60 protein-coding genes (2 of these 60 only partly in view) are annotated in these 55,110 nt (G+C 75.2%); 24 read left to right on the top strand and 36 right to left on the bottom strand.

Annotated elements, in window-relative coordinates; genetic code table 11:
- Together O2W17_RS16400 and O2W17_RS16395 are read right to left on the bottom strand one after the other, a co-directional pair.
- Positions 1-551: the 5' portion of a hypothetical protein gene (locus O2W17_RS16400; protein WP_269193509.1), read on the bottom strand. The gene continues 250 nt to the left of window position 1, outside the view; the window shows 551 of its 801 coding nt (coding positions 1-551); the start codon lies at positions 549-551; its stop codon lies off the left edge, out of view.
- 40 nt (positions 552-591) lie between these two features.
- On the bottom strand, positions 592-885 hold the full coding sequence (locus tag O2W17_RS16395) for a Dabb family protein (protein ID WP_269193508.1): 294 nt from the start codon (positions 883-885) through the stop codon (positions 592-594).
- 88 nt (positions 886-973) lie between these two features.
- On the opposite strand from O2W17_RS16395, the gene O2W17_RS16390 reads away from it, so the two are divergent.
- Genes O2W17_RS16390 through O2W17_RS16370 form a run of 5 tightly spaced genes read left to right on the top strand, consistent with a single transcriptional unit; the run spans position 974 to position 5,957 of the window.
- The gene (locus tag O2W17_RS16390; RefSeq protein ID WP_269193507.1) at positions 974-2,239 is read left to right on the top strand and encodes a glycosyltransferase family 4 protein; all 1,266 of its coding nucleotides are present in this window, start codon (positions 974-976) and stop codon (positions 2,237-2,239) included.
- Positions 2,239-3,042: a class I SAM-dependent methyltransferase gene (locus O2W17_RS16385; protein ID WP_269193506.1), complete on the top strand. Its 804-nt coding sequence runs from the start codon at positions 2,239-2,241 to the stop codon at positions 3,040-3,042. The genes O2W17_RS16390 and O2W17_RS16385 overlap by 1 nt, the downstream gene beginning before the upstream one ends.
- A 10-nt stretch (positions 3,043-3,052) precedes the next feature.
- On the top strand, positions 3,053-4,141 hold the full coding sequence (locus O2W17_RS16380) for a prenyltransferase (protein WP_269193505.1): 1,089 nt from the start codon (positions 3,053-3,055) through the stop codon (positions 4,139-4,141).
- Positions 4,138-5,019, top strand: coding sequence for a glycosyltransferase family 2 protein (locus O2W17_RS16375; RefSeq protein ID WP_269193504.1), 882 nt, complete (start codon positions 4,138-4,140; stop codon positions 5,017-5,019). The genes O2W17_RS16380 and O2W17_RS16375 overlap by 4 nt, the downstream gene beginning before the upstream one ends.
- Complete coding sequence (locus O2W17_RS16370) at positions 5,016-5,957, top strand: glycosyltransferase family 2 protein (protein WP_269193503.1); 942 nt, start codon at positions 5,016-5,018, stop codon at positions 5,955-5,957. Before O2W17_RS16375 ends, O2W17_RS16370 begins: the two co-directional genes overlap by 4 nt.
- A 72-nt stretch (positions 5,958-6,029) precedes the next feature.
- Here O2W17_RS16370 and O2W17_RS16365 read toward each other — a convergent pair whose 3' ends face one another.
- From O2W17_RS16365 to O2W17_RS16350, 4 genes are read right to left on the bottom strand one after another with little or no spacing between them, the layout of a single operon-like run.
- Positions 6,030-6,359, bottom strand: a complete 330-nt coding sequence (locus tag O2W17_RS16365; RefSeq protein ID WP_269193502.1) for a TraR/DksA family transcriptional regulator — start codon at positions 6,357-6,359, stop codon at positions 6,030-6,032.
- Positions 6,349-6,966: a class I SAM-dependent methyltransferase gene (locus tag O2W17_RS16360; protein ID WP_269193501.1), complete on the bottom strand. Its 618-nt coding sequence runs from the start codon at positions 6,964-6,966 to the stop codon at positions 6,349-6,351. The genes O2W17_RS16365 and O2W17_RS16360 overlap by 11 nt, the downstream gene beginning before the upstream one ends.
- A gap of 14 nt (positions 6,967-6,980) precedes the next feature.
- Positions 6,981-8,255, bottom strand: a complete 1,275-nt coding sequence (locus O2W17_RS16355; protein ID WP_269193500.1) for a YibE/F family protein — start codon at positions 8,253-8,255, stop codon at positions 6,981-6,983.
- 49 nt (positions 8,256-8,304) lie between these two features.
- Entirely contained in the window at positions 8,305-8,742 is a 438-nt protein-coding gene (locus tag O2W17_RS16350) for an STAS domain-containing protein (protein ID WP_269193499.1), read from the bottom strand.
- Positions 8,743-8,930: 188 nt separating this feature from the next.
- On the opposite strand from O2W17_RS16350, the gene O2W17_RS16345 reads away from it, so the two are divergent.
- The 7 genes from O2W17_RS16345 to O2W17_RS16315 all read left to right on the top strand — a co-directional run bounded on the left by O2W17_RS16345 (position 8,931) and on the right by O2W17_RS16315 (position 14,249).
- Positions 8,931-9,416: an Hsp20/alpha crystallin family protein gene (locus tag O2W17_RS16345; protein ID WP_269193498.1), complete on the top strand. Its 486-nt coding sequence runs from the start codon at positions 8,931-8,933 to the stop codon at positions 9,414-9,416.
- A gap of 100 nt (positions 9,417-9,516) precedes the next feature.
- Positions 9,517-9,849, top strand: coding sequence for a MerR family transcriptional regulator (locus O2W17_RS16340; RefSeq protein WP_269193497.1), 333 nt, complete (start codon positions 9,517-9,519; stop codon positions 9,847-9,849).
- 58 nt (positions 9,850-9,907) lie between these two features.
- The gene (locus O2W17_RS16335; RefSeq protein WP_442864581.1) at positions 9,908-10,228 is read left to right on the top strand and encodes a metal-sensitive transcriptional regulator; all 321 of its coding nucleotides are present in this window, start codon (positions 9,908-9,910) and stop codon (positions 10,226-10,228) included.
- A 29-nt stretch (positions 10,229-10,257) separates the two neighbouring features.
- Positions 10,258-10,470, top strand: coding sequence for a heavy-metal-associated domain-containing protein (locus O2W17_RS16330; protein WP_269193496.1), 213 nt, complete (start codon positions 10,258-10,260; stop codon positions 10,468-10,470).
- A 13-nt stretch (positions 10,471-10,483) separates the two neighbouring features.
- Positions 10,484-11,413, top strand: coding sequence for a hypothetical protein (locus O2W17_RS16325; RefSeq protein ID WP_269193495.1), 930 nt, complete (start codon positions 10,484-10,486; stop codon positions 11,411-11,413).
- A 50-nt stretch (positions 11,414-11,463) separates the two neighbouring features.
- Complete coding sequence (locus O2W17_RS16320; RefSeq protein WP_269194391.1) at positions 11,464-13,740, top strand: heavy metal translocating P-type ATPase; 2,277 nt, start codon at positions 11,464-11,466, stop codon at positions 13,738-13,740.
- Positions 13,741-13,988: 248 nt separating this feature from the next.
- Positions 13,989-14,249, top strand: a complete 261-nt coding sequence (locus tag O2W17_RS16315) for a hypothetical protein (protein WP_269193494.1) — start codon at positions 13,989-13,991, stop codon at positions 14,247-14,249.
- Here O2W17_RS16315 and O2W17_RS16310 read toward each other — a convergent pair.
- The 20 genes from O2W17_RS16310 to O2W17_RS16215 all read right to left on the bottom strand — a co-directional run bounded on the left by O2W17_RS16310 (position 14,235) and on the right by O2W17_RS16215 (position 34,388).
- A complete protein-coding gene (locus tag O2W17_RS16310) occupies positions 14,235-15,227 on the bottom strand; it encodes an NAD(P)H-quinone oxidoreductase (RefSeq protein WP_269193493.1) in 993 nt (330 codons plus the stop codon). The genes O2W17_RS16315 and O2W17_RS16310 overlap by 15 nt on opposite strands.
- Positions 15,228-15,279: 52 nt before the next feature.
- On the bottom strand, positions 15,280-16,704 hold the full coding sequence (locus tag O2W17_RS16305) for an NADP-dependent succinic semialdehyde dehydrogenase (protein WP_269193492.1): 1,425 nt from the start codon (positions 16,702-16,704) through the stop codon (positions 15,280-15,282).
- Between the two features lie 61 nt (positions 16,705-16,765).
- Positions 16,766-18,328: an acyl--CoA ligase family protein gene (locus tag O2W17_RS16300; RefSeq protein WP_269193491.1), complete on the bottom strand. Its 1,563-nt coding sequence runs from the start codon at positions 18,326-18,328 to the stop codon at positions 16,766-16,768.
- A 49-nt stretch (positions 18,329-18,377) separates the two neighbouring features.
- A complete protein-coding gene (locus O2W17_RS16295) occupies positions 18,378-19,286 on the bottom strand; it encodes an amidohydrolase family protein (RefSeq protein WP_269193490.1) in 909 nt (302 codons plus the stop codon).
- Positions 19,283-20,161: an alpha/beta fold hydrolase gene (locus tag O2W17_RS16290; RefSeq protein ID WP_269193489.1), complete on the bottom strand. Its 879-nt coding sequence runs from the start codon at positions 20,159-20,161 to the stop codon at positions 19,283-19,285. The genes O2W17_RS16295 and O2W17_RS16290 overlap by 4 nt, the downstream gene beginning before the upstream one ends.
- Positions 20,158-20,571: a hypothetical protein gene (locus tag O2W17_RS16285; RefSeq protein WP_269193488.1), complete on the bottom strand. Its 414-nt coding sequence runs from the start codon at positions 20,569-20,571 to the stop codon at positions 20,158-20,160. Before O2W17_RS16285 ends, O2W17_RS16290 begins: the two co-directional genes overlap by 4 nt.
- A complete protein-coding gene (locus O2W17_RS16280; RefSeq protein WP_269193487.1) occupies positions 20,568-21,404 on the bottom strand; it encodes an N-acyl homoserine lactonase family protein in 837 nt (278 codons plus the stop codon). Before O2W17_RS16280 ends, O2W17_RS16285 begins: the two co-directional genes overlap by 4 nt.
- Before the next feature lie 26 nt (positions 21,405-21,430).
- On the bottom strand, positions 21,431-21,841 hold the full coding sequence (locus tag O2W17_RS16275) for a carboxymuconolactone decarboxylase family protein (protein WP_269193486.1): 411 nt from the start codon (positions 21,839-21,841) through the stop codon (positions 21,431-21,433).
- Positions 21,838-22,776, bottom strand: a complete 939-nt coding sequence (locus O2W17_RS16270; RefSeq protein ID WP_269193485.1) for an NAD(P)-dependent oxidoreductase — start codon at positions 22,774-22,776, stop codon at positions 21,838-21,840. The genes O2W17_RS16275 and O2W17_RS16270 overlap by 4 nt, the downstream gene beginning before the upstream one ends.
- Positions 22,773-24,467: an AMP-binding protein gene (locus O2W17_RS16265; RefSeq protein WP_269193484.1), complete on the bottom strand. Its 1,695-nt coding sequence runs from the start codon at positions 24,465-24,467 to the stop codon at positions 22,773-22,775. The genes O2W17_RS16270 and O2W17_RS16265 overlap by 4 nt, the downstream gene beginning before the upstream one ends.
- A 44-nt stretch (positions 24,468-24,511) precedes the next feature.
- On the bottom strand, positions 24,512-25,507 hold the full coding sequence (locus tag O2W17_RS16260) for an NADPH:quinone oxidoreductase family protein (protein ID WP_269193483.1): 996 nt from the start codon (positions 25,505-25,507) through the stop codon (positions 24,512-24,514).
- On the bottom strand, positions 25,504-26,670 hold the full coding sequence (locus O2W17_RS16255; RefSeq protein WP_269193482.1) for a CaiB/BaiF CoA transferase family protein: 1,167 nt from the start codon (positions 26,668-26,670) through the stop codon (positions 25,504-25,506). Before O2W17_RS16255 ends, O2W17_RS16260 begins: the two co-directional genes overlap by 4 nt.
- Complete coding sequence (locus tag O2W17_RS16250; protein WP_269193481.1) at positions 26,667-27,701, bottom strand: acyl-CoA dehydrogenase family protein; 1,035 nt, start codon at positions 27,699-27,701, stop codon at positions 26,667-26,669. Before O2W17_RS16250 ends, O2W17_RS16255 begins: the two co-directional genes overlap by 4 nt.
- On the bottom strand, positions 27,698-28,477 hold the full coding sequence (locus O2W17_RS16245) for an enoyl-CoA hydratase-related protein (RefSeq protein WP_269193480.1): 780 nt from the start codon (positions 28,475-28,477) through the stop codon (positions 27,698-27,700). Before O2W17_RS16245 ends, O2W17_RS16250 begins: the two co-directional genes overlap by 4 nt.
- The gene (locus tag O2W17_RS16240; protein WP_269193479.1) at positions 28,474-29,349 is read right to left on the bottom strand and encodes a 3-hydroxyacyl-CoA dehydrogenase family protein; all 876 of its coding nucleotides are present in this window, start codon (positions 29,347-29,349) and stop codon (positions 28,474-28,476) included. Before O2W17_RS16240 ends, O2W17_RS16245 begins: the two co-directional genes overlap by 4 nt.
- A gap of 25 nt (positions 29,350-29,374) precedes the next feature.
- On the bottom strand, positions 29,375-30,253 hold the full coding sequence (locus O2W17_RS16235; RefSeq protein WP_269193478.1) for a 3-hydroxyacyl-CoA dehydrogenase family protein: 879 nt from the start codon (positions 30,251-30,253) through the stop codon (positions 29,375-29,377).
- 52 nt (positions 30,254-30,305) lie between these two features.
- Positions 30,306-31,085 (bottom strand): SDR family NAD(P)-dependent oxidoreductase, encoded by a 780-nt coding sequence (locus O2W17_RS16230; protein WP_269193477.1) that lies wholly within the window; start codon positions 31,083-31,085, stop codon positions 30,306-30,308.
- On the bottom strand, positions 31,082-32,338 hold the full coding sequence (locus O2W17_RS16225) for an acyl-CoA dehydrogenase family protein (RefSeq protein WP_269193476.1): 1,257 nt from the start codon (positions 32,336-32,338) through the stop codon (positions 31,082-31,084). The genes O2W17_RS16230 and O2W17_RS16225 overlap by 4 nt, the downstream gene beginning before the upstream one ends.
- Positions 32,335-33,144 (bottom strand): enoyl-CoA hydratase/isomerase family protein, encoded by an 810-nt coding sequence (locus O2W17_RS16220; RefSeq protein WP_269193475.1) that lies wholly within the window; start codon positions 33,142-33,144, stop codon positions 32,335-32,337. Before O2W17_RS16220 ends, O2W17_RS16225 begins: the two co-directional genes overlap by 4 nt.
- The gene (locus tag O2W17_RS16215; protein WP_269193474.1) at positions 33,141-34,388 is read right to left on the bottom strand and encodes a CaiB/BaiF CoA transferase family protein; all 1,248 of its coding nucleotides are present in this window, start codon (positions 34,386-34,388) and stop codon (positions 33,141-33,143) included. The genes O2W17_RS16220 and O2W17_RS16215 overlap by 4 nt, the downstream gene beginning before the upstream one ends.
- Positions 34,389-34,836: 448 nt before the next feature.
- On the opposite strand from O2W17_RS16215, the gene O2W17_RS16210 reads away from it, so the two are divergent.
- On the top strand, positions 34,837-36,177 hold the full coding sequence (locus tag O2W17_RS16210; RefSeq protein WP_269193473.1) for an MFS transporter: 1,341 nt from the start codon (positions 34,837-34,839) through the stop codon (positions 36,175-36,177).
- A gap of 175 nt (positions 36,178-36,352) precedes the next feature.
- Entirely contained in the window at positions 36,353-37,069 is a 717-nt protein-coding gene (locus O2W17_RS16205) for a FadR/GntR family transcriptional regulator (RefSeq protein ID WP_269193472.1), read from the top strand.
- 12 nt (positions 37,070-37,081) lie between these two features.
- Here the strand turns inward: O2W17_RS16205 and O2W17_RS16200 are convergent, their stop codons facing one another.
- The gene (locus O2W17_RS16200; protein ID WP_269193471.1) at positions 37,082-38,011 is read right to left on the bottom strand and encodes a M56 family metallopeptidase; all 930 of its coding nucleotides are present in this window, start codon (positions 38,009-38,011) and stop codon (positions 37,082-37,084) included.
- A gap of 15 nt (positions 38,012-38,026) precedes the next feature.
- Positions 38,027-38,395: a BlaI/MecI/CopY family transcriptional regulator gene (locus O2W17_RS16195; RefSeq protein WP_269193470.1), complete on the bottom strand. Its 369-nt coding sequence runs from the start codon at positions 38,393-38,395 to the stop codon at positions 38,027-38,029.
- Between the two features lie 113 nt (positions 38,396-38,508).
- On the opposite strand from O2W17_RS16195, the gene O2W17_RS16190 reads away from it, so the two are divergent.
- The 4 genes from O2W17_RS16190 (at position 38,509) to O2W17_RS16175 (ending at position 44,872) form a co-directional block, all read left to right on the top strand.
- Complete coding sequence (locus tag O2W17_RS16190; RefSeq protein ID WP_269193469.1) at positions 38,509-40,089, top strand: cytochrome ubiquinol oxidase subunit I; 1,581 nt, start codon at positions 38,509-38,511, stop codon at positions 40,087-40,089.
- A 36-nt stretch (positions 40,090-40,125) separates the two neighbouring features.
- On the top strand, positions 40,126-41,169 hold the full coding sequence (gene cydB / locus O2W17_RS16185; RefSeq protein ID WP_269193468.1) for a cytochrome d ubiquinol oxidase subunit II: 1,044 nt from the start codon (positions 40,126-40,128) through the stop codon (positions 41,167-41,169).
- The gene (gene cydC / locus O2W17_RS16180; protein WP_269193467.1) at positions 41,166-44,522 is read left to right on the top strand and encodes a thiol reductant ABC exporter subunit CydC; all 3,357 of its coding nucleotides are present in this window, start codon (positions 41,166-41,168) and stop codon (positions 44,520-44,522) included. The genes cydB and cydC overlap by 4 nt, the downstream gene beginning before the upstream one ends.
- An 83-nt stretch (positions 44,523-44,605) precedes the next feature.
- Complete coding sequence (locus tag O2W17_RS16175; RefSeq protein WP_269193466.1) at positions 44,606-44,872, top strand: dihydrofolate reductase family protein; 267 nt, start codon at positions 44,606-44,608, stop codon at positions 44,870-44,872.
- Between the two features lie 10 nt (positions 44,873-44,882).
- Here O2W17_RS16175 and O2W17_RS16170 read toward each other — a convergent pair whose 3' ends face one another.
- A complete protein-coding gene (locus tag O2W17_RS16170; protein WP_269193465.1) occupies positions 44,883-45,512 on the bottom strand; it encodes a hypothetical protein in 630 nt (209 codons plus the stop codon).
- A 19-nt stretch (positions 45,513-45,531) separates the two neighbouring features.
- Here O2W17_RS16170 and O2W17_RS16165 point away from each other — a divergent pair, with 19 nt between their 5' ends.
- Complete coding sequence (locus O2W17_RS16165; protein ID WP_269193464.1) at positions 45,532-45,765, top strand: hypothetical protein; 234 nt, start codon at positions 45,532-45,534, stop codon at positions 45,763-45,765.
- 11 nt (positions 45,766-45,776) lie between these two features.
- On the opposite strand, the gene rraA is transcribed toward O2W17_RS16165, so the two are convergent.
- Positions 45,777-46,283: a ribonuclease E activity regulator RraA gene (gene rraA / locus O2W17_RS16160; protein ID WP_269193463.1), complete on the bottom strand. Its 507-nt coding sequence runs from the start codon at positions 46,281-46,283 to the stop codon at positions 45,777-45,779.
- A gap of 76 nt (positions 46,284-46,359) precedes the next feature.
- Here rraA and O2W17_RS16155 point away from each other — a divergent pair, with 76 nt between their 5' ends.
- The gene (locus O2W17_RS16155) at positions 46,360-47,034 is read left to right on the top strand and encodes a GntR family transcriptional regulator (protein WP_269193462.1); all 675 of its coding nucleotides are present in this window, start codon (positions 46,360-46,362) and stop codon (positions 47,032-47,034) included.
- Complete coding sequence (locus O2W17_RS16150; RefSeq protein ID WP_269193461.1) at positions 47,031-48,206, top strand: MFS transporter; 1,176 nt, start codon at positions 47,031-47,033, stop codon at positions 48,204-48,206. Before O2W17_RS16155 ends, O2W17_RS16150 begins: the two co-directional genes overlap by 4 nt.
- Here O2W17_RS16150 and O2W17_RS16145 read toward each other — a convergent pair.
- The 3 genes from O2W17_RS16145 to O2W17_RS16135 are packed head-to-tail and all read right to left on the bottom strand — an operon-like array spanning position 48,203 to position 50,050.
- Complete coding sequence (locus O2W17_RS16145; protein ID WP_269193460.1) at positions 48,203-49,279, bottom strand: isocitrate/isopropylmalate dehydrogenase family protein; 1,077 nt, start codon at positions 49,277-49,279, stop codon at positions 48,203-48,205. The genes O2W17_RS16150 and O2W17_RS16145 overlap by 4 nt on opposite strands.
- Before the next feature lies 1 nt (position 49,280).
- Complete coding sequence (locus O2W17_RS16140) at positions 49,281-49,709, bottom strand: cupin domain-containing protein (protein WP_269193459.1); 429 nt, start codon at positions 49,707-49,709, stop codon at positions 49,281-49,283.
- Complete coding sequence (locus O2W17_RS16135) at positions 49,706-50,050, bottom strand: putative quinol monooxygenase (RefSeq protein ID WP_269193458.1); 345 nt, start codon at positions 50,048-50,050, stop codon at positions 49,706-49,708. Before O2W17_RS16135 ends, O2W17_RS16140 begins: the two co-directional genes overlap by 4 nt.
- Positions 50,051-50,100: 50 nt before the next feature.
- Between O2W17_RS16135 and O2W17_RS16130 the strand changes: the two genes are divergently transcribed.
- Both O2W17_RS16130 and O2W17_RS16125 read left to right on the top strand, forming a co-directional pair.
- Entirely contained in the window at positions 50,101-51,162 is a 1,062-nt protein-coding gene (locus tag O2W17_RS16130) for an Ldh family oxidoreductase (RefSeq protein WP_269193457.1), read from the top strand.
- Positions 51,159-51,878 carry a GntR family transcriptional regulator gene (locus tag O2W17_RS16125; RefSeq protein ID WP_269193456.1) on the top strand — a complete coding sequence of 240 codons (720 nt, stop codon included), beginning with the start codon at positions 51,159-51,161 and terminating at the stop codon, positions 51,876-51,878. Before O2W17_RS16130 ends, O2W17_RS16125 begins: the two co-directional genes overlap by 4 nt.
- Before the next feature lie 15 nt (positions 51,879-51,893).
- Here O2W17_RS16125 and O2W17_RS16120 read toward each other — a convergent pair whose 3' ends face one another.
- From O2W17_RS16120 to O2W17_RS16110, 3 genes are all read right to left on the bottom strand, one after another.
- Positions 51,894-52,289, bottom strand: coding sequence for a universal stress protein (locus O2W17_RS16120; protein WP_269193455.1), 396 nt, complete (start codon positions 52,287-52,289; stop codon positions 51,894-51,896).
- Positions 52,290-52,359: 70 nt separating this feature from the next.
- Entirely contained in the window at positions 52,360-53,064 is a 705-nt protein-coding gene (locus tag O2W17_RS16115; RefSeq protein WP_269193454.1) for a response regulator, read from the bottom strand.
- Positions 53,061-54,677 (bottom strand): sensor histidine kinase, encoded by a 1,617-nt coding sequence (locus O2W17_RS16110; protein WP_269193453.1) that lies wholly within the window; start codon positions 54,675-54,677, stop codon positions 53,061-53,063. The genes O2W17_RS16115 and O2W17_RS16110 overlap by 4 nt, the downstream gene beginning before the upstream one ends.
- A 171-nt stretch (positions 54,678-54,848) precedes the next feature.
- On the opposite strand from O2W17_RS16110, the gene O2W17_RS16105 reads away from it, so the two are divergent.
- On the top strand, positions 54,849-55,110 hold the 5' portion of the coding sequence (locus O2W17_RS16105) for a Bug family tripartite tricarboxylate transporter substrate binding protein (protein ID WP_269193452.1). 743 nt of this gene lie beyond the right edge of the window; only the first 262 of its 1,005 coding nucleotides appear in the window; its start codon is at positions 54,849-54,851; its stop codon lies off the right edge, out of view.

Genomic DNA, 55,110 nt, shown 5'->3' with positions numbered 1-55,110 from the left:
GTGATCGTCGCCTGGTCGAACTCCGGCGAGGAGATCTGCGCCTCGGGGCAGCGCTCCGCGGCGTCGGCCAGCTGGGCCACGGAGTCCCCGATCGGGCCGTCGCGAAGCAGCATCTCCACCGTCGAGGACGCGCCGGTGGTGGCGCTCTGCGCGGCGATGTCGGCGAAGTCGTCGATGTCCGGCTGGGTGCCGTCCACGGCGGCCCGGCAGCTCTCCGGGGTGATCTGCAGGTCGTCCGAGGCGGCGGCGATGCCCGCGCCCTGGCGCAGCTGCTCCGGGGACACCGCGATCACCGTGGCGTCGGGACCGAAGGCGCTGGCGGGGAGCAGGCCGGAGGCCAGGTCGGGCCCCGCCGGGGACGACCCGGTGGAGGACGACGTGGCCGAGGACGAGGCGGCCGAGGACGACGAGGCGGCGGACGAGGAGGCGGCGGCGGTCCGGTCCGAGGCGTCGTCGCCCCCGCAGCCGGCGAGCAGGACCGAGGAGGCGGCCCCGGCCAGGAGCACGCCGGGGAGACGGCGCCGGCCGGCGGCGCGGGAGGCGGGTGGCATGCCCCCGAACCTAGCCGCCCGGAGCCGCGCGCCGGCTGCCTCAGACCTGGTACTGGACGGCGCTGCGCGAGGCCAGGACGGGCCGCACGTGCTCGGCGATCACCGCGAGGTGCACCGGGTCCTGCGCGTAGCGGGAGAAGGCTGCGACGTCGGGGAAGTCGGCGATCAGCACCGTGTCGGCGTTGCCGTCGACCAGGCCGGCGTCGTCGGCGACGGTCAGCGACGTCATCCCGCCGACCACCTGCCGGAGACCGCGCAGCGCCTCGACCGTGGCGGCCCGGCGGTCGGCGTCAGCGTTCGGGGACCAGGTGAAGACGACGACGTGGCGGATCATGCCGGACCACTGTGCCAGGGTTGCGCCGACCGCACCCCCTCGGCCGTGGCGCACGGGCGCCGGGAGGGGCTCGTTTAGAGTCCGCCCCATGGGACGGTCGTTGCGCATCGCACTGCTGTCCTACCGCAGCAAGCCGCACAGCGGCGGCCAGGGCATCTACGTCCGGGCGCTCTCGCGCGAGCTGGCCGAGCTCGGGCACCGCGTCGAGGTGTTCAGCGGCCAGCCCTACCCGGAGCTCGACGACGGCGTGCCGCTCACCCGGCTGCCCAGCCTCGACCTGTACCGCGAACCCGACCCGTTCCGCACCCCGTGGCCCTCGGAGTTCCGCGACTGGGTGGACGTCGCCGAGTGGGCGACCATGTGCACCGCCGGCTTTCCCGAGCCGCTGACGTTCACGCTGCGGGCCGCCCGCCACCTGCTCCCCCGTCGCGGCGAGTTCGACGTGGTGCACGACAACCAGTCGCTGGGCTACGGGCTGCTGCGGCTGGTGCGCGCCGGGGTGCCGACCGTCGCGACGGTCCACCACCCGATCGCCATCGACCGCGACCTCGAGCTGGCCGCGGCCCCGACGCTGCGCCGCCGGCTGACGCTGCGCCGCTGGTACGCCTTCACCGGCATGCAGGCCCGGGTCGTCCAGCAGCTCGACGGCGTCACCACCGTCTCGGCGAACTCCCGGCGGGACATCGCCGCGCACATGGGGCTCGCCCCCGGGCGCATGACGGTGATCCCGGTCGGCATCGACCCGGGGCACTTCGCCCCGCCGCCGAAGGGCCAGGCGCGCGAGGCGGACTCGATCCTGGCCATCACCAGCGCCGACGTCCCGCTCAAGGGGCTGGTGCACCTGCTCGAGGCGGTCGCCAAGCTGCGCACCGAGCGACCGGTCCGGCTGACCGTCGTCGGCACCGCCCGCCCGGGTGGGCCCGCCGAGGCCGCGCTGGACCGGCTCGCCCTGCACGACGCCGTCCGGTTCACCGGCTCCGTGCCCGAGGAGGAGCTGATCGGGCTGCTGCAGACGGCGGCGGTCGTGGCGATCCCCTCCCTCTACGAGGGCTTCTCGCTGCCGGCCGTCGAGGCCATGGCCTGCGCGACCCCCCTGGTCACCACCGACGCCGGCGCCCTGCCCGAGGTGGTCGGCACCAAGGCGGGGCTGCGGGTCCGGGCCGGGGACGTCGGCGAGCTGACCGCGGCGCTGCAGCTGGTCCTCGACTCGCCGTCCCTGGCCGAGCAGCTGGGCCGCGCCGGGCGCCGGCGGGTGCTCGACCGCTACACCTGGCGGGCCACCGCCGAGCGCACCGCCGACTGGTACGCCGAGACGCTGGACCGCCGGACCGCCGGGCGCAAGGGGGACGAGTAGTGCTCACCGTCGACTACGACCGCCTCGACCTGCGGCCGGGGATGACCGTCCTCGACCTGGGCTGCGGTGAGGGTCGGCACGCCTTCGAGGCGTACCGGCGCGGCGCCGACGTCGTCGCCGTCGACTGGGGCGTGCCGGAGGTGTCGACGACGAAGCGCTGGCTCGGCGCGATCGCCGAGGCCGGCGAGGCCGGGCGGGCGGGCGACGGCCGGGCTGCGCGCTACGAGGTGGTGCGCGGCGACCTGCTGCACCTGCCCTTCCCCGACGCGAGCGTGGACCGGGTGATGGCCTCCGAGGTGCTCGAGCACATCCCCGACGACGCCACGGCGATGGCCGAGATCTTCCGCGTGCTGAAGCCGGGTGGCCGGGCCGTGGTGACCGTGCCGCGGTACGGGCCGGAGCGGATCTGCTGGGCGCTGTCGGACGAGTACCACGCCAACGAGGGCGGGCACATCCGCATCTACCGCGGCGACGAGCTGCGCGCCCGGCTGACCGCCGCGGGGCTGGTGTCCGGCGCCACCCACCACGCCCACGCGCTGCACGCGCCGTACTGGTGGCTCAAGTGCGCCGTCGGGGTGGACAGGGACTCCGCGCTGGTCCGCGCCTACCACCGGCTGCTCGTCTGGGACCTGACCACGCGACCGTGGGTGACCCGGGTGGCCGAGCGGGTGCTCGACCCGCTGATCGGCAAGAGCTTCGTCGTCTACGCCGACAAGCCCGCCGAGCCGGCCACCCCGGCGGTGCGCACGTGGTCGGCGGCCGCCGGGCGGCCCGACCGGGAGCGGTCCGCTGCCGCCGGCTGACCGGGGCCGCGTGCTGCTGCCGGAGCTGCCGGGGGTGCTCGGCGCCGACCAGGTGCGGCGGACGGTGGCCTGGATCGCCGGGGAGCAGGACGGCGACGGCGCGCTCCCCTGGTTCCGCGCCGGCCAGCTCGACCCCTGGGACTCGGTCGAGGCGGCGATGGCCCTCGACCTCGGCGGCGAGCACGCCCGGGCGGCCGCGGCCTACCGCTGGCTGGCGGCCCGGCAGCGCGCCGACGGCAGCTGGGCCGCCGAGTACCGGGCCGGCGCCGAGACGTCCCCGGGCGCGGAGAGCAACCACGCCGGCTACCTCGCCGTCGGCGTGTGGCACTCCTGGCTGACCAGCGGCGACGAGCCGCTCGTCGTCGAGCTGTGGCCGGGGGTGCGGGCGGCGCTGGACCTGGTCACCCGGATGCAGCTGCCCGGCGGCGCGATCAGCTGGGCGCTGCGCCCCGACGGCACGCCCGACGACCTGGCCCTGCTCACCGGGAACGCCAGCCTCTTCCAGGCGCTGCGCTGCGGGCTGGCACTGGCCGACCTGGTCGGCGAGACCCAGCCGGACTGGGAGCTGGCCGTCGCCGACCTGGGCACCGCGCTGCGCCGGCGGCCGGACGCCTTCGCCGACCGCTCGCGGTACTCGATGGACTGGTACTACCCCGTGCTGGGCGGCGCGCTCACCGGCGCGGAGGCCCGGGAGCGGCTGGCCGGCGACTGGGACCGGTTCGTCGTACCGGGCCTGGGCATCCGCTGCGTCGACGACCGGCCCTGGGTGACCGGTGCCGAGACCTGCGAGCTGGCGCTGGCACTGGTCGCCGCGGGCCGGCGCGACGCCGCGCTGGAGCAGGTGGCCGCGATGCAGCACCTGCGGGACGCCGACGGCGCGTACTGGACCGGGTTCGTCTACCCGGACGACGCGCGCTGGCCGGTCGAGCGCACCACCTGGACGGCGGCCGCGGTCCTGCTGGCCGCCGACGCGCTGTCCGGCGCCTCGCCCGCGAGCGGGCTGTTCGCCGACCCCTGGGCGCTGCCGTCCGCCGGCATGGCGGATTCCACACCCGCGGCGGATTGGCTGGCGGGAGGCGCGGGCACGGTCCTCCCGTGACCGTTCTGCCCAGCACCGACCGATCCCGTCCCCCCGGGTCCGACGTCACCGTGGTCGTCGCCAGCCGCAACCGCCGCGACGACCTGCTCGCCTCGCTGCCCCGCCACGAGGCGCCGGTGGTGCTGGTCGACAACGCCTCCACCGACGGCACGGTCGCGGCCGTGCGGGAGGCCCACCCCGAGGTCACCGTGCTGCCGCTGGACTCGAACGAGGGGGCGCACGGCCGCACGCTGGGGGCCGCGCAGGCGCACACCCCGTTCCTCGCGTTCGCCGACGACGACTCCTGGTGGGCGCCGGGCGACCTGGCCCGCGCCGTCGCGATCATGCGGGCCCACCCGCGGCTCGCGCTGCTCAACGCCCGGATCCTCGTAGGGCCCGAGGAGCGGCTGGACCCGGTCTGCGCCGAGATGGCGGAGAGCCCGCTGGGCACCCCGGCGGACCTCCCCGGGCCGGCGCTGCTGGGCTTCGTCGCCTGCGCCGCGGTGGTGCGGACCGAGGCCTTCGAGGCCGTCGGCGGCTTCGACCCGGTGGTGCGGTTCCCCGGCGAGGAGGAGCGGCTGGCGCTGGACCTGGCCGTGGCCGGCTGGGGGCTCGCCTACGTCGACGAGGTGACGATCCACCACCACCCGTCCCCCCGGCGGGACGCCCCGGGGCGGCGGCAGGCGGGCATCTGGCGGAGCCGGCTGCTGACCGCCCTCATGCGGTTGCCGGCCGGCGACGTCGCCCGCACGGTGGCGGACGCCCTGCGCGCCGGCCGGCCGGGCGTCGAGGGCCTCCTCCGGGCGCTGCCCGACCTGTCCGCAGCGCTGCGCCGGCGCCGTCCGCTGCCCGGCCGGGTGCGCGCCGACCTGCGGCTGCTGTCCGGTGAGCGGGCGTGACCACCACCGCCCCGGGGACCGACGCCGACCGGTCCGCCCCCGGCCCCGATCCGCGCGTCGCCGTCGTCGTCATCACCCACCAGCGGCGGGACGAGCTGCTGCTCGCCCTGGCGCGCCTGGGAGCGCTCCCCGAGCGGCCGCACGTCGTCGTCGTCGACAACGGCTCGACCGACGGGACCGCCGACGCCGTGCGCGAGCGGTTCCCGCAGGTCGAGCTGATCGCCAGCCCGGAGAACCTGGGCGCGGTGGGCCGCAACCTCGGCGTGGCCCGGGTCGCGACGCCCTACGTCGCGTTCTGCGACGACGACACCTGGTGGGAACCGGGCTCGCTGCGCACCGCGGCCGACACCTTCGACGCCCACCCGCGGCTGGCGATCGTCACCGCCCGCATCCTGGTCGAGCCGGGCAGCACCGAGGACCCGATCGTCGCCGAGCTGCGCGACTCCCCCGTGCGCGGCGCCGACTGGCTGCCCGGCCCGGCTCTGGGGTCGTTCCTCGCCGGCGCGTCCGTGCTGCGGCGGGAGGCGTTCGAGGAGGTGGGCGGCTTCTCCGAGCGGTTGTGGCTGGGCGGCGAGGAGGAGCTGATGGCCGGCGACCTGGCCGCCCGCGGGTGGGAGCTGTGCTACCTGCCGACGCTGACCGTGCACCACCAGGCCAGCAAGGCCCGCGATCCGCACCGGCGGCGGGCCGACGGCATCCGCAACACGCTGTGGACGACGTGGCTGCGCCGGCCCTTCCGCCCGGCCCTGCGCCGCACCGTGCACCTGCTGCGCACCGTGCCCCGTGACCGGGTGACCGCGCTCGGGCTGGCCCGGGCGCTGCGCGGGCTGCCGTGGGTACTGCGCGAGCGGCGGGTGCTCCCCCCGCACGCCGAGGCCCGCTTCGCGGCCCTGGAGCACGCCCAGCGGACGTCGACCGCCCGCAGGTACGTGAGCTGATCCCCGCAGGCATAGGAGGCTATGCCTGCGGTTTCGTGGCCGAATCCGTATGCATAGCCTCCTATGCCTGGGTCAGCGGGCGCAGGTGATGCAGGTGCGGGCGGTCGGGCGGGCGGCGAGGCGCTCGGGGGCGATGGGCTGCCCGCAGCTCTGGCACCGGCCGTAGGTGCCGGCCTCCACGGCGGTCACCGCCGCGTCGACGTCGGCCAGCCGGCGGCGCGCGGCCTCCAGCAGCGCGGCGACCTGCTGGCGCTCGAACGCGATCGTCGCGCCCTCCGGGTCGTGCTCGTCGTCGGCGTTGGATGCCTGCGACGCCGCCACGATGGCGTCGAACTCGCGGGTCAGCACCCCGATCTGCGCCAGCGCCGCCGCCCGCTCGGCGCCCAGCGGGTCAGCGGTCACGGCGCAGCAGCCGCAGCGAGCCGGTGCCGGGCAGCTCGGTGAACTCCCCGGACGCCAGCACGCGGGTGTAGACCCCGTAGGGGGCCTGCCCGCCGTCGGCCGGGTCGGGGAAGACGTCGTGGATGGCCAGCGTGCCGCCGACGGCGAGCTTGGCGACCCACGCGTCCTGGTCGCGGCGCGCGGACTCCTCGGTGTGGCTGCCGTCGAGGAACAGCAGCGCCAGCGGGGTGCTCCACAGCGGCGCGAGCGTCTCCGACCGGGTGACGACGGCGATCACGACGTCCTCGGCGCCGGCCTCGGCGATGGTGCGGCGGAGCCGCGGCAGCGTGTCGATCCGGCCCACGGCGGGGTCGACCAGCGAGGGGTCGTGGTACTCCCAGCCGGGCTGGTGCTCCTCCGACCCGCGGTGGTGGTCGACCGTCACCACCTGCCGGCCGGTCTCCCGAGCGGCCGCGGCCAGGTAGAGCGCGGACCTCCCCATCCAGCTGCCCACCTCCAGCAGCGGCCCGGGGACGGCGACGGCGCACGCGGCCTCGTACAGGGCGCGCCCCTCGTCGTCGGGCATGAAACCCGGGGCGGTGGAGGCGGCGGCGAGCAGATCGGTCACGGCTCCAGCCTCGCTCATCGGGCGAACCGGGTGCGCAGCGCGGTCATCCCGCGCTCGCTGACCGTGCCGGCCTGGGTGTCCGCGGCCTTCGCGAAGAAGGCGCCCGCGGCGGTGGTCACCGGCACGGCGAGGACCAGGGCGATCGCCCCGACCAGCGTGCGGATGACCTCCTCGGCCAGCGCCGCGCTGGTGATGAGCGTCCAGACGGGCGTCGCGTAGATCTCGAGCAGCAGGAGGAGGGGCAGCGCCGCCCCGGCGTAGGCGAACACGATGGTGTAGACGGTCGAGGCGATGTGGTCCCGGCCGACGGTCATGCCGCGGGTGTAGAGCTCCCGCCAGGTCATCTCCGGAGACACCTCGTGCAGCTGCCAGATCGCCGACGCCTGGGTGATGGTGACGTCGTTGAGCACGCCCAGGCCCGCCACCACGATGCCGGCCAGCACCAGCCCGGAGAAGCTCAGCGTCGGGTCGAAGCGCTGCAGCGTGAACGCGTCCTCGTCGGTGAGCCCGGTGAGCCGGGCGGCCGAGACCGCGAGCGATCCCATGACGGCGACCAGGGTGAGCCCGAAGAGCGTCCCCACCAGCGCGGTCGTCGTACGGGCCGAGAACCCGTGCGCCAGGTACAGGACGACGAACATGATCGCCGCCGACCCGACCAGGCTGACCAGCGTCGGGTGCTCCTCGGTCAGCAGCCCTGGCAGCACGAACTGGAGCAGCACGAAGAACGCGAACGCGAGCCCCAGCAGCGAGGCGAGCCCCCGGAGCCGGGCCACGACCCCAACGACGAGGGCGAAGGCGACGGCCAGGACGATGATCGGCGTGTCCCGCGCGTAGTCGTAGAAGGCGTAGGTCGGTCCACCCTCGGCGCCCGCATCGCGGGTGAGCACCAGCGTCTCCCCCTCCGAGACGCCGGCGGCGACCACCTCCGGCGGCATGTCGATCCCCTCGAAGTCACCGGCGCCCTCGCCACCGAGGACCTCCACCACCGCGGTGGCGCACGTCTGCGGCGGGCCCGTGGGGTCGACGCCGCAGTCGAAGGTCTCGATGGAGACGATCCGCCCGTCGGGATAGGTGGTCCCCGGCGGCAGCGCCTGCTGCGCCGCCAGTTCGGCACGCGTCGGCTCCGCGCCGGGCCAGAGCGCGATCAGGCCGATGACGGTGGCCAGGCCGACGGGCACGAGCAGCAGGAGCATCAGCCAGACGGCGCGCCGCCGCCGGGCGAGCGCCTCCTCGGTGGGCGGGGGCGCGTCCGGGTCGGGACCGTGGCTGTGGGCATGGGTGGACGACACCCGGTCAGGCTAGGAGCCCCGGCGTCCCCGGGCAGCGCCCGACACCGGACTAGGAGTGCTCGGCGCCCCGCGAGCCGGGGCGGCCGTCGGCCGTCGCCTCGGCCGAGACCGTGCCGCCGGCGTCGACGACGGTGAACCGGTGCCAGAGCCCGGTGAGCTGCAGCGGGCGCGCGACCGACGGTGGTGGGTCCACCAGCGCGGTGTCGATGGCCCGCGGGACGCCCAGCTTCTGCAGCTGGACCAGCACGGCCAGCCCCGCGGAGTTCATGAAGGGGACCTGCCGGAGGTCCAGCTCCACCCGGCGCAGCGAGTGCTCGGTGAGCAGCAGATCGGTCACGGTGCGCACCAGCGGGCGGCGGGCGGCCTCGGTCAGCTCACCGCCGACGGTGATCCGGGCCGTCTCCCCCTCCACCGTGTGCGACACGGGGGGCTCGGCGGCCGTCGTGTCCGGGTGCGTGTCCTGAGGCGTGGTGCTCGTCTCCTCCACGAGGAGGTCGTTGCCCCGCGGGGCACCGGTTCACGCACCGGCCCCGGGGTGTCCCGGCCGGGAGGTCGCGGGAACATTCAGCGCGAAGGCACGTTACATGTACGCGCTGCCGAGGTAATCTCCAGTCGCCACTAGAGGTTCTACCTCGGGCAGCGAACACCAGATCGACCGTCCAGGAGGTTCCAGCCATGATGCTGACCGCTTACGACCCGTTCGCCGCCACGTCCAACGCCTTCCGGGCGCTGGACCAGCTCACCGGCCGCTCCGGCGCCACCACCGCGCGCCCGCTGTCGGGGATGCCGATGGACGCCTACCGGGTCGGCGACAACTTCGTCGCCCACTTCGACCTGCCGGGGGTCGACCCGGGCTCGATCGACCTGTCGGTCGAGGGCAACACCCTCACCGTCACCGCCGAGCGCTCGGTCCCCCAGCTGGAGAACGCGGAGTGGGCGATCGCCGAGCGCCCGTTCGGCAGCTACACCCGCCAGCTGGTGCTCGGTCGCAGCCTCGACACCGACCGGCTCGAGGCGAGCTACCACGACGGCGTGCTGAGCATCAGCATCCCGATCGCCGAGAAGGCCAGGGCGCGGAAGATCACCGTGACGCGGGCGGACGCACCGGCGGCCGTCGAGGCGCGCACCATCGACGGCGACCAGCCGGCGGTCGAGAGCTGACTCCCACCCGACCGGCACCACCGCAGGGGCCGGGCCCGCCTCGGGCCCGGCCCCTGCGCCGTCCGGCGCCCGACCGGGCGCCCCGATCCGGAGGCGCGCGATGACACCCGACCCCGCGGACCCGCTGCGCCGGCTCGACGACCCCGAGTACCCGGCGATGACGATGAGCCAGGCCGCGGAGCTGCTCGGCGTGCAGGCCGCGTTCCTGCGCAGCCTCGACAGCTCCGGCATCCTCCGGCCCCACCGCTCGCCCGGTGGCCACCGCCGGTACTCCCGCCGACAGCTGGTGCTGGCCGCCCGGATGCGGGTACTGCTCGACGACGGCCACCCGGTCGCCTCGGCCGAGGTGATCGTCGGGCTGCAGGACGAGCTGGCCTCTGCGCGGGCGGACCTGGACCGGCTCCGGGAGCGCACCGACGGACTTGACGGATAACCCTAGGGGGGTATGGTTCTTCTCGACGCCGCACCCGCGGTGCCGACAGGAGGACGACGTGGACACGACCGACAGCGGTTGCGCCGCCCACGACCACGCGCACGGCTACATCCACCGCAAGGACGACTACCTCAAGCGGCTGCGCCGGATCGAGGGCCAGGCCCGGGGCCTGCAGCGCATGGTGGAGGACGAGAAGTACTGCATCGACATCCTCACCCAGGTCTCGGCCATGACGAAGGCGCTGCAGGCGGTCTCGCTGGGGTTGCTCGAGGAGCACCTCAGCCACTGCGTGGTCGACGCCGCGCGGGCCGGCGGTCGCGAGGCCGAGGAGAAGGTCCGCGAGGCCACCGAGGCCATCGCCCGCCTCGTCCGCTCCTGATCATCCGCACCCCCCCGAGAGGAACCCCCGTGACCACCACCGCCAGCTACACCGTGACCGGCATGACCTGCGGCCACTGCGTCAACTCGGTGACCGAGGAGGTCTCGAAGGTGCCGGGCGTGACCGGGGTCGACGTCGACCTGGCCACCGGCGGCCTGACCGTCACCAGCGAGCAGCCGGTCGACGAGACCGCCGTCCGCGCCGCCGTCGAGGAAGCCGGATACGAGGTGAGCGGCCGCTGACGCGGCCGGCGCCATGAACACCCCCACGAAGATCGCCGCGTTCGCCGTCGGCCTGGTCGCCGTCTTCGGCGCCGCGGTCGGCGTGGGCTCCGCGGTAGGCCCGATCGGCCCGGCCGGGGACACCGGCGGGACCGCTGGCACCGGCGGAGCCGGGCACGCCGTGGCCGGGCCCGGCCACGGGGGCGGCGGTTCCGCCGCCCCCGCGCCGGCGGACGAGCCGGGCGGGCTGACGGTCAGCGCGGACGGCTACACCCTCGCCCTGGCCGACGACACCGCTCCGGCGGGTCCGGCCACCCCGGTCGCGTTCACCGTCCTGGGGCCCGACGGCTCCCCGGTGACCGCGTACGACACCGAGCACGACGTCGACCTGCACCTGATCGCCGTCCGCCGCGACCTCAGCGGCTACCAGCACGTGCACCCCGAGCTCGGGGACGACGGCGCCTGGCGGGCCCCCCTGGCGCTCGAGCCGGGCACCTGGCGGCTGTTCGCCGACTTCACCGCCGCGGCCGACGGCGCGAACCGCGTGCTCGGCGCGGACCTCGCCGTCCCCGGCGACTACGCCCCCGAACCGCTGCCCGCCCCGTCGGCCGTCGCCCAGGTGGACGGCTACACCGTCGTCCTGACCGGGGAGCTCGTCCCGGGCGAGGAGTCGGAGCTGACCTTGAGCGTGAGCCGCGACGGCGTCCCGGTCACCGACCTGCAGCCCTACCTCGGCGCCTACGGGCACCTGGTGGCGCTGCGCGACGGCGACCTCGCCTACCTCCACGTGCACCCCGCCGAGCACGAGGGCACCTCGGCCGCCCCGGGGCCGCACGTCCCGTTCGTCACCACCGCCCCATCGACGGGCACCTACCGGCTGTTCCTGGACTTCCGGCACGGCGACGCCGTGCACACGGCCGCGTTCACGGTGCCCGTCGAGCCGCACGAGGAGCACGGATCGTGACCACCGCCCCTGGCACCGCCACCAGCGACGTCGAGCTGCTCATCGGCGGCATGACCTGCGCGTCGTGCGCCGCCCGCGTCGAGAAGAAGCTGAACAAGCTCGACGGCGTCACCGCCACCGTCAACTACGCCACCGAGAAGGCGAAGGTCAGCTACGCCGACGGCGTCAGCACCGACGACCTGATCGCCACGGTGGAGAAGACCGGCTACCAGGCGCGCCTGCCCGAGCCCCCGCGGCCGGAGCTCGCCGCCGAGGCCGAGGCGGACCCGGCCGACGAGCCGGTGCGCGCGCTGCGCACCCGGCTGGTGGTCTCCGCGCTGCTCAGCGTGCCGGTGATCGCGCTGGCCATGGTCCCGGTGCTGCAGTTCGAGTACTGGCAGTGGCTGTCGCTGACCCTGGCCGCGCCGGTCGTCGTGTGGGGCGGCCTGCCGTTCCACCGGGCCGCCTGGACCAACCTGCGGCACGGGGCGGCCACCATGGACACGCTGGTGTCGCTGGGCACGCTCGCCGCCTTCGGCTGGTCGCTCTACGCGCTGTTCTGGGGCACCGCCGGCATCCCCGGCATGACCCACCCCTTCGAGCTGACGATCGCCCGCACCGACGGCAGCGCCAACATCTACCTCGAGGCCGCCGCCGGGGTGACGACGTTCATCCTCGCCGGCCGCTGGTTCGAGGCCCGCTCCAAGCGGCGGGCCGGGGCGGCCCTGCGCGCGCTGCTCGAGCTCGGCGCCAAGGACGTCACGGTGCTGCGCGGCGGCACGGAGCGACGGGTCCCGGTGGCCGAGCTGGGGCCCGGGGACCTGTTCGTCGTCCGCCCGGGCGAGAAGATCGCCGCCGACGGCGAGGTCATCGAGGGCTCCTCCGCCGTCGACGCCTCGATGCTGACCGGCGAGTCGGTGCCCGTCGAGGTCCGCCCCGGCGACGTCGTCACCGGGGGAACCGTCAACGCCGGGGGCCGGCTGGTCGTGCGCGCCACCCGGGTCGGCAGCGACACCCAGCTGGCCCAGATGGCGCGGCTGGTCGAGGACGCGCAGAACGGCAAGGCCGAGGTGCAGCGCCTCGCCGACCGGATCTCCGGCGTCTTCGTGCCGGTCGTCCTGGCCCTGACCGTGGCCACGCTCGGCTTCTGGATCGGGACCGGCGCGGGCCTGCCGGCCGCCTTCACCGCCGCCGTCGCGGTGCTGATCATCGCCTGCCCGTGCGCGCTGGGCCTGGCCACGCCGACCGCGCTGATGGTCGGCACCGGCCGCGGCGCCCAGCTGGGCATCCTCATCAAGGGCCCGGAGGTGCTGGAGTCCACCCGCCGGGTGGACACCGTCGTCCTGGACAAGACGGGCACGGTCACGACCGGCCGCATGACCCTGCTGGACGTCGTCCCCGCCGCCGGTGAGGACGCCGACCGGGTGCTGCAGCTGGCCGGTGCGCTGGAGTCGGCCTCCGAGCACCCGATCGCCCAGGCGGTCGCCCGGGGGGCGGCCGAGCGGACCGACCCGCTCCCGGCGGTGGCCGACTTCGCCAACGTGGAGGGGCTCGGCGTCCAGGGCGTGGTCGAGGGGGCGGCGGTGGTGGTCGGCCGGCGACGGCTGCTGGCCGACTGGGCGATGCCGCTGCCCGCCTCCCTCGACCGGGCCGTCACCGACGCCGAGGGCGCCGGCCGCACCGCGATCGCGGTCGGCTGGGACGGCGCGGCCCGCGGCGTGCTCGTGGTCGCCGACGCGGTCAAGGACACCTCCGCCCGGGCCGTCGCCCAGCTGCGTGCTCTCGGGCTGACCCCGATCCTGCTCACCGGTGACAACGAGCCGGCCGCGCGGGCCGTCGCCGCCCAGGTGGGCATCGACGAGGTGATCGCCGAGGTGCTGCCCCAGGACAAGGTGGACGTGGTCCGCCGGCTCCAGGACGAGGGCCGCACGGTGGCGATGGTGGGCGACGGCGTGAACGACGCGCCGGCCCTGGCGCAGGCCGACCTCGGGCTGGCGATGGGCACCGGGACCGACGTCGCGATCCAGGCGAGCGACCTGACCCTGGTGCGCGGGGACCTGCGGGCCGCCGCCGACGCCATCCGGCTCTCCCGCCGGACGCTGACCACCATCAAGGGCAACCTGTTCTGGGCGTTCGCCTACAACGTGGCCGCGCTCCCGCTGGCCGCCGCGGGGCTGCTCAACCCGATGATCGCCGGCGCCGCCATGGCGTTCAGCTCCGTGTTCGTCGTCTCCAACAGCCTGCGGCTGCGCGGGTTCGCCCCGCTGCCGGAGAACCGGGACGCGACGACCGCCGTGCCGTCGGGCCGCCCGGCCGCCGCGCCGGCCGAGCCCGCCACCCGTCGCTGACCGGCCGCAAACCGGCGGAGTGCCGTGCGTCCGCCGGGCCTGCGGGGGTACCACCCGGGCGCAGTCCGGCTCTGCCCAGGCCAGGTGGGCAGAGCCGGACAGCGCCCAGGTACCTGTTCCCCCTCGGAGGTGTTCCGCTGAGTACCACCCTCGACCACGGCCGGCGACCGGCTGCCCGCATCGCGTCCGCCGTCGGGCTGGCCGCCGGTCTGGCCCTGCTCGTCCGCGCGGCCCCGCTCACCGAGCGGTTGGCCCCGCGCTTCCCGCACCGCCGGCTGTGGATCGCCCGGGTGCTCGGTGCCCGGCTGGTCGCCCAGCACGTGGCAGTGCTGGTCTCGCCGGAACCCGCCACGCTGCGCCTGTCGGCGGCGGTGGACGGCCTGCACGCGGCGAGCATGCTGCCGGTGCTGGCCCTCCCCCGCTACCGCCGGGCCGCCCTGCTCAGCGGCGGTTTCGCGGCGGTCTCCGCCCTGGCCGCGCAGCGCCAGGCGGGGTCAGCCCGCCGTTAGCAGCAGCACCTTGCCCACGTGGCTGCTGCCCTCCAGCAGCGCGTGCGCCTCGGCCGCCCGGCTCATCGGCAGCCGGCTGTCCACGACCGGCCGGATCGTTCCTGCCTCGACGTCGGGCCAGACGTCGGCGCGCACGGCGGCGACCACCTCCGCCTTGCTGCCCGGCCCCGTGGCGGGGCGGCCGCGCAGCGTGGTGGCGTGCACGGTCCCCCGCTTCCGCATGAGGACGCCGAAGTCCAGCTCCCCGCGCGTGCCGCCCTGCATGCCGATCGTCACCAGCCGGCCGCCGGTGGCCAGGACGTCGACGTTGCGCCCCAGGTAGGCGGCGCCCATGTTGTCCAGCACGACGTCGGCGCCGTGCCCGTCGGTGGCCTGCCGCACCTCGGCCACGAAGTCCTGCTCCCGGTAGTTCACCAGGATGTCGGCCCCGAGCTCACGGCAGACGTCGAGCTTCGCCGCGCTGCCGGCGGTGGTGGCCACCCGCGCCCCGGCGCGGGCGGCCAGCTGGATCGCCATCGTCCCGATGCCGCTCGAGCCGCCGTGCACGAGGAACACCTGCCCGGCGCGCAGCCCCGCGAGCATGAAGACGTTCGACCACACCGTGCAGACGACCTCCGGGAGGGCGGCGGCGCTCACCAGGTCCATCCCGGCGGGCGGTGGCAGCAGCTGGGTGGCGGGCACGGCCACCCGCTCGGCGTAGCCGCCGCCGGAGAGCAGCGCGCACACCTCGTCACCGACGGACCACCCGGTCACCTCCGGGCCGACCTCGCTGATGACGCCGCTGCACTCCAGCCCGAGGATCTCGCTGGCGCCCGGTGGCGGTGGGTAGTTCCCCTCCCGCTGCATGATGTCGGCGCGGTTGACGGCCGCGGCGACGACGTCGACGACCACCTCCTCCGGACCGCACACCGGGTCGGGCGCCTCCCCCCAGCCGAGCACCTCCGGGCCACCGGACCCCGTCATCGTCACCGCGCGCATCCACCGCTCCTTCCTGCACGTGCACCTGTACTGCGACCGGACCTGGCTGGGCTCACTCGGCGGCGGCTCCGGCGGTGCTGCCCTTGGCCTGGGCGTCGCTGGGTCCGCCGACCCACACGGTCTTGGCGTTCGTGAACTCGTACATGCCGACGTCGGTCAGTTCCCGGCCGTAGCCGCTCTGCTTGATCCCGCCGAAGGGCAGCTCCGGGTAGCTGGCGGTCATCCCGTTGATGAACGCCATGCCCGAGGCGATGTCCCGGACGAACTGCGCGCGCTCGTCCTCGTCCTCGCTCCACAGGTTCGACCCCAGCCCGTACACGTGGCTGTTGGCGATCTCGATCGCCTCCTCCAGCGAGTCCACCGTGTACAGCGCCGCGACCGGCCCGAAGACCTCCTCGGAGTGCATCCGCATCTCCGGGGTCACCCCGCTCACCAGGGTGGGCTCGTAGAACCAGCCCGGCCGCTCCACGCGCGCGCCGCCGACCACCACGCTGGCGCCCTTGGCGCGGGCGTCCTCGACGTACTCCTCGACGTCCTGCACCCCGGACTCGGTGGCCAGCGGACCGATCTGCGTGTCGGGGTCCATCGGGTCCCCGACGGTCAGGGCGCCGATCTTCTCGGCGAACAGCCGGGTGAACTCCTCGGCCACCTCCCGGTGCACGAAGAACCGCTTCGCGGCGATGCAGCTCTGCCCGTTGTTCTGGTTCCGCGCCGTGGTCGCCACCTCCGCGGCGGTCTCCAGGTGCGCCGAGGGCATCACGATGAACGGATCGGACCCACCCAGCTCCAGCACCGTGGGCTTGAGCACGTCCCCGGCGATCGCGGCCACCGACTGACCCGCCGGCCCGCTCCCGGTCAACGTCGCCGCCACCACCCGGTCATCGCGCAGCACCCGCTCCACGGTGCCCGAGCCGATCAGCAACGTCTGGAACACCCCCGCCGGGAACCCCGCCCGGCTGAACAGCTCCTCGAGGTACAGCGCCGTCTGCGGCACGTTGCTGGCGTGCTTGAGCAGGCCCACGTTGCCGGCCATCAGGGCCGGGGCGGCGAACCGCATCGCCTGCCACAACGGGAAGTTCCACGGCATGATCGCCAGCACCACCCCCAACGGCTGGTGCACCACGAACGCCCGCTCCGCGCCCACCGCCGCCGCGTCCTTCACCTGCGGCTCCAGCATCGCCGGCCCCCGCTCGGCGTACCAGCGCAACGCCGCCACGCACTTGCCCGCCTCCGCCTTCGCCGACGCCAGCGTCTTGCCCATCTCGGTGACCATCAGCTCGGCGACGGCGTCCACGTCGCCTTCGAGCACATCCGCCGCCGCCCGCAGCCAGCCGGCCCGTTCCGCCGGCGAGGTCAGCCGGTAGGCCGCGAACGCCTCCGCGGCCCGGGCCAGCTTCTCCTCCAGGGCCTCGTCGGTGAGCGGCTCGAACGTCTTCAACGTCTCCCCGGTGGCCGGGTTGATCGTGGCGATCGCCATGGTGTTCTCCGTTTGCGTGTCGTGGGTCGGCAGCGGGTGCTGCCGTGGTCGGCGGGCGGGGTCAGCCGTGCTGCTCGCGCAGCAGGTTCTTCTGCACCTTGCCCGTGGAGGTCTTCGGGAGCTCCCCGCGGACGAAGCGCTTCGGCGTCTTGAACGCGGCCAGCCGGGACCGGACGAAGTCGGCCAGTTCCTGGTCGCCGACCTCCGCCCCGGGCCGCAGGGTCACGTAGGCCACCGGCACCTCGCCCCACTTCTCGTGCGGCTCGGCGACCACGGCGGACTCGACGACGGCGGGGTGCGCGTCGAGGGCCCGCTCGATCTCCACCGAGGAGATGTTCTCGCCCCCGGAGATGATGATGTCCTTGCTGCGGTCCCGGATCTCCACGTAGCCGTCCGGGTGGACGACCGCGAGGTCCCCGGTGCGGAACCAGCCCCGCTGCCCGTCCGCGTCGGCGAGCGTGACCGCCGCGGTGGCCTCGTCGTCGCGGTAGTAGCCGAGCATCACGTCGTTGCCACGGGCGACGATCTCCCCGACGGTCGTCGCGTCGCGGGGCACGTCGGCGCCGTTGTCGTCCACGACGCGCAGCGGATCGGCGACCACGTTGCCCACGCCCTGCCGGGCCTTGAGCTCGGCCTGCTGGTCGGCGCCCAGGTCGTCCCACTCCGGGTGCCACTCGTTGAGCGCCAGCGGCCCGTAGGTCTCGGTGAGGCCGTACAGGTGGGTGACGTCCATGTTCAGCGCCGACATGCGCGCCAGCAGCGTCGGCGTGGGCGGCGCGCCACCGGTCTGCACCTCCACCCGCGGGTCCACCGGCCCCTCGGCCGCCTCGTCGGCGTTGAGGATCATCGTCAGCACGGTGGGGGCCGCGCTGAAGTGGGTGATGCCCTCGGTGCGCAGCAGCTGCCAGATGCGGGAGGGCTCGACGCGCGGCAGGCAGACGTGGGTGGCGCCGGCCGCCGAGACCGCCCACGGGAAGCACCAGCCGTTGCAGTGGAACATCGGCAGCGTCCAGAGGTACTGGCTCGTGGTGCCGAGGCCGGTGTGCATGGCCATCGCCAGGGCCTGCAGGTAGGCGCCGCGGTGCGCGTACATCACGCCCTTCGGCCGTCCCGTCGTCCCGGACGTGTAGTTCAGCGCCAGCAGCCCGGTCTCGTCCGCGCAGGGCAGCGCCAGCGGCTCCCCTCCGGCCAGCAGCTGCTCGTACTCGCTGTCCTGGTCACCGGCCAGCACCAGCGGGATGCCGGCGGCCCCGGCCACCTCGGTCGCGGTCTCGGCGAACTGCGGGTCGGCGACCAGGAGCGAGGCCCCGGAGTGCTCCAGGACGTAGCCGAGCTCCCCCGGGGAGAGCCGGGTGTTCAGCGGCACGATCACCGCGCCGGCCCACGGGATCCCGTTGTGCAGCTCGAGCATCGTGGCGCTGTTCGCGCACAGCGCCGCCACCCGGTCGCCGGGTGCGATGCCGCGCGCGGCCAGCCCGCCGGCCAGCCGGCGGGACCGGTCGGCGAACTGCCGGTAGGTGAAGCGACGGTCGCCGTCGATGATCGCGGTGCGATCGGGGAACACCCGCGCCGACCTCTCGAGGTAGGCGGTGGGGCTGAGCTGGCTGAACGTGAACGAGGCCATCCAGGTCTCCTGACGGGTCGGCGGGGAGCGGGTCGAGCGGAGCCCTGGGTCACACCCTGCCCGCTCCGGGCCCATCCGGCTCGGGCGGCACCGGACCGGCGGGGCCGAAGCCGTACCGGCGGGTGGGGTTGTCGACCAGGACGGCGTGCTGGACGGCGGGGTCGGGCAGCCAGCGCTCCAGGCGCGCACGCATGCCGGCGCCGTCGGGCACGGGCAGGTGCAGGCCCACGTGCGGCCAGTCGCTGCCCCACAGCAGGTTCTGCGGCCGGACCTCGGCCAGCGCGCGGACCCGCGCGGCGATCGCCTCCTCGTGCTCCGCCCACGCCGCGGCGTACGCGGCGCTGCCGGCCTCCGCCTCGACGCCGGCCGGCAGCAGCCGCTCCAGCCCGGACAGCGTCACCCAGACCTGGTCCTCGGCGAGCAGCTCCAGCACCAGCCGCATGGCGGGGTGGTCCAGCCCGACGTCGGACGGCAGGTAGCCGAGGTGGTCCAGCACCACCGGCACCGGGCAGCGGCGGACGTCGTCGCCGAGCCGGTCGAGGTGCCGGCGGACATCGGTCCAGACCTCGATGTGCCAGCCCAGGGGCGCCACCATCTCGCCGACCTCGACGAGGGCCTCCACCGGCACCCCGCCGGGGTAGCCGTCCTGCACGCGCGTGCCGCGGACGCCTGCGGCGTGCAGCTCGGCCAGCTTCTCCGGGGACGTGCCCGGCGCGACGCACGCCACGCCGCGCAGCGCCTCGGGCCGGGTCCGCAGCGCGGCCAGCAGGCAGCGGTGGTCGTCGCCGAAGGCGCTGGGCTGGACCAGCACCCCCCGGTCGCAGCCGGCGGCCCGCAGCTGCTCGGCGTGGTCGTGCACGTCGACCGGTGGCGGCTGGTAGGCGGCCCCGCCGACGAGCCGGGACATGTCGACGCCGTCGGCGACGAAGACGTGGCAGTGGGCGTCGACGGCACTCATGGACGGTCCTCCGGGGGCTCGGCCGGGCCGGCACCGGTGCGGGCCGCAGCCAGCTCGGCCAGCACCGGCAGCAGGTGGGTGCGGAACAGGGGGTAGTTCACGGCCATGGGGAAGTGCCCGATCCCCGGCATGGTGCCGCCGCGGGCACCCGGGACGGCGGCGAGGGCGGCGGCGGTGTCCTCCGGGCTGCAGGCGTGGTCGTACTCGCCGGTCAGCAGGTACACCGGGCACCGCGCGGTGTCGATCTCCCCCGCCCGCCCGCGCAGGTCCAGGTCCTCCGAGTAGAAGTAGGTGTCGCCCCGGTAGATCCCCGGGCCGCCCTGGCTGTAGGTCCACCACACCTCCCGGCGGGAGACCTCGGGGCTGGCCGGCGACATCAGGCTCGCCGTCCAGGAGGCGACGGCCTGCTGGGCGTTGATGTCGGGGTGCAGCGACCAGTCCTGGAACCGCCCCTCGACGTGCAGCGCACCGGACAGCCCGATCACCCCGCCCCAGCGATCGGGGTCCCGCCGGGCCAGCTCGAGCACCAGCGAGCCGCCCATGGAGCAGCCGAGCACGATCGGCCGGTCCAGGGCCAGCGCCTCGCACACGTCCTCGACGATCGCCACGTAGCGGTCGGTGGTGAGCAGGTACTCCTCCGTCCACCACCCCTCCGGCGGCAGCGACCGGCCGTGCCAGGGGAGGTCGAAGGCGACCACCCGGTGCCGGCCGGTCACCTCCGGGTCGGTCAGCAGGTGCCGGAACTGGCGGCTGTCCGACCCGGCGGTGTGCAGGGCGAGCAGCACCGGCCCGCTGCCCGCCTCCTCGAAGTAGACCCGGTGGTCCGCGCCGGACGAGCGGAGGTGGACGTACCGGCCCACGATGTCCTCGATCACCGCCCGGTCCCCCCGTCCGCGCCGGTGCCGTGCGCCGCTGCCCGGCCGTGCAGCCGGCCGAGCTCCACGAGGCGGGTGATCACCCGCAGGTGCCGGACGAGCTGCTCCCGGCCGGCCACCACCTCGATGCCGTCGGCCACCTTGGTCAGGGCCAGCAGGTCGTGCCGGCGCGGCGCGGCGCGGTCGTCGACCAGCTCCCGCCAGGCGGCGGCCGGCCCGCGCAGCTCCAGGTCGGCGCCGGGCCCGCCGTCGTCGATGCCGACCGCGCCCCGGTCGTAGCGGAGCAGCACGTCCTCCCCGCGGTCGTCGCGGAGGCGGGCGGTGAAGACGGAGAACCGCCCGATGTGCGCGTTCTCCGGGTCGGCGGCCACCGTGCGGGCCCAGCCGGTCAGCCACTCGCGCCCGGTCATGCCGGCAGCCTGCCGAGCACCCCGGCGATGCCGGCCAGCTCCGGGGACACCGGTTCGAGCCGGTCGAGCACGCCGGCGTCGTGGCCGGTGAGGACGTGGTCCACCGCCCCGGAGGCGACCAGGTCGCGGACCGTCTGCAGACCCCGGTAGAGGCCGGGCAGGTCGGTGACCGCGATGAAGGGCATGTCCCGCTCCAGCTCCTCGGTGAAGTGCACGGCGTCGGAGGCCAGCAGCACGACGCCCGCGGCGGTGCGCACGGTGACCATGGCCTGCCCCGGCGTGTGCCCGCCCACCTCGGTGACGACGACGCCCGGCGCCACCTCCAGGGAGCCGGAGAACCGGCGCAGCCGCCCCTCGGCCTCGGCCCGGGTCAGCGCCGCCACCTCGTCGGCCTCGGTGAAGTGCCCGATCAGCGGCTTGGCCGCCATCGGGGAGGTCCAGAAGTCGACCTCGGCGTCGCTGACCACGACCGTCGCCGCGCGGAACAGCCCGACGTTGCCGATGTGGTCGTAGTGCGCGTGGGTGACGACCAGGGTCTGCGGCGCCGCGGTGTCCACGCCCAGCCGCCGGTAGGCCTCGGCGGGGTCGATCAGCACCGTGCGCCCGCGTGCCTCCGCCGGACCGCTGCCGAACCCGGTGTCGACCAGGACGGTCGTGCTCGGGCTGCGCAGGATCCACAGGTAGTAGTCGACGGTGAAGTCGGCGTCCGGCTCGCCGTACTGCGCGTAGTTCAGGAACACCTCGCTCCGCCGCGCCCGGCGGGTGCCGTGCCGGACGACGACCACCTCGTAGACGTCGTCCGGCGCGGCACCCGCTCCCGCCCCGGCCGGCATGACCGCCGCCTCCCCGGCCCTGGCCATCAGGCCCCGCGGCCGCCCTCGTGCACGGCGACCGACGGCTCCAGGCCGTCGGCGTCGACGACCTCGCGCCACGCGTCGAAGCCGGCCTGGAACGCCACGATCCCGGCCTCGGGCAGCGCGATCTCGATCGCCTCGAGGATCTCCTCGGGGCTGACGCCCAGGTCCAGCGCCACCCGGATGTGGCTCTGGATGTGCCCCTTGGACGCGCGGATCACCGTCAGGCTGACGATGAAGATCAGCTCCTTGGTCTTCCGGTCCAGCCGGCGCTGGTCCAGGTAGGCCGCCCCGACCAGCCCGTTGGCCGCCTGCAGCACCGGGAAGTCGTGCTTGGCCATGACCTTGTGGTAGTCGAGGACGTAGCCCCGTGATCGGGCCATCTCGTCGATGTAGGCCTGCGGGTCGTCGGTCACGGGATCTCCTCGTCGTCGGTGGTGGGTCGTGCCTGCCGGTCCCCGGTCCCGCTGCGCAGCGAGGTCCGGTTGACCGACTCGTAGTGGCGGGCGATCTCGGTGTGGTCGAGGCCGGCCCCGCCGAGGGCCTCGCGGGCCCCGAGCGCCGCGGCGTACGCGGCGTCGGTGACCGGGATGCTCGCCTGCTGCGCCGCGGCCAGCGACCGGGCGATGCCCAGGTCCTTGATCATCAGGTCCATGGCGAAGCCGGAGTCGTAGCTGCCGGTCAGGACGTGCTTGGGGTACTTGACCTCGGTGGCCTGGGACCGGCCGGTGGAGGTGTTGAGCACCTCGACCATCACCTCTGGCGCGATGCCGAAGCCCGCGGCGACGGTGAGCACCTCGGCGGCGGCCGCCAGGTTCGTCGCCGACAGCAGGTTGTTCAGCGCCTTCGCGGCGTGGCCGGCGCCGGCAGCACCGACCACGGTCACCGAGCCCCCGAGGGGTTCCAGGTGCGGCCGGGCGCGCTCGACGTCCGCCGGATCGCCCCCGACCATGATCGACAGCTCCCCGGTGACGGCGCGGGCCACGCCCCCGGAGACGGGCGCGTCCACGTACCCGGTGCCGCGCGCCCGGGCCTCGGCGGCCAGCCGCTGGGTGCTCGCCGGCTCGGAGGAGCCCATGTCGATGACCAGCGCGCCGGACGGCAGCCGGTCGAGCAGCCCGTCGGTCAGGAGCACCGCCTCGACGACCCGGCTGTCGGGCAGCATGAGGACGACGGTGTCGACGTCGCCCGGGAGCTCCGCCGACGTCGGCAGGGCCCGGCAGCCCAGCTCGTCGGCCAGTGCGGCGGCGACCGCGGGGTCGGCGTCGAGCAGCACGGTGTCGAACCGGTCGGCGTGGCGGCGCGCCATCGGTGCGCCCATGCGGCCCAGGCCCACGAAGAGGGTGCTCACGAGGCCGTGTACCGGGTGCGCAGCTCCACCTTGCGGATCTTGCCGCTGGGTGTCTTGGGCAGCGAGTCGACCAGCTCCAGCCGCTCGGGCAGGAAGTGCTTGCTCAATCCCTGGGCCAGGAGGAAGTCGCACACCTGCGCCAGCGTGGGCGTGGCGGTGCCCTGCGGCACGACGACCGCGCAGGCCCGCTCGCCCAGCCGGACGTCGGGGATCCCGATGACCGAGGCCTCGACGATCTGCGGGTGCTGGAACAGCATGCTCTCCACCACGGTCACCGGGATGTTCTCCCCGCCGCGGATGACGATGTCCTTCGTGCGCCCCTCGAGCAGCACGTACCCCTCCTCGGTGCGCCGGGCGGTGTCGCCGGTGGTGAACCAGCCGTCGGCGTCGATCTCCCGGGCGGTCGCCTCCGGCAGGTCGAGGTAGCCCAGGAAGAGCCCGGGCCCCCGGATCCGCAGCGCGCCGATGACCCCGGGCGGGGCCTCCTCCCCCGCCGTGTCGACGACGCTGACGTCGGTGCCCGGCACGGGGACGCCGTCGGTCGCCTGCGCGGCGGCCGGCAGGGCGGGTGTGCAGGAGATCCCGATGCCCAGCTCGGTCATGCCCCAGGCCGGGCAGACGTAGCAGCCGAAGAGCTCGCCGGCCACCGTCGGCAGGGTCCGCGGCACGGGGGCGCCGGCCAGCACCACGGTGCGCAGCGAGCACTCCTCGTCGTTCGCCAGCTCGGTGAGCACGAGGTCCTGCAGGAACGTGGGCGCCGAGAACATGGTCGTGACGCCCTCCTCCCGCACCACGGCGACCGCCTGCTCGGGCACCCAGCGGTCCAGGTACACCGCCGTGCCGCGCAGGTAGGTGGTCAGCAGGACGCCCCACAGGAAGCCGGTGTGGTGCCCGACCGGCGAGGCGACCAGGTTGACCAGGGGCTCGCCGAAGGTCTCCCGGCCCATGTGCGCGACCCAGTTCCGCAGCACGGCGGACAGCGTCTGGGAGGTGTTCATGACCCCCTTGGGCTCCCCGGTCGTGCCCGAGGTGAAGCCGACGTGGCACAGCGCGCGCGGGTCGGGCGCGCGCAGCTCCACCTCGGGGGCGTCCAGGAGCGAGGACAGCGGCCGGACGCCGTCGCCGGCCGGGTCCTCGCCGGCCGGGTCGCCGGCCACCACGACGTGCCGGACCGACGGCAGCCCGCTGCGCAGGCGCTGCACCAGCGCGCGCGGGCTGTTGCTGCCGAACCGCTCCGCCACCACCACGACGGCGGCGCCGGTCCGGCGCAGGATGACCTCCACCTCCCGCTCGCCGTAGGCCACCGGGATGCCGCTGTAGACGGCGCCCAGCTCGTTGATCGCGAAGATGAGCGCCGCGAAGTCGGTCGAGTTCGGCAGCATCACCGCCACGAAGTCGCCGGGCCGGACGCCCAGGGCGTGCAGCCCGCGGGCGTACCGCGAGGCCCGCTCGTCGAGCTCGGCGTAGGTCGTCCGCCGGGCGCCCGGCGCCCCGCTGACCCGGTCGACCGCCGCCACCCGCTCCGGGTGCTCGGCGGCCGCGGCCGTGAGCAGCGCGCGGAGCGGCTCGGCGACCCACGCCCCGCTCTGCTCGTAGTCGCGGGCGAGCCCGGCGGTCAGCCGGCTGTCGGGCCGGATGCCGGGATGCGCTTCCGCGGCAGGGGACGGCTGGCTGGTTCGCTGATCGGTCACCACGATCGCTCCTCGTACGGGTCGGTGGGGCTCGGAAGCAGGGCTCAGCTCGGTCCGGCGGCGGCCGGGGTGCAGGTGAGAACGACCTTGCCGGCGACGCTGCCGGCCCGGACGGCCTCGAGGGCGGCACCGGCCTGCTCGAGGGGGTAGGTGCGGGCGACCGGGACGGTGAGCCGCCCGTCGACGTACAGCTGCAGCAGGTGCTCGATCGCGGCCCGCACCGACTCCGGCTCGCGGTCGCGGTAGTCGGACACCTGCAGCCCCAGGACGGCGATGTTCTTCACCAGGACGTGGCCGGCCTTGATCGTCGGCAGGTCGCCGGAGGCGAACCCGATCACGACCAGCCGCCCCTCCCATGCGGTGCAGCGCAGCGACTGCGCGAACACCTCGCCGCCCACCAGCTCGAGGACGACGTCGGCGCCGCGGCCCCCGGTCAGCGCCAGCACCTCGTCCCGCAGGCCCGGGCCGGCCGTCACCACGGAGTCGGCGCCCTGCTGACGGGCGAGCGCCGCGCGCTCCTCGTCCTGGGCCACGGCGATGACCGTGGCGCCGAGCGCCTTGGCGAGCTGCACGCCGGCCGAGCCGACGCCGCCACCCGCGCCGGTGACCAGGACGGTCTCCCCCGGGCGCAGGCCGGCCCGCCGCACCAGGGCGAAGTGCGCGGTGATCGCGCCGAGTCCGAAGGCGGCGGCGTCGACGAAGGGCACCTCGTCCGGCAGCGCCACCACCTGGGGCTCGGGCACGGCGACCAACTCCGCGTAGCCGCCGTGCTCGATCTGGGCCAGGACCCGGTCGCCGACGGCGAGGCGGTCCACGCCCTCACCCAGCGCACGGACGGTGCCGGCGATCTCCTTGCCGGGGCTGAACGGGCGTTCGGGGAGGATCTGGTAGCTGCCGGCGACGACGAGGACGTCGGGGAAGTTGACCCCGGCCGCCGCCACCTCGACGAGCACCTCGCCGGGCCCGGCCACCGGATCGGCGAGCTCGCCGGGAACGAGGCTCTCCGGCGGGCCGAACTCCTGCACCAGTGCGGCTCTCATGCGGACCTCTCGGACGGGCCGGCGGCCCGGTCGAAGGTCAGCGCCTCCGGGCCGGTCCGCAGCGGCGGGTAGGGCAGGGACCTGGGCTGCGACCGGAGCTGGTCCACGACCGGGACGGGCAGCGCGCTGACGTCGAACCCGGGTCCGGCCACCCGGTGCCCGGACCGGGTGCGCAGGGTCTGGCTGCCCGCGGCTTCCTCGAGCGTGGCGACGACGCAGCAGCACACGTCCTCGCCGGCGAAGCGCTCGCTCCAGTGGGCGGCGGGGTGGGCGGCGATCCGCTCGGCGACCGCGGCGATCACCTCGTCCTCCCGGCCGGCGTCGGACCGAAGCGGCCCGGGCAGGTCCACGAGGTCGCAGAAGCGCTGCCAGAAGCGCTCCTCGAGGGGCGCGGCGGCCACGTGCCGGCCGTCGGCGGTCCGGTACAGGTGGTACCGGGGGCTGCCGCCGGTGAGCAGGTCGCGGCCGGGCTCCGGCCAGGTCCCGCTGCCCGCGTGGGTGGCGAGGTAGCCGTACGCGAGGGTGCTCAGGTTCGGGGTCATGCCGATGTCGAGGTGGCAGCCCTCGCCGGTGGTCTGCCGCCGGAAGAGGGCCAGCAGGACGTTCAGCACCGCCGGGTACGTGCCGCCGGCGATGTCGGCGATCACCGTCGGGGGCAGGTGCGGGTCACCGTGCTCGTCGACGACCACCCCGAGCAGGCCGGACTCGGCGAGGTAGTTCAGGTCGTGCCCGGCCCGTCCGGCCGCCGGCCCGGTCTGGCCGTAGCCGGTGATCGAGCAGTAGACGATCCCGGGGGCGACGGCGCGGAAGTCCTCGTAGCCCAGCCCGAGCCGGTCCATGACGCCGGGCCGGAACTGCTCGACGACGACGTCCACCTCGGGGGCCAGGGCGAGCAGCCGGTCGCGGACGGCGGGGTCCTTGAGGTCGACCGCCGCGCTGCGCTTCCCCCGGTTGAGCAGCGCGTAGTTGGCGCTGCTGTCCCCCAGCCGGGGCACGTAGCCGCGCATCTCGTCGCCGTGCGGGGGCCGCTCCACCTGGAGCACCTCCGCGCCCGCCTCGGCCAGCAGCAGCGTCGCCAGCGGTCCGGGGAGCAGGGCGGAGAAGTCGAGCACCCGGATCCCGGCCAGGGGCGGTGCCGGCCGGCCGTTCCCCGCGGCGCTCACCCGCCCGCCCCCACCAGCGTGCGCGCCGCCGACCGGGCGGCCTCGACGGCACCGGAGGCGGCCCGCAGCGACACCGCGTCCCGCAGCAGGCCCTCCACGGGGTACTCGGTCATGTAGCCGTAGCCGCCGTGCGACTGCACCGCGGCCGCTGCCACGTCGAGGGCCGCGTCGCAGGCCGGGAGCAGCGCGGCGGCCAGGGCGTCGGGCCGGTCGAGGTCGGCGGTGACCGCACCGACGAGGAGGGCCCGGGCGGCCGCGGCCTGCGCCGACAGCGACGCGCGGACGGTCGGGAGGTCGGTGAGCGGGGCGCCGAACTGCACGCGGCCGGCGCTGTACTCCAGCGCCACGGCGGCCGCTGCCTCGGCGATCCCGGCGGCGACGGCGGCCGCGCCGGCGTCCAGCAGGGCGCGGGCCCGCCCGGCCTGCGGTCCGCGCAGCACGGAGTCCCCGGGCACCGCCGCGTCGAGCCGGACGCCCACGGTCAGCGCCCCGTCGAACCCCGTGCGGGCGACCGGGGGCCCGAACGAGACCCCCTCCGGCGGGACCAGGACGGCGGTGCCGGCGTCCAGCAGCACCACCAGCCGCGGCTCCCGGCCGGCCGGGTCGATCCGGTCGAGGACGCCGGTCAGCCGCCCGCCGGTCAGCGTCACCGACCCCGGGTCGACCGCCGCCACCGCGACCGGTGCCCCGTCGTGCAGCCCGTCGAGCAGCGCGGGCATCCGGCCGACGGCGGCCAGGACCGGCGCCGCGGCGTGCGCCTGCACCGAGGCCCACGCCAGGGCCGGCCACGTCCCGGCGAGCCGGGCGAGGGCGACGAGCATGGTGGGGGCCGCCGCTCCCCCGCCGCCGTCGGGCTCCGCGACGCCCAGCGTCCACAGCCCCTGCTCGGCCAGGGTGCGCCGCGCGGCGTCGACGTCGTCCGGCCGGTCGTCGCCCACGCGGGCGAGCCGGTCGGCGGCGAGGTCGTCGACCAGGTCGAGGACCGCCTGCTGGTCGTCGTCGAGCCGGGGGCCGGCCCAGGGCCGCCTCACGACCAGAAGGTTTCCGGGTCCGGCGTCCGCTTGGCGCCGAAGGCGTCCCCGGTCTCGTGCGCCTCCTTGGTGGCCAGGTAGAGGGTGAGCTGCTGGTCGTGGGCCATCCGTGCCTGCCCGATGACGCCGGTGTGGCGGGCGGAGAAGGCGCCCTTGAGCGCGCCGATGGCCATCGGGCTGCGGGTGGCGATCTCCGCGGCCACCTCCTGCGCCCGCGACACCGCCTGACCGGCCGGGACCACCTCGTTGACCAGCCCCATGGCCAGCGCCTGGGCCGCGGTGTACTTCCGGTTGAGGTACCACATCTCCTTGGCCCGCTTCCGGCCGATGGAGTCCTCCAGGTACCAGGTGCCGTAGCCGGCGTCGAAGCTGCCCACCATGGGGCCGACCTGCCGGAAGACCGCGTTCTCCGACGCGATGGTCAGGTCGCAGATGTTGTGCAGCACGTTGCCGCCGCCGACCGCGAAGCCGTTCACCGCCGCGACCACCGGCTTGGCGATGGTGTCGATCGCCTCGTACACGTCGATGATCGGCAGCACCTGCGAGTAGTCCAGCGAGGTGGTCTCGTCGTGCTCCCCGCCGATGCAGAAGAACTTGTCGCCGGCGCCGGTGAGCACCGCGGCGCGCAGCCCGGGGTCGGTGCGGAACCGCTGGAGGGCGTCCTTGAGCTCCAGCAGGGTCTGCACCCGCAGCTTGTTCCCGGCGTCCGGCCGGTCGATGGTCAGGGTCAGGACCGGCCCCGAGGTCTCGGTCCGGATATCGGTGTAGTCGCTCATCGAACCTCTCCGTGCTCGGGCGCGCCCGCGCGGAAGCCGCGGCCGCTCTTGGTGCCGAGGTAGCCGGCCGCGACCATCTGGTGCAGCAGCGGCGGTGGGGCGAACTGGGGGTCGAGCGTCGCCGCGTAGGCGCTCTCGGTGGCGTGCCGGTGGACGTCGATGCCGATCAGGTCGAGCAGCGCCAGGGGGCCGAGCTTGTAGCCCAGACCCAGCTGGATGGCGACGTCGATGTCCTCGGCGCTGGCCAGCCCGTCGTCGTACTCCTGCACGACGTCGTTGAGGTAGGGCATCAGCAGCCGGTTGACCAGGAAGCCGGGCCGGTCCTTGACCTCGACCGGCGACTTCCCGATGTCCTCGACGAAGGCGACCAGGTCGGCCACGACGCCGTCGTCGGTCTGCAGCGCCCGCACCACCTCCACCAGCGCCATCACCGGCGCGGGGTTGAAGAAGTGCAGCCCGGCCATGCGGCCCGGGGCGTCCAGGGACGCGGCCAGGTCGGTCACCGACAGCGCCGAGGTGTTCGTGGTGAGCACCGCCTCCGCACCGACGACGTCCGCGACCCGGCCGAGCAGCTCCACCTTGACGTCGTGCTGCTCGACGACCGCCTCGATCACCAGGTCGACCCCGGCGAGCTCGGCGACGTCGGTCGTGCCGCGGATCCGGCCGAGGACGGCGTCCCGCTGCTCGGACGTGGTCCTGCCGCGCTCGACCCCGCCGTCGAGGAAGGTGCGCACCGCGTCGAGGCCGTGGTCGATCCGCGCCCGGTCGGTCTCCAGGACGACGACGTCGCGGCCGGAGGCGGCCACCACCTGGGCGATCCCGGCCCCCATCGTCCCGAGACCCAGGACGGCGACCCGCGGAAAGGTCCTCATGCTCGAACTCCGATCGCTGCGGCCCTCAGGCACCGAAGGCCTTGGTGGTCTCGTAGGTGTAGAAGCCGCGGCCGGTCTTCCGCCCCAGGTCGCCGGCGGCGATCATGCGGTCCACCAGCGGCGGCGGCGCGAACCGCGGCTCGCGCAGCTGCTCGTACAGCCGCATCGACACCGCCTTGTGCACGTCGAGGCCCACCACGTCGAGCAGCTGGAAGGGGCCCATGGGGTGCCGCAGCGCCCCCAGCACCGCCCGGTCGATCGACTCGACGGTGCCCAGCCCCGCCTCCAGGGCCCGGATGCAGTTGTTCTCCCAGGGGATGAGGAAGCGGTTGAGGATGAAGCCGGGCCGGTCCTTGGTGATGACCGTCGTCTTCCCCACGCCGGCGAGGAACTCCAGGGACCGCTTCGTGGCCTCCGACGCGGTGTGCCGGCCCTCCGCCACCTCGACCAGCTTCATCAGCTGCGCCGGGTTGCAGTAGTGCGTGCCGACGACCCGCTCGGGATACCGCGAGCCCGACGCGATGGAGGTGACCGACAGCGTCGAGGTGTTGGTGTGCAGCAGCGCGTCGCGGGACACGATGTCGTCGAGCTCGGCGAAGAGCGTCTTCTTCACCTCGAGGTCCTCGAACACCGCCTCGACGACCACGTCGGCCGGGGCGAGGTCACGCAGCTCGGTGGTGCCCGACAGGTTGGCCAGCGCCGTCCCGAGCTGGTCGTCGGTGAGCTTGCCGAGCGAGGCGCTCCTGCGCAGGAAGCTCTCGACGGTGTCGAGGCCGCGCTGCACGGCGGCGTCGTCGAGGTCACGGAGGATGGTGCGGTGCCCCGCGCGGGCGGCCACGACGGCGATCCCCGCCCCCATCGTGCCGCCGCCGACCACGGCGACGGTGAGCTGGTCCTGGGTCATCGGTCCTTCGTCCTCTTCCTCGCGGGAGCGGTGGTCTGGTGCGGTCGTGCGGTCATCGGGCGGTCTGGCCGCCGTCGACGACGACCACCTCGCCGGTCATGAAGTCCGAGGCAGGGCCGGCCAGCAGCAGCAGCCAGGGGGCCAGTTCGTGCGCCTCCCCCATCCGGCGGGCGGGGACCGCGCGCAGCACCCGGGAGAGCGCCTCGCCGTCGGCCCGCAGGTCCGCGTTCATGTCGGTGGCGAAGTAGCCGGGTGCCAGGGCGTTGACCTGGACCCCGTGGCGGGCCCACTCGACGGCCATCGACCGGGTGAACGCGACGACCGCGGCCTTGGAGGCGCAGTAGGCCGCGTGCCCGGGCACTCCCTTGAACGCGAAGTTCGAGGCGATGTTGACGACCTTGCCCGCGCCCTGGGCGACCATGTGCGCACCGGCGGCGCGGGTGGCCAGGTAGGTGCCGCGGACGTTGGTGTCCAGGACCCGGTCCCAGTCGGCCGGGTCCTGCTCCAGCAGCGGGGTGCTGTCGATGACCCCGGAGTTGTTCACCAGGACGTCGAGCCCGCCGAGCTCGGCGACGGTGGTGTCGACCAGCCGCTGGACGGCGGCGGGGTCGGTGACGTCGGTCGGGACGACCAGCGCCCGCCGTCCCGCGCCCTCGATCTCGGCGGCGACGGACTCCAGCTGGTCGCGGCTGCGGGCGGCCACCGCGACGTCGGCCCCCGCACCGGCCAGCGCCAGCGCCAGCGCGCGGCCGAGCCCGCGGCCGGCGCCGGTGACGACGGCGACCTTGCCGGTCAGGGTCTGCTGCTCCGCGGGCTGCTGGGCGGCGGTCACCGGAGCGCCCCCTTCAGGCGTCCGGCGGTGTCACGGGCGATCAGGAGTCGCTGCACTTCGTTGGTCCCGTCGTAGATCTGGGTCACCTTGGCGTCCCGCAGGTAGCGCTCGATGCCGAGCTCGGACAGGTCGCCGACCCGGCCGAGCACCTTCGTGGCCGCCACGGCGACCTGCCAGCCGATGTCGGTGCAGGTCTGCTTCATCAGCCCGATCGCCCCGCCGGTCGCCCCGCCGGTCCGGTCGACCTCGCGGGCCACGCCGAGGAGGGTGAGCCGGCCGCGGAGGATCGCGCCGCGCAGCTCGGCGAGGACGAACGCCACGTCGGGCGGCAGGTCGGCGCCGTGCACGCGGTGCAGCGCGGCCAGCGCGTGCGCGTAGGCGCCCCTCGCCAGCCCGACGCCCTGCGCGGCGGCGCTGATCCGCGACTTCGTCACCGAGCTGACGACGATCGCCCAGCCCTCGCCCTCCCCGCCGAGGCGGTGCGACACGGGCACCGGCGTCCGGTCGAGGAACAGCTCCGCGGTGGTGGAGCCGTGCATCCCGGTCTTGCTCATGGGCGCACCCCGGGAGAGCCCCGGGGCGTCGCCGTCGACGACGAACGCGGTGATCCCCCGCCGGCCGGCCCGCGGGTCGACGGTGGCGAAGCAGACCACCACGTCGGAGCGGTCGCCGGTGGTGATGAAGGTCTTCGACCCGGTGATCGCGTACCCGGTGGTCCGCCCGTCCGCGTCCGTCTCGGCGACCGCGAGCGTCCGGAGGGCAGAGGCGTCGCTGCCGGCCCCCGGTTCGGTGACGCCGAGGGAGCCGTACCGGCTCCCGTCGACCAGGCCGGGGACGTACTGCCGCGCCAGGTCGGGGCCGCCCGAGTGCAGGATCGGGTACGCGGCGTGCATCTGGGTCATGTAGACCAGGCTCGTGGCCGGGCAGCCCGCCGTGATCTCCTCCATCGCCGCCGCGTAGGCCACCGTGCTGTCCGCGGTCCCGCCGTACTCCTCCGGGACCAGCAGACCGGCCAGGCCGGCCCGGGCGAGCGCCTGGTAGCTGTCGTGGGCGAAGACGTGGTCCCGGTCGCGGGCCCCCGCTCCCGGGGCGACGTGCTCGGCGACCACCTCGCGGGTGCGCGTCCGCACCGCGCGCTCCCGGGGGTCGAGCAGCGCGTCGGCGACCTCCTCGTCCAGCGCGCCGTGCAGGGCGAGGTAGGCGTCCGGCTCGGCGTCGAACAGCGGCGCCCCGCCGGGAGTGGTCCCGGTCATCGCTCCTCCTCCGGACGCGCGGGCAGGTCGTCGAACCGCGGCGGGCGGCGGGCCCGGAAGGCGGCGATGCCCTCGGCCGCCTCGGGGCCGCCGGTGACCAGGCCGGCCAGCGCCGTCTCGAACGCCAGGCCGGTCTCCAGCGGCGCGTCGGCGCCGTGCCGCAGCGCCAGCAGGACCGCCCGCACCGCCCGGGGCCCGCGGGCCGCCACCTGACCGGCCAGCTCCTGCGCCGCCGCCAGCACCTCCTCGACCGGCACCGGTGGCACCGGGGTGAGGCCCAGGGCGTGGGCGCGGTCGGCCGGGATGCGGGCGCCGGTGAGCATGGCGTGCGCCGCCACCGGCTGGCCGACCCTGCGGGCCAGCCGCTGGGTGCCGCCGTAGCCGGGCATGAGCCCGAGCCCGGCCTCGGGCAGGCCGAGCTGGGCGTTGTCGGCGAGGACGGCGAACGTGCACGCCAGCACCAGCTCGAACCCGCCGCCCAGGGCGAGCCCGTTCACGGCGGCGATCACCGGGACCGGGCAGCGCTCCACCCGCCCGACCACCGCCTGGCCGGCGGCGAGGACGTCGTAGGCGTCGTCGGCCGACAGCCCGGCGAGCTCGTCGAGGTCGGCGCCGGCGCTGAAGGCCCGGTGCCCGGTGCCGGTGAGCACGATCGCCCGGACACCCTCGGCCGGGAGCCCGGCGACCGCCTCGTCCAGCTCGCGCAGCACCCGCGCGTTCAGCGCGTTGTGCACCTCGGGCCGGGTGATCCGGAGGGTCGCGACCGGGCCGTCCCGGTCGACCGCGAGGACGGCGGAGCCGCTCACGACACCCTCCTGCCCGCGGTGGCGGCCGGTTCGGCGACCGCGCCGGAGGCGAGGAGCCGGTCGATGGCCGCGGCGTCGAAGCCGGCCTCCCGCAGCACCTCCACCGTGTGCTCGCCCAGCTCGGGGAACCGCTCGTTCCGGGGCTCGGGGATCGACGCCAGCCGGAAGGGGCTGCGCACGCCGTTGAGCACGCCGCCGGACCCGGGGACCGGCAGGATCGCGCCCCGGGCCACCACCTGCGGGTCGGCCGTCACCTCGGCCAGCCCCTGCACCAGGGAGGCCGGCACGCCGGCGTCCGCCAGGACGGCCAGCCACTCGGCCGCCGGCCGTCCCGCGAGCACCCCGGTGATCGCGGTGACCAGCTCTCCCCGGTGCGCCCGCCGCCCGGCGTTGTCGCGGAGCCGGTCGTCGTCGGCGAGGCCGGGGAGGCCGACGGCGGCGCAGAACCGCCGCCAGATCACGTCGTTGCCGATGGCGATGACGATGACCCGGTCGGCCGTGGGGAACGGCTGGTAGACGGCCAGGACCGAGTCGGTCCCGCCGCTGGGGACCGGCTCCGGGTCGCCGGCCAGGTAGGCCGCGACCCGGGGCGCGAGCAGGGCCAGGTCGGAGTCCAGGAGCGAGACGTCGACGAGGTCGCCCCGGCCGGTGGCACGCTGCCGGACGACGGCGGCGGTGACGGCCAGCGCCGCCGCCATGCCGGTCACGATGTCGGACAGCGCCGTCGAGACGCGCTCGGGTGACCCGCCCGCCGGGCCGGTGACCGACATCAGGCCGGACCGGGCCTGGGCGACGAGGTCGTACCCGGGCAGTTCGGCGTCGGGGCCGGTCAGCCCGAGGCCCGACATCGCGCAGTAGACCAGCCGCGGGTGGCGGGCCCGGACCTCGTCCGGGTCCAGCCCGAGGGCCGCGAGCTTGGCGGGGTTGAGGTTCTCGACGAGGACGTCGGCGCCGGCGAGGAGCCGGTGGAGGACGGCGATCCCGTCCGCGGACCGGAGGTCCACCGCGACGCTGCGCTTGTTGCGGTTGGCCGAGGCGAACCAGGCGGACGCGCCGTCGACGCTGGGCGGGCTCCACGAGCGGGCGTCGTCACCGGTGCGCGGGCGCTCCACCTTCACGACGTCGGCGCCGAGGTCGGCGAGGTACATGGAGGCGGTCGGGCCGGCGTAGGACGTCGACATGTCGACCACCCGGAGCCCCTCGAGGGGTGGCGGGGAGCCCGCCCGGCTTCTCGTCGATGGCACTGTTCCGCACCGCCCTCTCGCGTCTCGCGGCCTGCGCCGAAACGTAGGCAGTCGACGCGGCGGGTGTCAATGTCCGACATTTGCGGATCCAGCCGTACCGAGCTCCGGACCCGCCGTCCGGTGCGGCGCACGGGGCCGGAACAGCGCCGTTCACCAGCGGTGACGGGCCCGTCGGCGTGTCGTCGTCCATCCTGCCCGGTTCCGGACGGATCGCAATTCGTGCGGTGACCCTTGACACAGCTGGCTAATGTCCGACATCGTCCCGGCACGCGCTCCCCGGCCGCTCGACCCGGTGGACGGTGCGCGCGGAGCGGAACCCCGGAAGACCCCTCCCCGGCGGCTCGGCCGGCCCCCACCACGGCGGCCCGGCCCTCCCCCGGCGGTGGTCGCCCGGTCCCCGCAGCAGGGTCCGCGCTCGCGGACCTGGCCCTGAGACGGAGGAAGAGGCATGACGACAGCCGCGCAGGCCACCGCCGAGCACGAACGGAACCGCAAGCACGCCCAGCGGGGCGCCTTCTACGGGTTCTACGTGGACATGTTCGACATCTATCTGCCGATCATCGCCCTGGCGCCCGCGATCGGGTACTTCATCTCCCCCGATCTCGACGCGTCCACCACGGCCGTCATCACCGGCATGATCTTCGCCGCGACGCTGGTCGGCCGACCCCTCGGGGCGCTCATCTTCGGCCGCTACGCGGACATGCACGGGCGGAAGAACGCCACCGTCATAGCGGTCGCCGGCTTCGGCATCCTGACGATCGTCGTCGGACTGCTGCCGGGGTACCAGACCTGGGGGATCGGCTCGGTCGTCGTCTTCGTGCTGCTGCGCTTCGTGATCGGCATCTTCGTCGGCGGTGAGTACACCGCGGCCAGCCCGCTGGCGATGGAGTACTCCCCCAAGGAGAAGCGCGGTCTCAACGGTGGCCTGATCATGACCGGCTTCCCGCTCGCCTACGTCTCGGTCGCCGCGATCACGTTCGTCATGCTGCAGATCGCCCCCGCGGGCGACATCGACTCCCCCTACGTGCAGTGGGGCTGGCGCATCCCGTTCTTCATCGGCGGCGCCATGGCCCTGGCCTTCGTCGTCTACTACCTGAAGAGCGTCCGGGAGTCGGAGCTGTTCGAGGGCAGCGGCGGCGGGGGAACGCCGGTCAAGGACCTCTTCACCGGTCAGAACAGGAAGAACTTCATCCAGGTCTTCATCCTGATGACCGGCTTCTGGTTGTCGCTGAACTGCGTGACCGCCATCCTCCCGGGCCTGCTGAGCTCGGAGAGCAACCTGACCCCGACCCAGGTGAGCGTGACCCTGATCGTCGCCTACCTCGTGGTCGCCGTCTGCTACGTGATCGCCGCGGTGGTCAGCCAGCGGACCGGCCGCCGGCCGTTCCTGATGGTGTGGGGCGGGATCGCCGGCATCGGCGGCACCGGGCTCTACGCCCTCTACCTGGCGACGAAGCCGCAGAACCTGTTCGTCGTCATGGTCATGGTCACGCTCATCGCGGTCCTCGTGGTCTCGGTGTGGGGCCTGACGACGGTGTACATCAACGAGCGCTTCCAGACCGGGGTGCGGGCGACCGGCTTCGGGCTCGGCTACAGCCTCGCGGTGGTCATCCCGTCGTTCTACGCCTTCTACCAGTCCGGGCTCGCCGCGGTGATGCCCTTCGAGTGGACGGTGCTGCCGCTGCTGGTGATCGGCTGCGCCTTCATCACGTTCGGGGCGGCGATGGGTCCGGAGACCAAGGACGTCGACTTCGCCGCGGCGGACAAGGAGCCGGCGCTCGACCACTGACGCCGTCGTCCCGACGGCGCCCGCGCAGGAGGGCGGTCCCGGGTCTCGCGACCCGGGGCCGCCCGCGCGCGGACGTATGATCAACAACTTCGAGACGCACACCTCTCCCGCGCCGGGCGCCCGGAACGGGGCAGGCCCGGGCAGACGGGGGGACGCAGTGGCGGGATCCGTCTCGGTGGCCGGCAGCATCGGCAAGAAGGTGCTGCGGCCCCGCGAGCAGGTCGAGGACCAGATCAAGGCGGCCATCCTCTCCGGTTCGCTGCGCCCGGGCGACCGGCTGCCCGGCGAGGTGGAGCTCGCCCGGCAGTTCGCGGTCAGCCGCAGCACCGTGCGGGAGGCCCTGCGGTCGCTGTCCACGCAGGGCCTGATCACCAAGACCCCCGGAGCGGGCGGCGGCAGCTTCGTCCGCAACGTCGACCACTCCACGCTGCGCAGCGCGCTCGTCGACTCCGTGCACCACCTGCTCGCCCTCGGCACGATCGAGTTCGAGGAGGTGGCCCTGGTCCGCCAGCACCTCGAGGTGCCGGCCGTGCGCCTGGCCGCCGTCCACCGCACCGAGGAGGACCTGCAGGAGCTGCGGGACATCGTGGCCCTGCAGAAGTCGATCTCCGTCGAGGACCCCCGGGTGCCCGGGCTCGACGAGCAGTTCCACGGGGCCATCGCCCGGGCCTCCGGCAACCGCGTGCTGGCGTCCTTCGTGAGCGCGCTCCACCTGGAGACCGAGCCGGTGCACTACCTCGACCTCTCCCCCGAGGTGGGCCGGACGACCGTGCGCCAGCACCAGCGGATCGTCCGCGCGCTCGCCGACCGGGATCCCGCGGCCGGCGAGGCGGCGATGATCGAGCACCTCACCTACCTGCGCGAGCACCTGCTGGCCTACCAGCAGCGCTGAGCGCCGGCCCGCTCAGACCACCGCGGGCACCAGCAGCAGCGCCGTCGGCAGGAGCAGCAGCAGGACGGCCGCAGCCAGCGCCCCCCAGCGGGCGGCCGGCGACAGCGGGTCGGGGGGTTCCAGCAGCCGCACGACGCGCGCCCGGACCCCCGCACCCGACACCGCCAGCGCGCCGGTGGGCACTCCCCCGCCCGGACCACCGGCCGCGGCGACGATCGCCTCGGCGAGGGTGCGCCGCGGGGTGGCGCCGTGCAGCGAGGTCAGCGCGACGTCGTCGGCCCGCATCTCGACCAGCTCGCGGACCGCGCCGTGGGCGCGCTCGGCCGCCGGCAGCACCGGCAGCGCGGCCTTCCAGGCCACGAACGGCAGCAGCAGCAGGTGGTGGCGCTCCCCCAGGTGCGCCCGCTCGTGCGCGACGACGGCGGCGAGCTGCTCCTCGTCCAGCTCGGCGACCATCCCCGACGAGAGCACCAGCAGCGGCCGGGCCCCGGGGATGCAGAAGGCGACCGGGGCCGGGTGCTCGAGCAGCCGGGTGTCGGGCTGCGGCGCCGGCTGCACGACCAGCTCCAGCAGCTCCCGGTGCCGGCGCCTGGTGCGGGTGATCCGGACCCAGGACAGCACCAGGACGCCGACCAGCTCGGACGCCAGCACCGCCGCGAGGGTCAGGGCGACCCAGTGGTCACCGCGCACCGGTTCGGTCGCCGAGTGCGCGGTGAGCACCGACCACGCCGCCTCGGGCAGTGAGTGCCCCCACGGCGCCAGGCCGTGCACCAGCAGGGCACCGATGATGGACAGCCCGCCGGCCAGGCCGATCGCCTGCCAGCACAGCAGCGCCACCAGCGGGTCGCGCCCCGGCCAGCGGGCGCGGGCGAGCAGCGCCGGCACCGGCCAGGCCAGCAGCGCGGCGAGGACGGCGAGGAGCGCGGCGGTGGTGGGCAGCACCGGTCGGGACCCGGGTCAGCCCTGCGGAGCGTCGTCGGTGCCGGCGGCGGCCAGCAGGTCGCGCAGCATCCGGGCCTCGTCGGCGTCGACCGCGCCGACGAAGCGGGCCAGCACGGCCTGCCGGTCGGCGGCCTGCCCCAGCACCTCGCGCATCACCTCGGCGGCGTGCTCCTCGCGGCTGGTCCGCGCCGAGAAGCGGCGCGGGCGGGCCTCGTCGTGGACGACGAACCCCTTCTGCTCCAGCCTGCTCAGCACCGTGTGCACGGTGGTCAGCGCGAGCGCCCGGTCGGCCAGCCCGTCGCGCAGCAGGGTCGCCGCCACCGGGCCGTCCGCGGCCCACAGCCGCTCCATGACGGCACGCTCCAGCTCCCCCAGCGAGGCCATCGCTCCCCCTGTCCGGCAGATCACACGCGACTCTTCTACGTGTCGTAGAAAAGGTCTTCTACGAGGCGTAGAAAGGACGTCGTCGATAGTAGACCGCAGAAGGGACCCGGGCCGTGGACGTCCTGGACATCGCACGCTGGCAGTTCGGGATCACCACCGTCTACCACTTCATGATGGTCCCGCTGACGATCGGCCTGGGGATCCTGCTGGTGGTCATGCACACCATGTGGGTGCGCACCGACAACCCCGAGTGGCTTCGGATGACCCGCTTCTGGGGCAAGATCTTCCTGATCAACTTCGTCCTCGGCGTCGCCACCGGGCTGGTCCAGGAGTTCCAGTTCGGGCTGGCCTGGAGCGAGTACTCCCGCTTCGTGGGCGACGTCTTCGGCTCGCTGCTGGCCCTCGAGGCGCTGCTGGCCTTCTTCCTCGAGTCCACCTTCCTCGGCCTGTGGATCTTCGGCTGGGGGCGGATCCCGAAGAAGTTGCACCTGGCCACCCTGTGGGCGGCCGTCATCGGCTCGGTCGTGAGCGCGTACTTCATCATCGCGGCCAACTCCTGGATGCAGCACCCGGTCGGGGTCGTCGCCGACGACGCGACCGGCCGGCCGGTGCAGGTCGACTTCGTCGCCGTGCTGACCAACAACACTGCGCTGGCCGCGTTCACCCACACCATCGTCGCCGCGCTCATGGTCGCCGGCGCCCTGCTGGTCGGCGTCGGGCTCTACCACCTGCGCCGGCGGAAGCTGGCCGGGAAGCCGGCCGACGAGATCGACCACGGGGTGTGGCGCCGCTCGGTCCGGATCGGTGGCTGGGTGTCGCTCGCGGCCTTCGTGCTGGTCGCGGCCACCGGCGACTGGCAGGCCAAGCTGATGTACCACCAGCAGCCGCTGAAGATGAGCTCGGCCGAGGCGCTCTGCGACACCGAGGCGCCGGCGTCGTTCTCGATCTTCGCCTGGAACAAGCTCGGCTCCAACGAGTGCGACGACGTCCACTCGATCACCGTGCCCGGGCTGCTCTCCTTCCTCGCGCACGGCGACTTCACCAGCGAGGTGCCCGGCGTCAACGAGCTCCAGGAGCGCTACTCCGAGGTCTACGGCGCGACCTACCCCGACGACCCGTCGCGCTTCGGCGACCTGGCCGGCGAGCCGGTCGACTACCAGCCGGTGCTCGCGGTCACCTACTGGAGCTTCCGGCTGATGATCGGCATGGGCGCTGTCTCGGCCGGGGTCGCGGCCTACGCGCTGTGGTCGACGCGGCGCGGCCGGGTGCCGACCTCGCGGATCGGCGTGTACGGCTCGCTGGCGGCAGTGGGCGCGCCCTTCGTGGCCAACGCCTCGGGGTGGATCTTCACCGAGATGGGCCGCCAGCCCTTCGTCGTCGTCCCCAACCCCGACGTGCCGGTCGACGAGCAGATCTGGTTCTTCACCGCCCAGGCCGTCTCCCCCGGCGTCTCCGCCGCCGAGGTCTGGACGTCGCTGGGCGCGCTGACCCTCGTCTACGGCGTGCTGGCGGTCATCGAGCTCGGGCTGATCACCAGGTTCATCCGGTCCGGGATCACCGCCGGCGACACCAGCACCACGCCGCCGATCGGCACCGGCGGGGACGACGACCGCCGCGAGGGGCCGGTCGGCGACGCCGGTGGCGCCGGCCGTGGCCGCCGCGCCGACGACGACGTCCTCCAGTTCGCCTACTGACGACCACCCCCACCCGTAGACCCGAGGAATTCCGTCATGGACCTGCAGACCCTGTGGTTCGCCGCCGTCGCCGTGCTGTGGATCGGCTTCCTGCTCCTGGAGGGCTTCGACTTCGGCGTCGCCGCCCTCCTGCCGGTGCTGGGCCGCAGGACCGCCGACCGGCACCTGATGCTGCGCAGCATCGGCCCCCTGTGGGACGGCAACGAGGTGTGGCTGATCACCGCCGCCGGTGCGGTGTTCGCCGCCTTCCCCGGCTGGTACGCCACCTGGCTGCCCGCGCTGTACCTGCCGTTCGTGTTCGTCCTCTTCGGCCTGATCATCCGCGCGGTCGCCTTCGAGTGGCGGCACCAGTCGCACGACCCGCGCTGGGACGGCACCTGGACGCACGTGATCACGGTGGGCTCGCTGATCGCCGCCCTCGGCGTGGGTGCGGCGCTCGGCACGACCACGCTGGGCCTGCCGATCGACGGCGACGGCATCCGGGTGGGTGGCAGCTTCGCCGGCGTGGGCTGGGCGGCGCTGCTCGGCGCGGTCGCGGTGCTCGCCTTCTCGGTGGTGCACGGCGCGCTGTTCCTGGCGCTGAAGACCGACGGCGACGTCCGGCTGCGCGCCCGGGCCCTCGCCCTGCGCTGGTCCCCCGTGGCCGCGCTGCCGCTGCTGGCCTGGGCCGGCTGGGTGCACCTGCGCGCCGGGACGCCGCTCACCGGCGCGCTGTGGGTCGTCGCCGCGCTGGCCGTCCTGGTCACCTGGGCGCGGATCCGGGTCGACCGCGAGGGGCAGGCCTTCGCCGGCTGGGCGGTGCTGCTGGTCAGCTCGGCCGCGACGATCTTCGGGGCCGCCTACCCCGTCGTCGTGCCCTCGACGATCGACCCCGCCTTCGACGTGACCATCGCCGACGCATCGGTCAGCGACTACACGCTGACGGTCATGACCTGGGCGGCCGGCGTCGGGCTGCCGATCGTGCTGGCCTACCAGGCGTGGACCTACTGGGTGTTCCGCCAGCGGCTGACCGCCGAGCCGCAGCACGAGCACGCCCCCGGGGCGGGGCGGGCCCCGGCTCCCGGGGAGGTCCCGGCGTGAGCGGTCCCGCGGCAGGGGCCCCGGCCCGCGCGCGGGGACCCCTCGGGGCGCTGGCCGGCGTCCCCGGACTGCACGGGGCGCTGGTCCGGTCGGCGCTGGCCGCGCTGGTGCAGACCGCCGGCCTGGTCCTGCTCGCCGGGGGCCTGGCGCACGCGGTGGCGCGGGCCACCGGCTTCGCCGAGGGCGCGGTGACCGCACCGCTGGTGCTCGCGGCGGTCGGCGCCGCGGTGCGGGCCGCCGCCGGCACCGTCGGCGAGGCGGTGGCGGCCCGCGACGCCCGCCGCGCCGAGGACGAGCTGCGCCGCCGGCTGCTGGACCGGTTCGCCGCCTCGCCTGCGGCCGTGGCCGCGGCCGGCGGCACCGGCCCGGCGGCGGTGCTGGCCACCACCCGGCTGCACGACCTCGGACCGGCGCTGGCCGGCTACCTGCCGGCGCTGGCGCAGACGCTGGTGGTGCCCCCGGCGCTGCTGGTGGCGCTGGCCGCGACGGACCTGCTGTCGGCCGTCCTGGTCGCGGTCACGCTGCCCCTGGTGCCGGTCTTCATGGTGCTGGTGGGCAGCTACACCCGGGACGCGACCGTCGACTCGGCCCGGGCGCTCGACCGGATCGCCGCGCACGTCGCGGAGCTGGTGCGGGGGCTGCCGGTGCTGGTGGGCCTGGGCCGCGCCGCCGAGCAGGCCGCCGCCCTCGCCGAGCTCGGCGAGACCCACCGCGAGCGCACGCTGGTCACCCTGCGGGTCGCGTTCCTCTCGGCGCTGGTCCTCGAGCTGATCGCCACCCTGTCGGTCGCCCTCGTGGCGGTCACCGTCGGCCTCCGGCTGCTGCACGGCGACCTGGCGCTGGGCCTGGGGCTCACCGCGCTGCTGCTCGCGCCGGAGGCCTTCGCGCCGCTGCGGGCCCTGGGCAGCGCGCACCACGCCGCCGAGGACGCCGCGCTGGCGGCGGCCGAGTCCCGCGCGGTGCTCGCCGCGCCGGTCCCGGTGGTGCCCGCCGGGGCCGGTGCGGACGCCGACCCCCGCGGCGCCGACGTGGTCGTGCAGGGGCTGTCCGTGCGCCACCCCGGTCGCGCGGTGCCCGCCCTGCCCCCCACCGACCTGGCGCTGCGCCCGGGCGACCTGGTCGCGCTCGCCGGTCCCAGCGGATCGGGGAAGTCCACCGTGCTGGCGGCGCTCGCCGGGGGGCTCGCGCCCGGTGCGGTCGCGACCGGCACGATCGCCGGCGTCCCCGCCGGCGCGGTCGCCGTCGTGCCGCAGTTCCCGCGGACGACCGGTCGGACGGTCACCGACGAGCTGCGCCGGCACGCCGGCCCGGGCGCCGGGACCGACGTCGACGTCGCGGGGATCGTGGCCGGGTCGCTGGCCCGCGTCGGGGCCGGCGCGCTGGCCGACCGGGCCCCGGAGGACCTCTCCCCCGGTGAGCTCCAGCGGGTCGCGCTCGCCCGCGCGCTGGTGCGGATCCGCCGCGGGGCCCGGCTGCTGCTGCTCGACGAGCCGACCGCGCACCTCGACGAGGAGGCCGGGGCGCTCGTCGCGGACGTCCTGGCCGGGCTGCGCGGCACGGTCACCACGCTGCTGGTCACGCACGATCCGCGGCTGGCCGCGCTGGCCGACCGCACCGTGACCCTCCCCGCACCCGACCCCACCCGGCACGGGACCCCCGCCGCCGGGAGCCCCCCGCCGCCCCCGAGCTCCCCCGCGACGGCGCACCCCGACGTCCGGGACGCCGGGACGGCGCCGGTCGCGGGAGCGATGCGGCGCGCCGTGCTGGCCGGCACGCTCTCCGCCGGCGCCGGCATCGCGCTGACCGCGGTGTCGGGCTGGCTCATCGTCCGGGCGGCCGAGGCCCCGCCGGTCCTCACCCTGCTGGTCGCCACCGCGGGGGTGCGCGGTTTCGGCGTCGCCCGGGCCGTGCTCCGGTGGCTGGAGCGCATGACCGCGCACGACGCCGCGCTCCGGCTGGCTGCACGCACCCGGGTGCGGGTGTGGCGGGCGCTGGCCGCGCAGGGTCTGGCCGCCGACCGGACCCCGGGCGCCGCGCTGGCCCGCGTCGTCGGCGACATCGGCCTCGTCCAAGACCTCACCGTCCGGGTGCGGCCCCCGGTGCTGGTGGCGGTCGCGGCCCCCACCGCCACCGTGGCCGCCTTCGCGTTCATCGACCTCCTCGCCGCGGGCGCGATCGCCGCGACCCTGGCCGTCACGGCCGGCCTGGTCCTGCTCGCGCACCGCTCCCTAGACGCGGGCGCCGCCCGGACCGCCGGGACGCTGCGGGTCGCGGCGCTGCGCGAGACGGCGGCCGCGCTGGACGGCGCCGCCGACCTGCGCGCGCACGGCCTCGCGGGCCGGACCGCCGCCGACCTCGCCGCCCTGGGGGCCCGCGAGGGTCGCACCGCCACCACCGGCCTGCGGGCCGCGGCGGTGGGCACCGGGCTGGTGGCCCTGGGCACCGGCCTGGCGGCCGTCCTGGGCACGGCCGTGGCCGCGGGCGGCGGGGTGCGCGGACCGGCGCTGGCGGCGCTGGCCCTGGCGCCGCTCGCGCTGGTCGATCCCCTGGCCGGCCTCGTCGGCGCGCTGCAGCGCCGAGGCGCGCTCGCCGACGCGCAGGCCCGCCTCGACGCCGTGCTCACCGCCCCGGTCGCCGCCGACCCGGCCGCGCCGCTGCCCGCACCGGCCGGCATCTCCGCGCTGCGCACCGAGGGGCTGGTCGCCGGCTGGCCGGGCGGGCCCGACGTGCTGCGCGGGGTGGACGCGCGGGCCGGGGCGGGCGAGGGCTGGCTGGTCGTGCGCGGGCCGTCGGGCACGGGCAAGTCCACCTTCCTGGCGGTGCTCATGGCCGCGCTGCGGCCCCGCGGCGGCAGCTACGCGGTCGACGGCGTCCCCACCGACCGCATCGCCGGCGCCGACCTGCGGGCCCGGATGGCCTGGTTGCCGCAGGAGGCGCACGTGTTCGCCTCGTCCATCCGGGCCAACCTGGCGATGGCCGCCCCGCGGGGCGAGCTGGCCGGCCCGGCCGGGGAGGCGCGCATGCGCGCGGCCCTCGCCGCGACCGGGTTGACCGGCCTGCTCGGCACGCTGCCCGCCGGGCTGGACACCCCGGTCGGCGCCGGTGGCACGGCCCTGTCCGGCGGCGAGCGGCGCCGGCTGGCCGCCGCCCGCGCCCTGCTGGCCGACCGGGACGTCGTCCTGCTCGACGAGCCGACCGCCCACCTCGACGCCCCGACCGCCGCGGCCCTGGTGCGCGACCTGCGCGCGGCGCTGGCCGGCCGGGTGGTCGTCTGCGTCACGCACGACGAGCTGGAGCAGCCCGGCGACACCGTGCTGCAGCTGGGCGGAGCAGCGGCCCGCGCCGCCGCCTGAGGGTGTGCTGCGACAGTCCGGCTCTGCCCAGCCGGGCTGGGCAGAGCCGGACTCTCCGGGGAACAGCTCCGGGAGGGGCCACCGTGCACCGGTCCTTCGAGGAGGCGGTGCGCGCGCTGGACGAGGCCGGGTACCGCCGGGTCCACGTCGACGGCGGGCGCACCGGGCACGCCTTCGTCCGCGCCGGCCTGGTCGCCGACCTCACGCTCTCCCGGGTGCCGGTGCTGATCGGGACCGGGCACACGCCGTTCGGCGAGCTGCCGGCCGACATCCCGCTGGAGCACGTGGCCACCCGCTCCTTCGCCGGCGGCATGGTGCAGAGCACCTACCGGGTGCGCCGGGAGCGGTGACCGGTCCCGGTCAGCCGGCCGGGACGTCGACCGGGATCTCCGGCCCGAGGCGGCAGTCCTGCAGCAGCTCGAGGTCGTCGCCGGACCAGAAGCTCCCCGGGTCGTAGGCGGTGAGCGGGCGGTCGTCGGGCAGCAGCCCCATGGCCGTGTAGGTGGCCGCGACCAGCTCGGCGCAGAAGACGGTCTCCGCCGCTGTCCGCCGCCGCAGCCGGCCGTTGACCCAGCCGCGCACGAGCCCGCGGGTGGTCGGGAACGGCCGCCCGTCCAGCCGGGCGACGGTGCGCAGCACGGCGTCCTCCATGGCCGGGGTCACCCCGCCGTCCTCCGCCGGCCCGACCAGCTGGCGCAGCCACGCCCGCTGGCCGTACCGGCCCCGCCAGGTCAGGACGGCGTCGCGCAGGTCGTGCAGCTGGACGCCCCGCTGGTGGGTGCCGCTCCAGGCGTCGGGCAGCGACCGCCCGAGCTCGGCGTGCCACAGCAGCGGCGGCAGGTCCTCCAGGACGACGGCCATGCCGACGTGGTTCACCGGCGCGTTGGTCAGCGCACGGATCGCGCGGTCGGCGAGCGAGGGGCCGCGGAAGACCCAGACGTCACCGGTGCGCGTCAGGTCGACCGCGGCGTCCAGGGAGAGAGCGGGCACGGGCGGCTACGTTACGGAGGTGCGCCTCTGGAAGCTGCTCGGACTGGCCGGCCTCGCGGGAGTCGCCGCCGGCGGTGTGGTGCTCGCCCGCGACGAGCGGCAGCGCCGCGCCTACACCCCCGAGGACGTCCGCGCCCGCCTGCACGAGCGGGCGGCGGCAGCCCCGGACCCGGAGGAGCCGGCGCCGGCGACCGCCGCCGAGCTCACCGCGGGCCGGAAGCACCGGCTGGCCGGGGTCCTGCGCCGCCGCTGACCCGGCCGCGGTCAGCCCGCGGCGGGCGCCTCGGGCAGCACGACGATCCCGTCGCGGTCGGCGCAGAGCCACGCCCCCTCGCGGAAGACCACCCCGGCGAAGGTGACCGGGATGCCGGCCTGACCGGAGTGCAGACCCCGCTGGCTCTTGCGCGGCATCGCGGCGAGCGCCCGCACGCCGAGGTGCTGCCCGGCCAGCTCGTCGGCGTCGCGGATGCAGCCGTGGACGACGATGCCGGCCCAGCCGTTGGACGCCGCGGAGACCGCGAGGTTGCCGCCGACCAGCCCGCACCGGGTCGAGCCGCCGCCGTCGACCACCAGCACCCGCCCCTCGCCCGGGCCCTCGACCGCCTGCTTCACCAGCGTGTTGTCCTCGAAGACCTTCACCGTGGTGACGGGACCGCTGAAGGCGACGACGCCGCCGAAGATCTGGAAGACCGGGTCGCAGACCTGCGCCTCCGGGTGCGCATCGGAGATGTCGGTCGTGGCGGGGCCGGCTGGCGCGTCGCTGGGGGTCATCTGTCACTCGCTCTCGGGTCGGCGGCGTGGAAGCTCCGCCGCTTCGTTATAGCCTATAAGCAGACAGGGGGGGCAGATGAGCGACGCGGTGTACGCGACGAAGAGCGACCTCGCCTACACCCGGGTCCGCGAGCTGATCCTCGCCGGGGAGCTGAAGCCGGGCGAGGTCCTGCCGCAGGCCGCGCTGGCCCGGGCCATCGGGATGAGCACCACCCCGCTGCGCGAGGCGCTCCGGCGGCTGAAGCAGGAGGGCCTGGTCGAGCTCGACGCGCACCGGGACGCCCGGGTGCACCCGCTCGACGCCGACGAGGCCCGCGACCTGCTGGAGCTGCGCCAGACCCTCGACCCGCTGGCCGCCTCGCTCGCCGCGCACCGCCGCACCGCCGACGACCTCAGCGAGGTCGCCGCCGCCCTCGACGGCCTCCAGACGCTGACCAGCTCGCCGTCGGTCGCCGGCCTGGAGAGCCACCACCGCTTCCACGCCGCCATCCACCGCGCCTCGCACAACGCCCTGCTCGTGCAGACGCTGGACGGCATCTGGATGAAGACCGACCGCTACCGGCGGCACGGGCTGGAGGCCGGCCGCACCGACGCGGAGCGCGACGCCCGGGCCACCGAGCACCGGCTGCTGTACGAGGCCGTGCGGGACGGCGACGCCGAGGCCGCCGAGGAGCTGATGCGCCGGCACGTCGAGTCCAGCTCGATCGCCCGGTCGCTCGACCGCCTGGGCGATCCGGGCCGGCCCCGGTGACCGCGCCGGGACGCAGGCTGCTCGCCGTCCTGCTGCTGCACTCGGCGCTGACCCAGGTCATCACCTTCGTCCTGCGGCCGACGTCGGCCTACCGGGCCCTCGAGCTGGACGTGCCGGCTGCCTGGCTGGGCGCGCTCACCGCATCCTTCGCCGTCGTCCCGCTGCTGCTGGCGGTGCCGTCCGGCCAGGCCACCGACCGCTTCGGCGAGCGCCGCGTGATGCTCGTGGGCGCTGTCCTCATGGTGTTCTCCGGTGCCGTCTTCGCGACGGAGCGGGGTGGCGCGGCCGGCCTGGTCCTGGGCAGCGTGGTCCTGGGCACGGGGCACCTGCTCTCGGTCGTCGGCCAGCAGGCCGCCGTCGCCAACACCGCCGGCCCGGGCCGGTTCGACAGCGCGTTCGGCTACTACACGTTCGCGGCGTCGCTGGGGCAGGCCGTCGGACCCGCGCTGATCACGCTGATCGGCGGCGAGGGGGCGCTGCCGGACACCACGCCGATCTTCCGCACCGCGACGGCGCTCGGCGTCGTGCTCCTGGCGTGCACGGCGTTCCTCCGGATGCCCGTCCGCGAGCAGGCCGGGAGCACCGCGGGAACCGGGGGCATGGGGACGCTGCTGCGGCTGCCCGGGCTGCTGCGGGCCCTGCTGGTCAGCTGCGTCGTGCTGGCCGCCGTCGACATCACCCTCGTCTACCTGCCGGCCCTCGGGGCCGACCGCGGGCTGGCCGCCGGGTTCATCGGCCTGCTGCTGACCCTCCGTGCGGTCGCGTCCATGGCCTCGCGGCTGTTCCTCGGGCGGCTGGTGGCCCGGGTGGGCCGGCGCCGGCTGATGGTCGGGAGCGTGGCGCTGTCCGCCGTCTCGATGGCGGTCGTGGCGGCCCCGCTGCCGCCGGCCGCCATGGCGGCGGTGGTCGTCCTGCTCGGCCTGGGCCTGGGGGTCGGTCAGCCGCTCACCATGTCGTGGCTGGCCGAGGTCGCCCCCGCAGGTCTGCGCGGTCGGGCGATGTCCCTGCGGCTCACCGGGAACCGGCTGGGCCAGGTGCTCATCCCCAGCGCGGTCGGGCTGGTGGCCGCGGGGGTCGGCGCGGCCGGGGTCCTGGGGGCCACCGCCGCCGCGCTGGCCGTCGTCGGGGTCGCCGCCCGGCGGCTGGCCGTGGACGGCGGCCGGGGCACCTAGGCCCCGGCGATGCGCTCCACCACCGCGACGGTGAACTCGTCGGTCGAGGCGGTGCCGCCGAGATCGCGGGTCGACACTCCCCCGCGCACGGCCGCGCGGACGCCGTCCTCCACCCGGACCGCCGCGTCGGCCGCCCGCCGGTCGCCGTGCCGGGTGCCCAGCCAGTCCAGCAGCATCCCCGCGGACAGCATCATCGCGACCGGGTTGGCCAGGCCCGTTCCGGCGATGTCCGGCGCGGACCCGTGCGAGGCCTGCGCCATGCAGCGCTCGTCCGAGGCGTTGATCGACGGCGCGGTGCCCAGCGAGCCGGCCAGCTCCCCCGCCAGGTCGGACAGGATGTCGCCGAACATGTTCTCGGCGACCACGACGTCGAAGGACGAAGCGCGGCGCAGCAGGTGCACGGTCATCGCGTCGATGTGGATGTCGTCCACCGCGACGTCGGGGTACCCCTCGGCCACCTCGAGGCAGACCCGCTTGAACAGCCCGGACGTGAGCTGCAGGACGTTGGCCTTGTGCACGATCGTGAGCCGGTTGCGCCGGCGCCGGGCCAGCTCGAACGCCGTCCGGGCGATCCGCTCGATCGCGGTCCGGGTGAAGACCCCGTGGCAGATGGCCACGTCCGCCGTCGGCATGAACTCTCCCGTGCCGGCGTGGGTGTTGCGGTCGGCGTAGAAGCCTTCGGTGTTCTCCCGGACGACGACGAGGTCGGTGTCCGGCGCGATCGCCGTGCCGCCCGCGAAGCCGCGCGCGGGCCGGATGTTGGCGTACAGGTCGAAGCGCTTGCGGATGGCCCCGCTGGGGTTCAGCTGCGACCGGTACGGCTCGGGGTAGGCGGCGCTGTCGTGCGGCCCGAGCAACCAGCCGTCCAGCGCGGCCAGCGCCGCCAGCGTCGCGGCCGGCACGGCGCTGCCGTGCGCGTCGATCGCCGAGGCGCCGAGCGGCAGCTCGTGCCAGTCGACGGGCTGCGCGCCGGCGGCGGCCAGTGCGGCGTCGACGACGCGCACGGCGGCGGGGACGATCTCGGGCCCGATGCCGTCACCGGGCATCACGCCGAGGCGGTAGCGCCCGGTCACGTCAGGCCGGGGTGGCGCCGCGGTCGGCGTCCGAGAGGTGCTCGAACGTCTCGCCGGTGGCGGTGATCGTCCGGGTGACGTCGCGCCCGCCGTAGACCCAGTAGATGGTCATCGAGCCCTTGCCGCGGTTGCGGAAGCAGTGCGGGACGCCGGCGGGCACCCAGGTGGCCTGACCGGCGACGAGGTCGAACTCCTCGTCCCCGACGACCGCGGTCGCCTCGCCCTCGAACACCAGCACGGTCTCCTCGACGTTGTGCGAGTGCAGCGGGATGCCGGTGCCCGGGGAGAACACGGTCATACCGGTGGTCACCCGGTTGCTCGAGCAGTTCCACTTCCCGACGAACGGCAGGGTGACCACGCCGTTGCCGCGGTCGAACCCTTCGATCTCCTCCCTGCGCAGGACCATCGACGGCGGGACGGGCTGGGTCATGACGGCTCCTCGGTGGTGTGGGTGACCAGCAGCCGGCCGGGGGTGTTGGTCTGGCCGGCGAGCACCTGCGCGGCGATCGTGCGCCACTCGGCGAAGTGCGGGGACGCCTTGTGCGCGGCGAACGCGTCCGCGTCGGTGTAGAGCTCGTACAGGACGAAGCGGTTCTCGTCGCCCTCGACCGAGCACACGTCGAACCGCAGGCACCCCGGCTCGTCGCGCACCGACGCTTCGGCGTTCGCGCTCATCCCGGCCAGGAACTGCTCGCGCCGGCCCGGCTGCACCTCCATCTGGACCACCAGGCTGAACATCGCCGTCCCCTCGAAGCTGTCGCCGTTCTGCATACCTGCTGTATACATCATGTAGTACGCCAGAGACGAGACGAGGTCCTGTCATGACGGAGCAGCGGATCGCACCGGACACCCTGCGGGCCCTGGGGGTCGAGATCCTCGCCGCCCTCGGCGTCCCCCCGGCCGACGGGGCGATCGTGGCCGACAGCCTGGTCCAGGCCGACCTGTGGGGTCACCAGTCGCACGGCCTCCTGCGCCTCCCCTGGTACGCGGCCCGGCTGCGGTCCGGCGCCATGCGGGCGGTCACCGATCCCGCCGTCCTGTCCGACACCGGCCCCCTCGTGCTGCTCGACGGCCGGGACGGCATCGGCCAGGTGCTGGCCGAGCGCGCCCGCCTGCTGGCCGTGGAGCGGGCCCGGACCCACGGCGTCGGGGTGGTGGGCGTGCGCGACTCCAACCACTTCGGCACCGCCATGTACTTCACCCGCCGGGCGGCCAGCGAGGGCTTCGTCGCCGTCCTCACCACCAACGCCAGCCCGGCGATGGCGCCGTGGGGCGGCCGCGAGAAGCGGCTGGGCACGAACCCGTGGTCGATCGCCGCGCCGGGGCCCGACGGCGGGGTCGTGGCCGTCGACATCGCGAACACCGCGGTCGCACGGGGGAAGATCCACCTGGCCGGGAACCGCGGCGAGCCGATCCCGGAGTCGTGGGCGCTCGCCCCCGACGGGCGGCCGACGACCGATCCGGCCGAGGGGGTGCTCGGCGTGCTCCTCCCGATGGCCGGCCACAAGGGATACGCGATCAGCTTCCTGATGGACGTGCTGTCGGGCGCCCTGACCGGCAGCGCCGTCGGCACCGGGGTGCACGGCCCCTACGAGGCGGCCGAGCGCAGCCGCTGCGGCCACCTCTTCCTCGTCCTCGACCCGGACGCCTTCGGGGACCGCGCCGGCTACGAGGCCCGCGTGCGGCAGCTCGTCGACGAGGTGAAGGCCGTGCCGCTGGCGCAGGGGTTCGACGAGGTGTTCCACCCGGGGGAGGTGGAGGACCGTGCGGAGGCGGTGAACCTCGCGGCCGGTGGGGTGCTCCTCGCCGAGCAGTCGCTGGCCGACCTCCGCGCGCTCGCGGCGGACGTCGGGGTGCCGTTCCCGGCAGAGGAGGTGCGATGACCACCGCACCCGGCGGACGGGAGCCGGCGAGCGACGTCAGCAAGGCCGACCTCGTCCACCGCCGTCTCAAGGAGGAGATCGAGCTCGGCGAGCTGGCCCCGGGCACCCCCCTGTCCGAGCTCGCGCTCGTCGACCGCATGGGCGCCTCCCGGACGCCGGTGCGGGAGGCGCTGCGCCGGCTGGCCGGCGAGGGGCTGGTGGAGCTGGCGCCGCGGCAGGGAGCGCGGGTCTCGCGGGTGTCCCTGCAGAGCGTCCGCGACCTGTTCGACTTCCGCGCGCTGCTCGAGCCCGCGGCGATCCGCCAGGCGACGGAGGCCGCGGCCGGCGCTCCCGAGCTGCGCCGCGCCTTCGCCGCCATGCGCACCGGGTTCGCCCGCCTCCAGCGCCGCGCGCCCTCCCCGGCGCGCTCCCGCGCCTTCTACGAGCTGGCCGACCGGTTCGACTGGGCGGTCATCGGCGCCACCCGCAACGAGCACCTCCGGCGCACGATCGCCGAGCTGCGGCCGCACACCGCCCGGCTGCGCAACCTGTCGCACATCGACCCGCAGCGCGTGGAGGTGTCCGTCGTCGAGCACCTGCGGATGTGCGACGGGCTCCTGGCCGGCGACGGCGACGAGGCCGCCGCGGCGGTCACCGAGCACCTGGCGCAGAGCCTGCGCACCATCTTCGGCAACCTCGCCCGCGCGCCGGGCGCCGCGCTCGACCTGCTGGGCTGAGCCGGCGACGCCCGGTCAGCGGGCCGCCTTCACCGCCAGCACCGGGCAGTTCGCGTCGAGCAGGATCCGCTGCGCCTGGCTGCCGGTGATCAGCTTCCCCGTCGGCGACCGGCGCCGCAGACCGATCACGATGAGGCTGGCCTTGACCCGGTCCGCCGCCTCGACGACCTCCTCGGCCGCCTCGTGACCCCGCACCTTCTGGTCGATCTCGTAGACGACGCCGGTGGCGTCCAGCCGCTCGCGCAGCGCGGCCACCTGCTCCTCCGGCAGGAACCGGTTGTCGACGTAGGCGTCGCCGCGCGAGGTGTTGACGACGTGCAGCGGCTGCTGGCGGAGGCCCGCCTCGGCGACCGCGGCCGACAGCGCCGCCTCGCCCTCGGGGGTGGGGACGTAGCCCACGACGATGGTCATGTGGTCAGCATCACCCCCCGGCGGCGGCGACGTCAGCATTGCGCAGCTAACGGTCGTTTCGGTCCTTGCGTCATCGCGCCCGGTCACGACCGGACCCCGGGCGCAGGGTGAAGCGTCGCTCGGGGCGCCCGGCGGTCCCGTACCGCTGCCGGACGTCCGCCTCCTGCTGCGCGACCAGCTGCTCCAGGTACCGGCGGGCGCTGACCCGCGCCAGCCCGGTGCGCTCGCTGCACTCCGAGGCGGACAGCCCCTCCGGGCCGGCCGCCCGCAGCGCGCCGCGGACCACCTCGAGGGTCTCCGGCGCGATGCCCTTGGGCGTCGGCGCGATCGCCGGAGCGGTGCCCCGGGCTCCTCCGAACAGCCGGTCGACGTCGGCCTGGGCCGCGTCGCCGAGCTCGGTCAGCTCCGCCCGGAGCGCGGCGTAGTCATGCAGCCGCGACTCGAACGTCCCCCGGTCGAAGGGCTTGACCAGGTAGTGCAGGGCGCCCCCGTGCAGCGCGCTCCGGATGCTCTCCACGTCCCGCGCGGCGCTGATGACCATGACGTCGACGCCCGACGCCTCCGCCCGGAGCCGCCGCAGGACGTCCAGCCCGGTCATGTCCGGCAGGTAGACGTCGAGCAGCACCAGGTCCGGCGCCAGCCGGCCGATGGCCTCCAGGGCGGCCGCGCCGGTCGAGGCGGAGCCGACCACCTCGAACCCGTCGAGCGCCGCGACGAACCCGGCGTGCACCTTCGCGACCATGAAGTCGTCGTCGACGATCAGGACCCGGATCACGAGCTGATCAGCGCCGGCTCGGCGGGCAGCCGGGCGGTGAAGGTGGAGCCACCGGCCGAGGACGCGGTCGCCTCCCCGCCGCGGCGGGCGCACACCAGGTGCACGAGGGACAGCCCGATGCCCCGCTCCCGGGCGGGCGCGCCGGCGGCGTCCGGCGCCGGGCCGCCCTTGGTGGACACGCCCCGCCGGAACACCTCCTTCTCCATGCCCGGCGGCACCCCGGCCCCGGAGTCCCGGACCACCACGTCGACCTCCCCGTCGATCAGCCCCACCGTCACCTCCACCCAGCGCTGCGCCGACGACGAGGCGGCGTCCATGGCGTTGTCCACCAGGTTCCCGACGACGGTCGCGACGTCGGCGCTCAGCTCGCCGTCCAGGACCGGCAGCGAGGAGTCCGGGGCGATCCGCAGCTCGACGCCCAGCTCGGCGGCCTGGCTGGCCTTGGCGATCAGCAGGGCCGCCACCGACGGGTCGCGGACCGCCTCGGTGACCGCCCCGGCGAGCTCGGACCGGCTCGAGCTGATCCGGTGGACGAACCGGACCGCCTCGTCGCCCTCCCCCAGCTCGATCAGCCCGGCGATCGTGTGCAGCCGGTTGCTGAACTCGTGGGCCTGCGCGCGGAGCGTGTCGGTGACGTGCCGGGTGAGGTCCAGCTCGCGCCGCAGCTCGAGCAGCTCGGTGCGGTCGCGCAGCGTCGTCACCGAGCCGATCGGCCGCCCGTGGCTGGCGATGGGCAGCCGGTTGACGACGACGACGCGCCCGCCGCTGGCCACCGCGCGGTCCCGCTCCACCTCGTCGGAGAGCAGGGCGTCCCGCATCTCCTCCCCGACCCCCAGATCGGCGAGGGTGCGGCCGAGCGCGTCCCCGGGGATCTGCAGCAGCCGGATCGCCTCGTCGCTGACCAGGGTCACCCGGCCCCGGAGGTCGAGGCCCACCACGCCCTCGCGGATGCCGTGCAGCATCGCGTCGCGGTGCTCCACCAGCCCGGTGATCTCGGCCGGCTCCAGACCCAGGGTCTGGCGCTTGACCCGGCGGGCGACCAGCAACGAGCCGCCGAACCCGATCCCGCTCGCCAGCCCCAGGTAGGTCAGCAGGTTGGGCGCGGCCGCGGCCAGACCGTCCATCAGCGACGGGTAGAAGCGCGTGACGGCCACGAAGCCGGCGGTGTCGCGCTCCGGCCCGGTGAGCACCGGCACCATGGCCACGGCGGCCGACCGGCCGTCGAACTCGCGTTCCCCGAGCCACGCGCGCCCCTCGAGGACCGTGCTGTCCCCGACCGGGAACCGGGTGCCCAGCTCGCCGGGGTCGGCGCTGGCGATCACCTCCCGGTCGTCGCGGGCGACGACCACCGAGGCCGAGTCCGAGACGCTCCGGGTGCTCTCGGCGGCGATCCGCACGTAGTCGACCCTGCCCTCGTCGACGGCCTCGCGGAGGATGCGCGCGTTGGCGAGGGTCTCCGCGACCGACAGCGCCCGGCGCCCCTCGGTCTCCTGGGCCCGCTTCGTGGACTGGGCCACGGTCACCGCGGCCACGCCCACCAGGACGACGCAGATGATGACCACCTGCAGGGCCAGGAGCTGGCCGGCGAGCGAGAGCCGCCGGGTCACGGGCATCTCCTGTCGTCGGGGGAGGTGGGCGTGCCGATGCTGCCCGGCCGGCACACCGCTGTGACCGTGGACACAACGACCACAAAGCTCATTGCGCACGCAAGGGTGACACGGCCCAACCCCGTTGACACCGTCCTGTCAGACGGCGGGAACCCGCCGGACACACAGGAGGAACACATGCGCACTGCTTCCCTGCGGAGGCTCACCGTCGGCACCGTCGCCGCCGGCCTCGTGCTCACCGGCTGCGGCACCACCGCCGAGGGCGGCTCCGCGTCCGGCGGCGGCGACGAGGGGGCGATCAGCGGGCTGCGGTTCCTGGTCCCGAACTCGCCCGGCAGCGGCTACGACACCACCGCCCGCGAGGTGGCCACCGTCCTCGAGGAGGAGGAGCTGGCCTCGTCGATCGAGGTGTTCAACCTCGAGGGCGCCGGCGGCACGG

The sequence above is a fragment of the Blastococcus sp. VKM Ac-2987 genome (assembly GCF_026967805.1).
In the GTDB taxonomy this organism is placed as follows: Bacteria; Actinomycetota; Actinomycetes; order Mycobacteriales; family Geodermatophilaceae; genus Blastococcus.
Note: the sequence above shows the minus strand (reverse complement) of the source record. Positions and strands in the feature narration are given on the sequence as shown.

Bases quoted from the DNA above. Each gene is read 5' to 3' on its own strand.
- O2W17_RS16395 (WP_269193508.1), bottom strand. From the start codon at position 885: ATGATCCGCCACGTCGTCGTCTTCACCTGGTCCCCGAACGCTGACGCC.
- O2W17_RS16390 (WP_269193507.1), top strand. From the start codon at position 974: ATGGGACGGTCGTTGCGCATCGCACTGCTGTCCTACCGCAGCAAGCCG.
- O2W17_RS16345 (WP_269193498.1), top strand. From the start codon at position 8,931: ATGATGCTGACCGCTTACGACCCGTTCGCCGCCACGTCCAACGCCTTC.
- O2W17_RS16340 (WP_269193497.1), top strand. From the start codon at position 9,517: ATGACACCCGACCCCGCGGACCCGCTGCGCCGGCTCGACGACCCCGAG.
- O2W17_RS16325 (WP_269193495.1), top strand. From the start codon at position 10,484: ATGAACACCCCCACGAAGATCGCCGCGTTCGCCGTCGGCCTGGTCGCC.
- O2W17_RS16320 (WP_269194391.1), top strand. From the start codon at position 11,464: ATGACCTGCGCGTCGTGCGCCGCCCGCGTCGAGAAGAAGCTGAACAAG.
- O2W17_RS16310 (WP_269193493.1), bottom strand. From the start codon at position 15,227: ATGCGCGCGGTGACGATGACGGGGTCCGGTGGCCCGGAGGTGCTCGGC.
- O2W17_RS16305 (WP_269193492.1), bottom strand. From the start codon at position 16,704: ATGGCGATCGCCACGATCAACCCGGCCACCGGGGAGACGTTGAAGACG.
- O2W17_RS16300 (WP_269193491.1), bottom strand. From the start codon at position 18,328: ATGGCCTCGTTCACGTTCAGCCAGCTCAGCCCCACCGCCTACCTCGAG.
- O2W17_RS16295 (WP_269193490.1), bottom strand. From the start codon at position 19,286: ATGAGTGCCGTCGACGCCCACTGCCACGTCTTCGTCGCCGACGGCGTC.
- O2W17_RS16285 (WP_269193488.1), bottom strand. From the start codon at position 20,571: ATGACCGGGCGCGAGTGGCTGACCGGCTGGGCCCGCACGGTGGCCGCC.
- O2W17_RS16280 (WP_269193487.1), bottom strand. From the start codon at position 21,404: ATGCCGGCCGGGGCGGGAGCGGGTGCCGCGCCGGACGACGTCTACGAG.
- O2W17_RS16260 (WP_269193483.1), bottom strand. From the start codon at position 25,507: ATGAGAGCCGCACTGGTGCAGGAGTTCGGCCCGCCGGAGAGCCTCGTT.
- O2W17_RS16245 (WP_269193480.1), bottom strand. From the start codon at position 28,477: ATGAGCGACTACACCGATATCCGGACCGAGACCTCGGGGCCGGTCCTG.
- O2W17_RS16240 (WP_269193479.1), bottom strand. From the start codon at position 29,349: ATGAGGACCTTTCCGCGGGTCGCCGTCCTGGGTCTCGGGACGATGGGG.
- O2W17_RS16235 (WP_269193478.1), bottom strand. From the start codon at position 30,253: ATGACCCAGGACCAGCTCACCGTCGCCGTGGTCGGCGGCGGCACGATG.
- O2W17_RS16225 (WP_269193476.1), bottom strand. From the start codon at position 32,338: ATGACCGGGACCACTCCCGGCGGGGCGCCGCTGTTCGACGCCGAGCCG.
- O2W17_RS16210 (WP_269193473.1), top strand. From the start codon at position 34,837: ATGACGACAGCCGCGCAGGCCACCGCCGAGCACGAACGGAACCGCAAG.
- O2W17_RS16195 (WP_269193470.1), bottom strand. From the start codon at position 38,395: ATGGCCTCGCTGGGGGAGCTGGAGCGTGCCGTCATGGAGCGGCTGTGG.
- cydB (WP_269193468.1), top strand. From the start codon at position 40,126: ATGGACCTGCAGACCCTGTGGTTCGCCGCCGTCGCCGTGCTGTGGATC.
- rraA (WP_269193463.1), bottom strand. From the start codon at position 46,283: ATGACCCCCAGCGACGCGCCAGCCGGCCCCGCCACGACCGACATCTCC.
- O2W17_RS16155 (WP_269193462.1), top strand. From the start codon at position 46,360: ATGAGCGACGCGGTGTACGCGACGAAGAGCGACCTCGCCTACACCCGG.
- O2W17_RS16140 (WP_269193459.1), bottom strand. From the start codon at position 49,709: ATGACCCAGCCCGTCCCGCCGTCGATGGTCCTGCGCAGGGAGGAGATC.
- O2W17_RS16135 (WP_269193458.1), bottom strand. From the start codon at position 50,050: ATGCAGAACGGCGACAGCTTCGAGGGGACGGCGATGTTCAGCCTGGTG.
- O2W17_RS16130 (WP_269193457.1), top strand. From the start codon at position 50,101: ATGACGGAGCAGCGGATCGCACCGGACACCCTGCGGGCCCTGGGGGTC.
- O2W17_RS16125 (WP_269193456.1), top strand. From the start codon at position 51,159: ATGACCACCGCACCCGGCGGACGGGAGCCGGCGAGCGACGTCAGCAAG.
- O2W17_RS16120 (WP_269193455.1), bottom strand. From the start codon at position 52,289: ATGACCATCGTCGTGGGCTACGTCCCCACCCCCGAGGGCGAGGCGGCG.
- O2W17_RS16110 (WP_269193453.1), bottom strand. From the start codon at position 54,677: ATGCCCGTGACCCGGCGGCTCTCGCTCGCCGGCCAGCTCCTGGCCCTG.